The following is a 57,671-nucleotide window of genomic DNA, read 5'->3' as shown; positions in this document are numbered from 1 at the left end:
TACGCTCGGGGAGTGGTTTGAACCTGTGCATGCTTATCTCTCGCCCCAAAGAACGTTCTTGGCGGCCCTTGCCCTTGTCGGCGTCGACCAAGTGTCTCGTCCACTTCTCGCCTAGTCGCCTAGCAAACACCGTCATTCCGGTAAAAAATGTATACAAATAAAGGTGGAACCGATGTCCAGTCAATTGGATGCTGACAACATGAAAAAGCCAAGCAAGGCAACCTACAAATATGTGGTGCTCGGTGTGCTGCTGCTATTCTTGTTTGCCTCTCCTTTCTTGCCTGTTCCCGAGTCGATGGAACTGAGAGGGTGGAGCGCTCTTGCCGTGGTAACTTTAGGGATTGGACTGTGGTTTACCCATCTCCTTCCTCCGGCAGTGACTGCAATGCTTCTGATTGTCCTCTTCCCTTTGTTTGGCGTTCTAACGTTTGAACAATCAGCGGCGAGCCTAGGCAAAGAAGTGATTTGGCTAATCATCGCCATGCTAATGATGGGCGCCGCGGTTGAACGTACTGGATTGGACAAACGCATTGCATTCACGATCCTGATGCTGACAAAAGGAAATATCCGCCTTGTCCTACTAGCATTAATTTTTGTCGGGTTTGTGTTAACGTTTTTTCTTCCGAATGCGATCGGAAGAGTCGTCGTTTTGCTGCCGGTTGCTTTAGGGGTTATCCAGTCATTGGCAGGAACTGGCGGGCCGAACGTAGGAAAAGCGAGCATGTTTGCGATAACGTATACACCTATTATCTGTTCAGTCGCGTTAATAACTGGGGCAACGGGCTCTGTCTATGCAGCAAGTCTGTTTGAAACGATGCTCGGCTTTGAATGGCGTTACTTGTACTGGATGGCGGTCATGTTGCCGTCGACGCTTGCCATACTCCTTATTCTTTGGCTTGCGCTTCTATGGCTATTTCCTGTAAAGGCTGGGAAGCACGCTCAAGGAGAAGCTTATTTCAAACAGGAAAAAGAAAAGCTTGGCCCAATGTCATTCCAGGAGAAGACGCTGCTCATTTTGTACGTCTTGTTAATCACGCTATGGACAACACAAAGCGTGCATCAGCTGTCTATTTCTTTCTCCGCCGTGTTGATTGTGATTGCTTTGTACATTCCGGGCATCCAACTCATGGAGTGGAAAGAAGCAGTAGCAAAAGTGGATTGGTCCATTCCTCTCTTGTTTTCTGCTGGCTTTTCAATGGCGGAAGCATTTGAAGCAGGTGGCGTTGTTCAGTGGTCTTCATCGTTGGCTTCTGCTCATTTAAATGGATTGCCAGCGTTCACCCTTGCCGTGTCATTGTTGCTCGTTGTTGCGGCTATTCGTATCGGTTTTACCAATTTAACTGCCATGATTGCGTCTTTGATGCCTGTGGCATTAACGTTTGCGGCAGGATCGAATGTGAACCCGGTCTGGCTGGGAATGATTTGCCTTGCTGCTTGCAGCACAGGCTTTCTGTTCCCTTCCCAGTCTGTAGGGACAATGATGACGTATGCTCTCGGTTACTATACCAGCCAGGAACTATTGAAAGTAGGAGCGATCCTAACGTTATCGGTCATTGTCATAACCCTTCTGGCTGCATTTCTTTATTGGCCGCTTATTGGCCTGCCAGTTCATTAAGTGCTAAAAGCGAAGAAATTCGCTGTAAAAGGGTGGAAACCAACGCTTGTTTAAAGGAGATTAATGGATGTTAAAAAATAAAAGCATAACGGAGAAGAAAAGAAACATTGAAGAAGCGGTAGATCGAAGAGACAGCGAGTTGCGGCAGCTGGCGCTGAATATTCACGCCCACCCAGAGTTGGGGTATCAAGAGTATAAGGCTTCCAACTGGCTGTCGACTTTGCTGGAAAAGGAAGGGTTTGCCGTGAAGCGAGGGATAGCTGGGCTGGACACAGCTTTTACAGCCACTTGGGCAGGGAAGGCAGGGGGGCCTGTTATTGGCTTGTTAGCGGAATATGATGCGTTGCCAGGTCTTGGCCATGCCTGTGGCCATAACCTTATTGGCACTTCTTCTGTCGGTGCAGCGCTTGCATTAAAGGATGCGTTTCCAGAACTCCAGGCAACGATCCAGGTGATCGGAACGCCAGCGGAAGAAGGATTAGGCGGGAAAGTCATTATGTGCGAACACGGGGTTTTCAATCATCTTGACGCAGCGATGATGTGCCACCCGAAAAACAAGACAATGGTCATAAGAGGCGGTCTAGCGCGGGTAGGCGCAACATTCAAATTTTATGGAAAAGAATCGCACGCAGCTTCCGCTCCAGAAAAAGGGGTGAGTGCCCTAGATGCCCTAGTGGGAGCCTATAACGCCATTAATAGTTTGCGGCAGTTTTTTTCCGATGATGTCAGAATTCATGGGGTGATTACCCATGGCGGCGATGCGGCCAATATCGTTCCTGGCTATAGTGAAGCTTCGTTCCTAATCCGCTGCAATACGCGAAAGGAACTCGAACATGTAAAAGAAAAAGTCTACACAGCTGTGCGCCAGTCGGCCGCTGCAGTGGGTGCCACAAGCAAGATTGAAGAACATCTTATTTACGCAGAACGAAACACAAACAAAACATTGGCGAATCTTTTTAAAGAAAATTTGCAATTGATGGGCATCGAAGTCAGTCCGCCGCCACTTCAAGGGGGAATCGGTTCTTCTGATATCGGCAATGTCAGCCAGCTTGTACCTACGATCCACCCGTACATCAAAATTGGAGAGGCAACCAACCATACCCACGACTTTACAAACGAAACCAAGTCAGAGGGGGGGCTGAAAGGCATGAATCAAGCTGCAAAAGCGCTCGCGATGACAGCCTATGATTTATGCGAGCTACCTGGAGCGTTACAGGGCGTCAAAGAGGAGTTTGCCAACTGGCAATTAGAAAACGTCTAACTTCTGTATGCAGGGCTTAAAAAATAAAGCGGTAAGAAAGGTGGATGTTTCCAATGGCAACAACAATATTGGCGGAAAAACAAGAGATTTTAACGGCATTGGATCAACGGGATAAGGAACTTCGAGAGCTGGCGCTCATGATTCATGCCAACCCAGAACTGTCTTTTAAAGAATACAAAGCAGCAGAATGGTTATCTGCTTATTTAGAAAAAGAAGGTTTCCAAGTAGAACGGGGCGTTGCTGGCTTAGAGACGGCGTTTACGGCCGTTTGGGAAGGCAATCCAGGTGGCCCGGTTATCGGGATATTAGCGGAGTATGACGCATTGCCAAACTTAGGCCATGCTTGTGGCCATAATCTCATTGGCACTGCAGCTGTTGGCGCAGCCGTCGCATTAAAAGATGCCTACCCTAAATTGCAAGGAACGATTAAAGTGATAGGCACACCGGCGGAAGAAGGCGGCGGCGGGAAAATTTATATGTGCAACCACGGCACCTTCAACGATCTCGATGCTGCGATGATGGTCCATCCAAAAAACAAAACGATGGTGTTGCGTGGAGGACTAGCATGCATGACAGCGACGTTTTCGTTTTATGGAAAAGAATCACACGCCGCCTCAGCGCCAGAAAAAGGGATCAGTGCCCTAGATGCGCTCATTCAAAGTTACAATGCCATCAACAGTTTACGGCAGTTTTTCACCGATGATGTTCGGATCCACGGAATCATTACCAAAGGCGGCGATGCGGCCAATATCGTCCCTGGACATTGTGAAGCCCAATTTATCATCCGCGCCGCTACAACCAATCGGCTCCATGAAATAAAGGAAAAAGTATATGAAGCGGTTCGCTATTCGGGCCAATCAGTCGGCGCCAAATACAAGATCGAAGAAGGCCTCATATATGCCGAGCGTAACAACAACCATGCCTTGGCAGAGCTTTTTAAGGAGAACTGGGAAGCAATGGGCATTGAAGTAGAAGATCCACCAAAACAAGGAGGAATCGGCTCCTCCGACATCGGCAATGTCGGCCAGGTGACAGCCACCATTCATCCCTATATTAAAATTGGCGAAAACACGAACCATACGTTTGAGTTTACAGAAGATACAAAGTCAGAAGGCGGCATGAAAGGCATGAACCAAGCCGCAGCGGGATTAGCGATGACCGCCTATGATCTATGTACCAATCCAGATGCATTAAAAGCAATCCGCGATGAATTTGAAGCGTGGAAAAAGACACAAGGACGTTAGTCAGGAAGCGCCTGTTTTAGACAGGTGCTTTTTTAGGCGCAGGGAGGATTGTAGGAAACACTGGTACCATTATGAAAAGGATTGATGGGTCCTATACGTACCAGGGATACCGGCTCCCTTGCTCTCCAGATCCAGAGGAACGTTGCAGTAAAAACCCGAATCCATAAATAAAGGTTCGAGCTTTCCAACGGGTATTTACATACGGTTAGTAACGTCTTTCCCTATTCCGAAGTACAAACAAAGCGATCGGTGCATAGAAAGGAATAATCGATAAGACAGTATGTATCCATGCTTTTTTTGCATAGGCCTCGTAAAGGCAGTATACGATGTAGATAAGCAGAACCCATAAAGTAATCGACACGAACCGATAAATTGGCTCTGGGATTTTAACTAATAAATGGATGTATAATTGATGGAAGGGAAGAAAGCGAAAGACAATGGTGACACACCCAATGAGTAAGACCTTTATGCCCCCATTTCCTCGTAGTTTCCCTGAAATCAATTCACCGACAATCCAAAACTGAGCAATCGGTATCCAGCTTAGCCAAGGGTGACGGATATGGGCATTCTTGGCCATTCTCGATAAAGCAGCGGCCACTATTAAATGAGCAATAAGCCAAAGGATAAATAAACAAATATATAGGAACAACATCAGATTCAGTACAAGAAGAAACGATTCTCTTATCTCCTCAGGCGATTGAGCATATGCCGTCATAAAAAATACCCCCTTCCGAGCTATATAATCAATGTTTAGGATGTCTCTCATTAAAAAAGCAAGCGTTACCAACATCCTAACACATGGACAAATCGTGTGTCTCTTATTGTAAAAACGGCGGTGGTGTTAGTTAGAACCCTTAGTATTACAGAATAGCAATACGGTGGAACGATCCTTAAAGGCAACCGATTCTTGATTTCTTCAATAAGCACTCGCTGAAACTCACTTTTCTCTAGTGCGAACCCTAAGCGCACATAAAATCCCTAGATCACCCGCACCAAAAACAGCCTCGAATATGGGTTACTATGTATAAAAATGTAATAATGTGACCTTGTTGGGTGTGCTATGATAAGAATTAGAAGGGGAACCATTCGTTTTCGGTTGTATATTTCCGGAAAATGGGTGAAATTCGCTGTCGCACTCTTTGTGAGTGCGTGGATTGAAATTAACATGCGGCGCGCCATATACTGCATAGCGTCGAGTCGCACTCTTTGTGAGTGCGTGGATTGAAATCGCGCTTAGCCTGATCGGCGCTAGCTCCTGAGCGTCGCACTCTTTGTGAGTGCGTGGATTGAAATACTTAGACACACTCATACCTCTCTTTGCGCAGAGGTCGCACTCTTTGTGAGTGCGTGGATTGAAATTCCACCCTCATATGTGGTTTTTAAAGGAACACCAGTCGCACTCTTTGTGAGTGCGTGGATTGAAATACTTTACCTGTTATCGGGTGCTTACGGTTAGGATGTCGCACTCTATGTGAGTGCGTGGATTGAAATAACTAATCATTGAATTTGAAAAGAAATTAACAAAGTCGCACTCTATGTGAGTGCGTGGATTGAAATATATAAATCCTGCCTCTCTTCCTTTTCACATCACTGTCGCACTCTATGTGAGTGCGTGGATTGAAATGCCCTCCTCTACTTTTTTAAGTATCTTGAATGCCTGTCGCACTCTATGTGAGTGCGTGGATTGAAATCAAATTGAAACATAGGGTTTAGAGCATTCCCCTCGTCGCACTCTTTGTGAGTGCGTGGATTGAAATATTTCTTTATTTAATTGTCTAATAATTTCATATGCGTCGCACTCTTTGTGAGTGCGTGGATTGAAATAACGATGTCCATTAGGTCGTTTAACGAGCAATTAAGTCGCACTCTATGTGAGTGCGTGGATTGAAATGGTTATTTTGCATAGGTCGCCTCCAATGAGATTTTGTCGCACTCTTTGTGAGTGCGTGGATTGAAATAACGATATAGCGAACATGCTGCAAATCATCTATGTGTCGCACTCTATGTGAGTGCGTCGCATAAACTAAGACAAGCCCCACCGCTTGCTGCAACAAGTCTTTCCCTGCTCAATTCGAGTGCAAAATACGTTTCTCTTACTAGACCAACAAGTGCATCACACCTATAAATACACGTATTAAAACACAAAACTAGAAAGTAAATTCCAATTAAGGGAGGAGTAAACAATGGAAGAGAAAGAAATGTTAGAGCTCTTGTTACAGAAGGTAACTGACCTGGAATTGGGGTTGAAAGAGCAAAAAGCGCATAATGCTGTAGTTGCAAAAGATTTAAAAGAGCAAAAAGCGCATAATGCTGCGGTCGCAAAAGATTTAAAAGAGCAAAAAGCCCATAATGCAGCCTTCGCAAAAGACTTAAAAGAACAAAAAAATTATACTGCCGGAATCACAGAGGAACTAAAAGACCAAAAAGAGCACTACCTGGCCATGGTACAAGATATCAAGGAATTAAAAGAAGATCAGCTCATAATTAAGCAAGCGGTGCTTGAAACAAATCGAATTGTAAAGAATATTAAGACAAATATCGAGAATTTGAGTGACCAAGTGAGTCAGTTGTCTGAAGACCAAAAATCCGTCCGGGAGATTTTAGGCGATCATGAAGTGGCGATTCGAACGCTTAGAAGAAAGCCGGTTTAAAGATTTGGATAGAAAAAGTAGGGATCACAACGAAACAAAATAGTAGATGATCTTTTTCCGCATCTATTTCGCTGCGGCTTTTTTGTTTTCCTTTGAGCGGATGGTTCAACATTTATAGGAAAATTCTTAAATTCAGTTTTCCCCATTCAGCTTGGCAGCCAAATCGTTACACCCAGCCCAGCCACTGTCGATACTTTATCCTTTCAAACAACCCCCATGCAGTCGCATAACTCAGCACCATTTCCCTCATGTCCGTTCCTCTCTTGATAAAAATCGTTTCTGAATTTCGGATGTTTTTTTGCGATTTTAGGATTAACGTGTGGTTGAGTCTGCTTTAACATAAGGAATAGCAAAGGGAGGGATTGTTTTGAAAGCGCTTAAAAAATTCGGTGTAGTGGTCGGTTTGGCTGTTGTGGCAACGGGCTGCGGCGGGAATGGAAGCAGCAGCGATGACACATTGGTCGTGTATACAACGCGTAGTGAGAGTTTGAATGAAGCGGTGATTCCCCAATTTGAGAAGGAAACGGGCATTCGCGTGCAGATGATTTCGGCTGGCACAGGGGAAGCGATTACTCGGGTCGAGTCGGAGCGTAATAACCCGCAAGGCGATGTGTTGTGGGCGGCTGATATCACGATGCTTTATGATAAAACCGATTTGTTCGAGGAGTATGTGTCGCCGGAAGATGAATATATGATGGAAGGGTTTAAAAACACAACTGGTTATTTTTCGCCTGCCTTTTCTGATCCGACGGTGTTTATTGTCAATACTGATTTAGCGGGCGATATGGAAATTGAAAGTTTCCAGGATTTGTTGAATCCAGAGTTGAAAGGACGGATTGCCTTTGGCGACCCTGTCAATTCAAGTTCGGCGTTCCAGTCGTTAATTGCGATGCTTTACGCTGCGGGGGACGGCGATCCGATGTCGGATCAGGCTTGGGAGTTTGTCAAAGCGTTTGTAGCCAATTTGGACGGCAAAGTGCAAGGCAGTTCCGGGCAAGTGCATAAAGGTGTGGCCGACGGTGAATATGTTGTTGGATTGACATGGGAAGATCCTGTTGTCCATTACAAGCAAAGCGGGGCAGCGGTTGAAGTCGTGTTTCCAACTGAAGGGGTTGTCTATCCAGGCCAGTCGATCCAAATCATTAAGGGCACGAAAAATTTAGAGAATGCCAAGAAATTCGTTGACTATGTGTTATCGGAAGAAGTGCAAAGCCGCACGGGGCAGGAGTTGACGGTTCGGCCGCTTCGTGAAGGCGTAGAGGTGGCTGACTACATGACACCACAAGAGGAAATTAAGCTGTTTGATGAATATGACGAGATGTTTATTATCGAGAACATGGATGACATTACCGCTCGTTATGTTGAAGTGCTTGAAGGTTCACTGGATTAAGGGACAGCGGCATGCTTGCTTGTCCGGCTGGCATGCCTGATTGTGAATGGAAGGAGGCAATAAGATGGGTGTAGCAATTGATATTGACAATGTGGTCAAAATGTACGATGAGCATACAGTTATTGATGGGTTGTCGCTCACGATTCAGCCAGGTGAATTGTTTACGTTATTAGGTCCGTCTGGTTGTGGGAAAACGACGCTCTTGCGAATGATTATCGGTTTTAATTCTGTGGATGGCGGTGCGATTAAAGTCGATGGCCAGCGCATCAATGACGTTCCTGTCAGTAAGCGGAAAATGGGGATGGTGTTTCAAAACTATGCGATTTTCCCCCATATGACAGTGGCAGAGAACATCGCCTTTGGGTTGAAGACGCTCAAGGATAGCAAGGCGCAAATGCAAAGCAAGATTGATCATATAATGAAGGTCGTGCACATTCAAGACCACCATAGCAAAAAGCCAGATAAGCTTTCAGGGGGCCAACAACAACGGGTTGCACTTGCCCGGGCGCTTGTGATTAATCCGAATGTTTTGTTAATGGATGAGCCGCTTTCGAACTTGGATGCGAAACTGCGGATTGAGATGAGAAATGCGATTAAAGAAATTCAGCAAGAAGTGGGGATAACGACCGTTTATGTGACCCATGACCAAGAAGAGGCGCTGGCGATTTCTGACCGGATTGCTGTCATGAATAAAGGGGTGATCCAACAAATTGGCAAACCTGAACAAATTTATTTGCGTCCGTCAAATTTGTTCGTTGCCCAGTTTATTGGCACTTCCAATGTGATTAAAGCGAAGGTTGAAAAGCAAGGCACTGATACGTTCATCGTCTTTAATGGCGAATACAAAGAAAAGCTTGATAACGTTGTAGAAACGGTTGAAAATGGGCAGGAAGTGCTGGTGTCTGTCCGTCCACAGGAATTTACGATTACGCAAGAAGCAAGTGCCATCGCTGGCGTTGTCGAAAGCACGATGTTTTTAGGGATCAATACTCATTATCTCGTCACCCTTACGACTGGAGAGCGAGTGGAAGTGGTGCAACATATCGAAGACAAAGCGATCATTCCAGAGGGAACGAATATTTATGTAAAGGTGAAGCCGCATTTAATTAACTTGTTTGATGTGGCGAATGAACAAACGCTCATGAAGGCAGGTGAGTGACATGCGGCCTAAAGCGTTCAATGGCTGGAATTGGATCACGCTGTCAATTGTGCTATTCTTTGCTTTATTCATTTTGTTTCCGGTTGTGTTAGTCTTGAATAAGAGCATTTATAATGGGGAAGCGGGGCGTTTCACGCTTGAGCATTTCTCGCTCTTTTTTGAACGGAAGTTTTATTGGGTGACGCTGTGGAATAGCATCAAAGTAACTGTAGTAGCAACGGTCTTGGCTGTTTTGATCGGCCTGCCTCTTGCTTATATGTTGCGGCGAGTGAAAATTTTCGGAAGTGGCATTGTCCAAATTCTCATTATTGTCTCGTATATCTCGCCGCCGTTTATTGGCGCCTATGCGTGGATTCAGCTACTCGGTCGGAGCGGCGTTATTACGAAATGGATCAATGATACCTTTCAACTTCAGTTTGATGGCATTTATGGCTTTGCCGGAATTGTACTTGTACTAACATTACAATCATTCCCGCTTATTTTCATTTATATTTCTGGGGCATTGAAGAACCTTGACAATTCATTGATCGAGGCGGCGGAAAGCCTTGGCTATTCCGGCGTGCAGCGCGTCATTAAAATTGTCGTTCCGCTGATTGCGCCGACGATTCTGGCCAGCTCGCTCCTTGTCTTTATGCGCGTAATTGCTGATTTTGGCACACCGATGTTGATTGGCGAAGGGTACAGGACGATTCCTGTTTTGATTTATACGCAGTTTATGAGTGAAGTCGGCGGTGATGCAGGCTTTGCGGCAGCACTTGCGTCGATCTTTATTATCGTGACGATTGCTTTGTTTCTCGTACAGCGAGTGATTGCACGGCAATACTCGTATTCAATGTCGGCCCTGCGGCCAATGGAAACAAAGAAAAGCACAGGCTTGAAAAACTTGCTTAGCCATGTGGCTGTTTACGGGGTCACACTGTTGGCGATTTTGCCGCAGCTCGTTGTCGTCTACACTTCTTTTTTGGAAACGATCGGCGGCCAAGTGTATACAGGAAAGTTCTCATTGCAAAATTATGAGAACATCTTGTTTAACCGCGATTTGTCGATGATTTTAAATACGTACCAGTTAGGCCTGATCGCGATCGTGGTGATTGTCATTCTCGGGATATTGATTGCGTATTTAACGGTGCGCAAACGAAATAAAGTAACATCGTTGCTTGATACGGTGTCCATGCTTCCTTTTGTCATCCCTGGTTCTGTGTTAGCAATGGCGCTCATATTCGCTTTTGGCGAAGCACCTCTATATTTAACGGGAACGAGCTTAATTATGGTGCTAGCTTTTGTGATTCGGCGTATGCCTTATACGGTTCGTTCCAGTACGGCGATTGTCAGCCAAATTAGCCCGAGCATGGAAGAAGCGGCCATCAGTCTTGGCGCTTCTGAACGGCGGACCTTTTTTCGGGTAGTCGTGCCGATGATGATGCCTGGCGTGTTGGCAGGTGCTATTATGAGTTGGATGACGATCCTTGGTGAGTTGAGCGCGTCGATTATTTTGTATTCAACCAATACACAAACGCTCGCTGTTTCCATTTATACAGAAGTAATCCGTGGAAACTTCGGCAATGCCTCTGCTTATTCGGCCATTTTAACGGTAACATCGATTTTGTCGCTGTTTCTCTTTTTTAAGTTGACAGGCAAAAAAGAAATGAACGTGTAATCTGCAGAAGAACGCTCAGGCTGGGAGAAAACGCTTGCCAGCGAGGGAAGATGCGAATAGAACGGGGGTTCATGAGCGAATGAGTGAGGCAAACGTCGACGTATGCGAGCGTTTGTCTACAGTCTAAGGGCTGCTTGTAAAAGGCAGCCCCCCGTTGTCCTATCATCATAGTGGGGTTGACCGCGATGGAACGCAGACGGATGAAAGATGATATTCAACGGTCGTTTTTAACGAACGCCATCGTCATTATTTCCGCGATTTTGTGTGTATATCTATTGTCTTTGCTTTTTTTATTCAATGTATCGATTGTGCGACCGAGCCAAGCGACAAATGAACGAGTCGCTAAAGAGGTCGAAGCGGAGTTTGCCCACTATAAAGAGGGAATGGCCCGTTTAGTAGCTGATGAACAAATTAGAGCGTTTTTACGTGGCGAAGGAAAAAGCGGCGAAGTGAATCAATTGCTTTACGACTTCCGTAATGCGCAAACGTTTCAGTCAGACTTTGTCTTGTTGGATAGCGAAGAGGAAATTGTCGCGACAAGCTTGTATGAAGGACAGAAAGAACAATTGCAGCAAAGCCCGGTCTTGCGGGAACAAATGCAACAAGCAGAGGAACATCCATTTACAGGGGAGTATGTCAATAAACGAGCGTTCAATGCCGGCCAAGGAGGCGCTTACGTGTTTGCTGCTGCGGTTGAAGAGGGGGAAGAGCGTACAGGTTATTTGCTGTTCTTGCTTGAACATACCCTGCCGTCGGCTAGTGAGCAAATTGTATTTGTCACCGATTCATTCTATAATGCCGTTTTTTATAGCCACACATTCGGAATTGGCGCCCTTGGAAAATTAACGATTCCAACCGATGGATTCCTTGTCCAGTATGACGGCAACCCTTTTTACGTAACAAAAACAGAAGTCGCTGGCCAGCCGATTCAAGTGATTACGCTCACGTCGGTTAAAACGTATCAACTGCTGTTGTTGTATGGCCTTTTGGCGATGGTCGTTTCAAGCTTTGTCATGTTGGCTGTTGTATGGCTAGTGACACCAAAAATTTTAAAAAAGACACTTGAACCTTTTGATGCGCTAGTGGCGCGAATTTCTTCAAAGAATAACCATCTTCATTTTCAACAAACAGACCATGTCTTTGCGGAAGTGCAGACGATTTACGAAGAATATACGAATAAAGTCCATGAAATTCAAGCACTTGTTGATAAAAACGAAGAAATTCTTGAGAAAAAACGCTTAAGTGAAATCAAACATTTAGAGGCAAAATTTAATCCCCATTTCCTTTATAATGTATTAGAAATGATTAAATATGAAACATTGGCTAACCCAGAGAGCGCAGCGGAGATGATTGTCAAAACAGCGAAATTGATGCGCTACAACGCTCATTTTGGCGACACGACCGTTTTGTTGGAAGAAGATATCGCCTACTTGCGAGACTATTTTGCCTTGCAAAAAATGCGCTATGGCAAGAGGCTCGATTACACGATTGCGATTGAGCCAGAACTAGGCCGTGCCCGCGTGCCGAAACTACTGCTCCAACCATTGATTGAAAATGCCATTAAGCACAATATTGACGGCATCCGCTGTTTAAACGTTGATGTAAGCGCCTACTGGGAAAATGGGGTGCTCACATTTGTGGTAGAGGACAATGGGCTCGGCATAACGCCTGGAAAAATGGCGAAAATCAAAGCGATTATGGCAGGAGAAAGAAAAGAGGCGGCGCATACCGGTTTGAAAAATACACACCAAATGATTCAACTGCTTTACGGGCAACGATACGGGATTGACATTGCTTCAGCGCCGGAAAAAGGAGAGGGGACAACCGTCCGTATGCACATTCCATATGAGGGGTGACAACATGCTAAAAGTGGCGATCGTGGAAGATGAACCGATCCTGTTAAAAGGACTGCTCTACCGCGTGGACTGGCTCAGTAACGACTGTACAGTCGTCGGTGCCGCTGAGGATGGGGCGGAAGGGCTGAACCTCATTAAACAAACAAAACCGGACATTATCATTACAGACATTCGCATGCCGTTTAAAGACGGGCTGGCCATGTTAAAAGAAGCAAAAGCCGACCATTCCTTTGAAGCGATTATTTTATCTGGTTTTGGCGAGTTCGATTATGCCAAGCAGGCGATCACGATTGGCGTCCATGATTATTTGCTAAAACCAGTTGATATGCATGAATTGGAGGCGACCTTGCAAAAGCTCGTGCAAAAACTGCAGGCACAAAAAAGCAACGATCATTTAACAAAACAAACAAAAGTGTATAGCCATCTTCTCGACTTGGGGAGAGGCAGCCATTCAACCTATGTCGCCGAAATTATGGACTTTATAAAAAAACATTACCATGAAAAAGTAACGTTAAAAGCAGCAAGCAATGAAATTGGCCTTTCCACAGTCAGCTTGAATGACAAGTTAAAGGAAAAAACAGGATACAGCTTTAATGAATTAGTTACACGCTACCGCCTTACTAAGGCAATTAGCTTGCTTCAAGACGAAAAGCTGCTTATCTATGAAGTCGCCGAAAAAACCGGCTTTAGCGACTATAAGTATTTCAGCCAAGTGTTTAAAAAATACACGGGCATGTCGCCTAAGCAGTTTTGCGGCAAATAGAAAAGCAAGAGAGAAGGCGGCCCCTCCTGCGGGAGCCGCTTTAATTGGTTGTTCTCCTACTTAGCGGAATGGTTAATTTTGCTTGGCCATTGGCAGCCTGGGCTAGAAGAGCAATGGTTATTGGCCTGCGCCTAATTTAAACAAGTTTTGCTTAGCGTGGTAGGCAATTTTTAAGTATTTTAACGCCAATGTTGTATGTCCGGCTTGTTCAAAATAAGTCGCTGCTTCTTCTGCAAGCTCGTCCACTTCAAAGTCAAAGCCTTCCTTATCTAACTGCTCAATTGCTTTGTCAATCAGTGCATAGTTGCCTTCTGCATATAATCCTCTAGTCGCTAAACATCGCGCTTTGTATTCTTTATTTCGGTAAAACTCTGCCCCGATTGCCGCCTTCTTCAAATAAGGCGCTGCGTGTTGGGACAAATTCAAGCGATACAATGTATTGGCTAAATTGTACGTGTTTTTGACACCGATAAGAGTATGCTGGAATTCATGGTAAGACAAAGTTTTTTCAAACCATTGCCGAGCTTGTTCGTAATGATGGTACCTAAGGGCGTTCAGGCCTAAAGCGCGAAGGACCGCCATTTTGGAAAAAGGGTATGGATGAGCGGCGGCGAGCGCTTCATTAAGAATCAGCACCGCTTTATCGTATTGCTTGGTTTCCGAATAAATGCCCCCAAGGATCGTTTGGCAATGGATGGAACGTTCCTTGTTCCCTAAACGGTTAAATTCGACGAGTGCTTCTTCAATATAAGAACCAGCAAATGGGTACTGGCTGATCCGGTAAAGGGAGAGGCCCATATAGTAATGAAATTCCGCTTCTTCTTCTTTGTTTTCCACATATTCGAGCAAGCGTTCAGCTTTGCGGAATAAGGTAATGGCGGAGCGATAGCGTTCATTGACAAATTCATTTTGGCCGCATGAAAAATAATATAAATATTTCAATAGATGGTCGACTGATTCCTCAGCTACCATCCCGGCCCTCTTCAACATTTCGTCGTCAGCGCCTCTTTGGCTAGCTTGTTTGCACATAAGACGGTAGCGAAAGTTGACGAGTGCATAATAGGCGAGCAAACGTTCATTTTTTTCAATCTGCTTAAACATCGCATCCACTTTTTCCTTTAATTGTGAAGCTTGTTCCACGGAACGGGCAATGATGCAACTGTACCACTCGGCAATTGTGGCTCCTGCTTTCTCAGGGGAAACAGCAACGGTCATCTTTTATCACCTTTCATTGAAAATTTGTTCAATTACGTTCAGTCGTTTTACATAAAAAAAACGAGTGACAGCAACAGTCGTAATAAAAAATGAAGCCACTTACCAAAACAGAATAGCGTGTTGATCGTTTGTTCGAATGAAGCTTGTTCGTTTATTATCAGCGATTTATTGGGAAATCGTCAAGACTTTTCGGCTTTTTTTACTGAATGATTTGAATAATTATGCGGAGGAAGAGTACAACCCATTTTTAGCAATGTCCAGGAAGAGGCGGCGCTTCTAGGACCAAGGTATTAGGATGAAAGTGCGTGGCAAGGTATGTTTTCCAGACGGACAAGCAACACTAACAGCAGGCAATAGAAAGAGAGGATGCTTGCGATGGCTAAACCAGTAATAGGAATTACGAGCACAATTGCCCTTCATAATCAAATTCCAAGTGTAGACCTCGCCGAAAAGGTCGTCAAAGCCGTCATGAACGCTGGAGGTGTGCCGATTGTGCTCCCTGTAGGGAACGTCGAGCTTGCTTCTGATTGGATAAAAGCATGCGATGGCTTAATCTTAAGCAGCGGCGAGGATGTAGATCCATATTTATATAAGGCTGAACCTTCACCAAAACTACAAAAAACATTTAAACAACGTGATGAAGTAGAAATGGAACTAGTCAAACAAGCTTTGCAGCAGAAAAAGCCGATTTTTGCGATTTGCAGAGGCATTGGCGTCTTGAACGTTGCTTTAGGAGGAAGCTTGATGCAGGACATTGAAACAGGCCTGCCAAATGCTTGCAAACACTACCAGGAAGCAGGCCGCACAGATGTGACTCACCGTATTCAGATTGTGAAAGATAGCCTGTTGCATCAGGTGATCGGCTCCGAAGAGATAAGGGTGAACAGTTTGCATCACCAGGCAATCAGCAGGCTTGCTCCACCATTAAAGCAGGTCGCCTCGGCCGCTGATGGCGTCATTGAGGCAGTAGAAGGCAAAGCCGGAATGCCCTATGTCCTTGGCGTCCAATGGCATCCAGAAGAATTAGCAGCAAACGATGCAGCGATGGCACGGTTATTCACTGTGTTGATTGAGAGAGCGAGTGAGAAGTCCATATAGGCGTTTTGTTGCTGTATGATTGGCGAGTCGTCCACAGCTTCATATGCTTCAAAGCCCCTCGGAAACGACGACTGGAGGCCCTTCCCTTTAGGAAAGAGCCTCTTGTTTATGATGAGCCTAGACGGGCCAACACTTGTTGTTTTGACGGCATCCCTACCTGTGCGCCTGCCTGTTCTACCGATAGCGAAGCAGCAGCATTAGCAAATGGCAAGGCTTCGGCTAATTGCTGGCCAGACGCCAAAGCTGCGGCAAGGGCGCCATTGAATGTATCGCCTGCTCCGGTGGTATCGACGACGTTTGCTGGGAATCCGTTCACTTGAACAAGCTGTTGGCCGTCGTGGTAGGCGGCGCCTTTTTTTCCTTCTGTTACAAGCAGCTTGTTTGGATATCTCTGGACCGCTTGTTCAACCGATTGCTTAAAAATCGTCTGGCACTCTGTTTCATTTGGAGTGATATAATCAACGAGATCAAGCAACGATGACGGCAACGGCTGTGCGGGGGCAGGATTTAGAATGACGATGCATCGTTCTTCCTTGCCTATTTTAGCGATTTCCTCGATAAAAGGGAGCGGCACTTCAAGTTGAAGCACGAGGACGTTTGTCTGTTTGAACACATCACGGTATTGGGCGGCCTCCTCGGGCTTCCAACTGAAATTGGCTCCGGGCGCGACAACAATCGCATTGTCGTTGTTTGTGACCGTAATCATGGCTACGCCTGTATGTCCGTCCTTCTCAACCTCTATGTAATCCGTGTTAATTTGTTCGTTTTGTAAGTTGTCTGTGACAAGCTTTCCGTACGGGTCATTGCCGACTTTGCCTATCATCGTCACGTCAGCACCAAGCCTTGCCGCAGCAACTGCTTGATTGGCCCCTTTTCCTCCTGGATTCGTTTGAAACTCGCCGCCAAGCACTGTTTCCCCTAAGACAGGCATGGTGCCCGTATGGACGACAAGATCAATGTTTATACTGCCAACAACCGTAATCAATGGATACGCCTCCTCTTCCGAATAACTCCATTTTACTATAAATTGTTTTGCCAGAGGAATTTCAGTAGGGGCCTGTGAACGTGTGGCGCGAGCCAGCCGAAAGGCTCGATCATGAAAAGGACGCCTCAAGACATATTGTCTTGAGGGCGTCCTTTTTTCGGGAAGTGAATATCGAACGATGTCCCTTTAGATGGTTCGCTTTCTACAGAGATTGTCCCATGATGAGCACGAACAAGGTTATAGACAATGGCCATACCAAGTCCAGTCCCCTCAGAGGCTGAATCTGTCGTGGCCCCCCGATAGTATTGTTGAAAAAGATTTTCCATCATATGAGTCGGCATGCCTATGCCGTTATCTGTTATATGGATTCTTGCCTGTTCGTTGTAATCGAAAAGCTCTATATAGATGTCAACGGGTTCGGGATTATGGATGATCGAATTCATTAAAATGTTTTGCAAAATGCGTTGCATAAATTTGTCGTCAAAGTCGACGTCGATTCTTGGCTTGTTCGTTTTAAAATGGAGGCGATAGTCAACAGCTTGTGGGCTATTGCTAATATCGGCAACGACCCTTTTCGTAAATTCAACCAAATCCTGGCTCGTCGTGTTGATAGGGAACAGGTGAACGCCATCATTCAATTTTAAGACAAGATTCAAATCTTGAATTAACTCTTCCATATGTTTGCCCTTATCATAAATCTCCTGAGTAAAAGAGCGGGCTTCCTCTGTTGACCATTCATACTGATTCGTTAATAAAAGGGTAGAATATCCTGTGATATATGTTAAAGGCGTTTTCAAATCATGGGAAATACCTGCTATCCATTCCTGTTTTGCTTGTTCGATTTTTTTCCTTTCTACTTCATTTGCTTGTAATTGCTCAGCCAATAATTGAAGGGAATGGAGCACTTCCTTATAAAGAAGATAACGCATCCGCAATGTTTCTTTTCGCGTGTAAATCTTCCGTAGGCCTGGAGGCTGCTTGTAATTCCCTTGCGAGAGCTGATGGATCCATCTCATGATAAAAGCAATCGGCCCGCCAAAATACCAGCCAAAGAGGCCAATACAAACAAGAGTGCTTAGTGCAAAAATCGATCCAACTAGTAGTCCTTCCGTATTTTCACCAACCACCACATCGAATAAGGGAAGAAGGACTTCAAAGAGAATCACTAGACTAAGCCCAGTCCCTAGCAGCCAAAGGGTAAGCCCCAAAGCGAAATGAAGGGTGAAGCGCGTTTTTATTCCCATGGCAAGCCCTCATTTGGAGGGATAAATTTATAGCCAATTCCCCGAAGGTTGACAATGATTTTTGGTTTGCGCGTATCATCGCCAAGTTTCTTTCGCAGCTTGGATATATGGATGGTCACTGTTTTTTCTTCTCCAAACACATCATTTCCCCAAACGCGTTCATAAAGCTGGGCTGTAGTGAAAATACGATTAGGATTTTCACAAAAAAAATGCAGCAACTCCAGCTCTTTTGCCGTGCATTCTACTGTTTGATTTTGAACCATTAATATCGCTGATTCCGGATAAAACGCGAAGTAGCCGTAATCGTATACCGGCTTCTTCTCTGAACGTTCATACATTTTTTGGCGCCGAAGAATGGCCTTGATGCGGGCAATGACTTCTAAAGGGTTGAAAGGCTTTGTAATATAATCATCTCCGCCGATCCCTAATCCCGTTAATTTATCAAAGTCTGTAGCCCGGGAACTAACAAAAATAATGGGCGTATCCGTATTTCGTCGTATTTCTGTACATAATTCAAATCCGCTAATATCTGGAAGCATGATATCAAGCAAAATGAGGTTGAATGTTTTTTCTTTCGTTAATTGCAGCGCCTCTTTCCCCGTTGTTGCTTTGTCTATATGAATAAAATTTTCTTTTTCAAGTGTAATTTCCAGTAGCTTTACGATGCCTATTTCATCATCGACTATTAAAATTTTTGCGTGCTCCACTTTTATAATCCCTCATTTCAATCCCAATCCTGAAAAAATTACAGGCATTTTCCTTCCTGTTTACTTTGATTTTACTTTCATGGATTAAGCTAAGTGTGTAACAAATCAATACGCTTATTGTACCCCATTAAGGGAATCAGGAGGAAATAAGAATGGAAGCCATTATCCAAATCCACCAATTGTATAAGAAGTTTAAGGGAATCGAAACAATCTCTAATGTCAATATGAAGATAAACAAAGGCGAAATTTATGGTTTTTTAGGTCCGAATGGGGCAGGGAAAACGACAATTATGAAAATGATTTTGAATTTAGTCAAGCCTTGTTCTGGTGAAATTCTGGTCTCCAATCAATCGGTCAAACCAACATCCTATTTGTATTTAAAGAATATCGGCAGCATTATCGAAAACCCTGTATTTTATGAGCGGCTTACCGTGAAAGAAAATCTCGAGCTTCATTGTCATTACCATGACGAACATGATCAACATGCAGTCAAAGAAGCATTAGAAGTGGTCGGCCTTGTCGGTGTCGAGCAAAAAAGAATCGATGAACTTTCTTTAGGAATGAAGCAGCGATTAGCGATTGCTCGGGCAATCGTGACAAAACCAGAAATTCTCATTCTTGATGAACCGATTAATGGGCTTGATCCAATCGGAATCAAAGACATTCGAGAACTGCTAGTGTTGTTAAAACAAAAATACGGCGTTACGATCTTGATTTCAAGTCATATTGTTTCCGAAGTGGAAGCGATCGCCGATACGGTCGGGATCATCAATCGAGGAAAACTGTTAAAAGAAGTGAAAATGGAAGAAATCCGAAAAGGAAATGACCACTATCTTGAAATCGAAGTCAACGACTTGGAAAAAACATTGACCATTCTAAAAAAGAAGCTGGGCATCAAAAAGTATCAAATTGTAAATCAACGGTCGATTCGAATTTTTGATCAAAGTCTTTCTCAAGCTCAAATGAATAAACAGTTGGTGGAAAACGATGTGGAAATGAGCAAAATGGAAATGAAACAACATCATTTAGAAGCGTATTTTTTAAATTTTATTAACGAAGGAGGGCACCATGCTTAAACTGATCAAATTAGAATGGAGAAAAAATCACTTATCCCGTTATTTTAAAGGAGTCGTCATTTCAATCACAACGATCTTTGCGGCGGTTGCCCTTATGGGATGGGGATCAAAAGGACAAGAAGACATTATGTTTCCGGATTATTTTGAATTCATGTCGTTAACAAATATATTGGTTAGAATTGTATTTATCATTTTTTCAGCCACTGTTTTATCTCGTTTAGTTATCGAGGAGTACAAAAGAAACACGGTTCAATTGTTGTTTACCTATCCACTACAAAGAAAGAAAGTAATGCGAAGCAAATTGTTCATTGTCTTTGGGTTTTGTTTTTTCAGCATGATTCTAGCTTCCATTATGATCAATATACTTGCGTTTTATTTAAATCCAATCATTGGATTCTTTGAAAAACCGGTGCACTTAAGCGATATTCTTGGAACAATCCCCTCTGTTTTTCTTCAAGCATTTATGATTGCCGGAATCAGCCTAATTCCGTTGTATTTTGGCATGAGGAAAAAATCAACGGCTGCCACTATTACTTCAGCTGTACTAATTGGTTTTTTAATCAACGGATCAGTTTCAGATGGAGTCGATCAAACAAGCCTGTTTCAATTCATTGGAGTGCCGATCCTATTCTGTGTAGGAGGCCTGATGATTGGCTATTTTTCTTTTCATCACCTAGATAAAATCGATCTTATTTAAACGTCAAGAAAGGAGGAAGAAAAATGAAACGAATCATGGCCATTCTCGTTGCATGCGCCGCAATTGGCGGACTCGTTTACGGGTTTACTAAGATAGGGGAGAATCAATTCCAAGCAGAAGAATCCTTTAACTCGGCGGAAATTGAAGAAATCGAAATCAATAATGAATCATGGGATGTGGAACTCAAACAAGCTGAATCAACACAACTAACGATTACAGCCGAGGGCACACAGAAAAATAAACAAAGGGACCCTGTAACGATAGAAAAGCAAGGAAACAAAATGACGATTCAACAGTCAGATGAAACAGGCGGCTCACGAGGGTTCAGCTTTGGAAAGAACGGTACGATTTCTGTCTCAATTCCAGACAATAAAATCAACACAATCACAGTGTCAAACAATAATGGCGATATCGAAATGAAAAATATAGCGACGACAAACCTCATTGTTACAAACAGCTCAGGAAGTGAAAGAATAGCCGGGATAGCTGTTGAAAAGGGACAATTTACTTCAATCGATGGTGAATTAACCGTAGACAATAGTTCATTGCAGGAATTGGTCGTAGCTTCTAAGGCTGGAGATAGCGATTTAACCAATGTAACAAGTTCTAAGATGAACATTACTTCAACAGACGGTGAAGTATCTGTCAAAGAAGCAACAGAAGGAGAATCCCTTTTTGTCGAAACGAAGTCTGGCGACATCACCCTGTCATACAAAGAAGCTCCTGCTTCATTACAGCTTACCGCCCAAAGCGAATCAGCCGATATGACAGTTGGATTGGCTAATATGAAAGAAACAAAGAGTACAGAGAAATTAAAAGAGGGAACAATTGGGGAGGCATCACACACAGTGGAGCTATTCAGTACACACGGCACCATCAATATAAAATAGATGGATGCTGATCGAAGCGCGTCCAAATATAACAAAAGCGAAGCCTCCTTATCAAAGGGGCTTCGCTAAAAGTCGGTAATCGATCTTATATGGTGACTCAAAAAAGCTTAAACAGACGTACATTCTTTTTTGCACGTGGAGTTTGTCCAGTGCTCCATGATGGCCGCTTCCTTATAGTCATTGTCAATGACATGGATGGCTTCAGGTTTGTGCTGAATGAGACGCAATACTGCCGCAGCCATCTCCTGCTCATCGCTAGGCGTGGCAAAGGCAAGTGACTCTAACGCGCTTATAAATTGTTGGTTTAACATATCATAACCGACTGCATCCATTGGAACCATCCTTTCAAAAAGTGTTGCTATTAGTTTGTACCTTTTTAAGCGAGAGCGCAAACATTATGCTTGGGGGAGAGATATGTAAGTAGGGGACGGGCTAAGCAGGACAAGTACTAAGTCAGCCAGTTCGTTTTTATCTCTTTTAGAAATGCACATTATTCAAAGGCGTTTTCAGCGTTTTCCATCAAAAAATTGAGTTTGACATTTACTATCCATTTGGCTAATCTGAATTGGCTATAACCATTTTTTTCTATTTAGAAGGAGTAAAGTGAGCCCTTTCATGATTTAAGCTTTTGCATTGTGTTTGACTCTTATAGCATATGCAGCCAGAGCCAATACGAAAACACAAAAATTAAACGAACAAGCAATTAAAAATGCCCAAGAGTTTCATAATAAGTCTATTAGTCTACTTGAACAAATTCTCGAAACAGAGAAACAGGTATTAGAGGAATTAAGGAATAAGCAACATAATTAATCCGTTTGCCAATATTGACGAAGCAAACGCGCTTTTGGCTTAATGGAGGGGTTGTTTGGAATCACCATCAAAATTAGCCAGGTCCGCAGTTTCGCAATTTGTCAAAACCGTAGGCGTACCAATATTTCAAGAGGGAGTATCTCAATGAAAAAAACACTAATGCTAGGATTAACAATGACGTTTATTGCGACAGGGTGTTCAGCTCCATCAAATGACATGGAAATAAAGGAAGAAATCAGTCAAGAAAATGAAGACGTAGAGGCTAGCAGTGCAGGTAATGATAAGAATATTCACAGGGCGGTTTTAGACGGTATTCATAATACAGCGATGATTTATCATGCGACGCTACAGGAAACATTTGATTTCACTGATGAAGATTTAGTAGAATTTGAAAACGTGCTAGATCATCATGAAAGTACAATTCGGTTGGCAAAAGAATTTGACGTTTCAAGTGAGATACAACACTCCCTTGAAGAAAGCTTAGAATTGACAAGGCAAGCAATAGAGCAAAAAGATATTAGCTTATTGGAAGAAGCAAATGAATATTTACAAAAGCTTGATGAACAACATTGGTACGAAAAAAAATAGCAACCACTCCTAATTCCATGAATGATAAAGTATTAGAATAGGGGTGGTTGCTATTTAAAAACAATTAGAAACAAAACCGAAAAACTCTTTACTCGGCTCGAATCGAAAAAGGGAGCCGACTGGCGAAAAGCTAGAAATAGTACCCTTCATTTAGGTGAGATGGGAAGACTCTGTCGGTAAGAATGTAATATCCACTTTTTCACCGTTTGGGCTAACTCCTAAAGTAAGGGCAATTACTAGAAGCGATAGAAAAACAATCCGTTTAAACAAATTGATTAACTCCTAAAGTGTTTTGGTACAGACGCGCCTCATGTGCAACTTTCATATACTTCAGCCAGCTTGGTTTTTCCTTCCTTTTCTGCAAATTGAGCTGCTTCTTCTGCCAGTTCACCTACTTCAAAATCCATTCCTTCCTTTTCTAGATCTGTATGGCCTGATCGATCAAATCAAAGTTGTTTTTAATATAAAGGCCTTCCATAAATAAGCATCGGGCACCATATTCTTTGTTTTGATAGTAAGCGGCACCTGTTGTTGCCATTTTATTTTTAAAAATGAAAGTAGGTTCTGGGGAAATACCCGCATTTTTCCCTGTTTAAAAAGCAGCCTACACGGCCGCTTTTCTACGATGCACGAGGAGATGATTTCCGGTATACGAGCTTACGGAACAGGTGGTCAATTGGGCCGCTTTTTTGTTTGGATTCGAGCCATGCGGCGCAGCCAAGGGCTGTGAGACAAATGCAGAGAGTGAGTCCCCAGCCTGCAGCCATGCCTAGTTGGTTTCCTAGATTAAGTGTTTGTTTTGAGAACAGCACAATTAACATGATTTCGTTGTAGATAAAAAACGTAAGCGATCGTTTTCCGAGGGACGTGATCGCCCATACAATACCGCTTGGGTTTGTTATTTTCGGTCCTATTAAGCCAAAGATAGCGGCGTAAGCAACACCCCCTAAAATGCCTGTTGCCATATGCAAGGAGAACGTCAAGCCGACTAAGGCTGGCGGCAACTCGATCAGTTGGTTGCTGTATAAGGCGTGGGGAAGAGCGCCGATCAAGGATATGGAAAGGCCGTAAACAGCCGCTTTTTTCAAGAATGGTTTGTTCTTTGGGCTTTCATTTAACAAGCCTTTTCGTCCAGCCCATATGCCTATAAGGATCGATACCCCAACAGGCAGCAGAAAATGAGCGATGAATGGTCCGCCTGTAGCAAATTGGATAAATTGGCTTGTGACTCGTTCGAAGTAATGTGTGTAATTGCCTGGAAGGATCGTGTTTCCATTAAATTGTGCATAGGCCATCGCTATCCATGTGAGCGGCAAAATGACGACATAAACAAGGGATAAGGCCATGATGCTTCGGAGTACGGTTTTGTCGCTTCGGAACAGTAGCCAACAACACGCGAGAAGGGCAGTCCCATAGATGGCGAGGATGTCTTTTCCACCGATCAGAACGGAGAGGATGAAACCAAATAAAATCGGAAACCATGCCCTGCGGTAAAGAGATGTTTTTGCCTCTTTTATTGGTTTGTTTCGTTTTACGTAACTGCGCACAATCAAGGTCAGGCCGTAGCCAAACAATAACGCAAACATCGCTCTCGCCCGGTTATCAACCAAAAAGACAGAAAGATAATTGACAATGGTATCGTACATACTCATACTTTCGGGACGGGTTAACAAGGAGCTGCCCAAAAACAACGATGCATGGGCGAGGGCGACAAGAAGAAGCATAAAACCTCTAGCGAGATCAAGTGAAACAAACCGTTTTTGTCCTAGCTGAGCGATAGGATTCATTTGTGCGTTCTCTCCTTTTTGCGTGATGGTTTCCTCCATTTTATGGAAGTTTTAATTTATGATAGCACTGGTAGAATCGCGAGTCAAAACTTACTAGTATCTTTTATTAAAAGGGGAAAATACACATAGGTACTTATTAGTACTATGGTTGGAAGGGGAAGTACTTTCTTATGAAAGTAAAAAAATCTTCGATGAACCTTTATAATCAATGAAAGGACATAATCCGTCTAAGAGGGGAACGTTAAATGGTGAAACAAGCAGATATTATGCGTGTGGCCTTTCAGCTATTCAGTGAAAAGGGCTACTCAGCCACAAGCGTGCAAGAGATTGTCACTATATGTAAAATGTCCAAGGGTACGTTTTACAAACATTTTTCATCAAAGAAAGAACTCTTTTTTAAACTGTTAGAGTACCGGCATTTTTTGACTGATAGCGAGGAGCAAGCAATTGAGGAAAGTGGGCTTGAAGCAAAAGAGAAATTTTTGCGGAAAACGGAACTATATATGAGGAGTTTGTATGGCAATCGAAAAATCTATTATCTGATTCCTTTTGTAATGGAGCAAGAAGAGTTCCGGGAATTAGACGAACCGATTAGAGAGTATAAAATTCAATCCTACCATCGTTTAAGGCAGAATATTGAGCGCGCTTACTCAAGAGAGTTTGACCATGTTTGGGACCTGGTTTTGTTCTATGAGTCGGCTGTAAAAGAGTATGTGGAAGTAGGCTCTCACTATGAAGAGGAACTTGACTTTTCACATGGGGCGCAAATGGTAGTTTTTTATCTCGATCTCCTGGTGAAGTATGGGGAAGTGAAACAGCCCCTTCTTTCGCACCGCTTGATGGAACCATTTTGTAAATATCAACCAATCCAGACACGCCAAATGTCGGCAAAGGAGGAAGTGGCACGTTTCGTAACTCTTTTAGAGCAGCAAATTGAGGATGTGCCTCTATCAGGAACCGAGCGTGATGCACTTCGAGCTAATATAAAGTTGTTAAAAGAAGAACTCAATCAACCGGAGCCACGTCTTATGCTCATTCAGACAGTGCTATCATTATTCCAACAGAACGATGCTTTTAAGGCAACCATTGAGGCAATTGCAACGTATTTGCGTGAGGGCTTTAAATGAATGATTGGGCATAGCTATGGTGATAGAAGGAGTTTCCCGGCGGGGCGGCTCCTTTTTCTATTGGCTGAGACTGCACCGTCAGTGAAATATTGTGGCGATGTCATTTCTCCATCATTTCGAAAAAACAAAAGTATCTCCAAAGGAACTTACAGAGTTGAAAGTGCCTCATTTTTTCCAGTGTGGAACTTGTTTATACTTACGGTAAAGGAGGCAGAAAAATGGAAGCGCAAATTGCACGCACGATTCGCGAGCATTGGTATGTCCAGTATAGGCAAAATGGGTATGCCCATGTGCAACAAGGATGGGTGTTGCCGCCAGGGCGAGAGCAGGATTTTGATCCTTTTGTTGTGATGGCTGATGACTGGTTTAAACGAGGGACGTTTTCCGACCATCCTCATCGCGGTTTTCAAACGATCACGTATGTGATTGACGGCAGGTTGGAACATTCCGATAACCATGGCGGTTATTCGATTTTGGACGCAGGCGATGTCCAATACATGAATGCAGGTTACGCTGCCCGCCATGCGGAGGAGGCATTTGCCGACGATGTCATTCATACGTTGCAGTTGTGGGTGAATTTGCCGAAAGCATTAAAGCGCTCGCCTGCCAGTTACCAGGACGTCCGTCTGGAAGAAGCGCCAGTAGTCGAAATAGACGGCGGTTCACTGCGTGTTTATTCCGGGGAAACGGCCGGTGTGACTGGGCCGCTCCGTTCTGCAGTCCCTGTGCAGATGGTGGAGCTATCGTTGCAGGCGGGGGCGGAGTACGATTTAACGCTGCCTGCACAGGACAATGGCCATCTTTATGTGCTGCAAGGGGAGTTGGCTTTTGGGCCAGAGGCAAACGAAGTCGTTTTAGGAAAAACGGGTGTCGGCTTGTTCAATTGGCCAAATGAAACGGGACAAACCGAAAGCGTCCTACGTGTCCGTGCCTTGCAGCGATCAAAAGTGCTTGTCTATTCAGGAAAGCCACTGCGCGAACAGGTCGTTGCCCATGGTCCGTTTGTCATGAATACGATCGAGGAAATTGAAGAAGCCTATGCTGATTTTCGCGCTGGCAAATTTGGCCCGCCCTCGCAATAATGTCTATTTCTGTTGTTGCGCCGCCAGATAAGCATGGTGTGCTTTGCCCCATGCATGCAGTTGCCGCAAAATCGGCTGGAGTGTTTGGCCATGCTCTGATAGCGAATACTCGACTTTCGGGCGACCTTGGCCAAAAACGCGGCGCTCGATTAAATGTTCTTGTTCAAGCTCACGCAAATGGGCGGTTAGCACTCTTTGGGTGATGTCGGGAATGGCGCGGCGCAACTCATTAAAGCGCAATGTTGTGTGATAGTCAATGTGAAGAAGGATCAACACTTTCCATTTGCCGATAATCGGCGCTAGCGCTGTGTTCACTAAGCATTCATCGGGGTGGTAGTTTTCCATAAAAGCAGCCCTCCAATCAAGTCGCTTCCTTTATTTATTTTACGAAAAACGAAACGGTACGCGCCAATGATTTGTTTTGGCGAGCGATAAACAAAGGGGGAATTTCATTGACAGACAAAGTGCTTTTTAAAGGCGGAACGATCCTCACACTTGACCACAAGTTGGGTGTTCTGAATGGGGCAGACTTGCTTGTGGAAGGATCGAAAATTGCTGCTGTGGAGCAAACGATCGAGGGGGTTGACGCCGAAATCGTTGATGCCGCTGGGATGATTGTCATGCCAGGGCTTGTTGATACGCACCGCCATACGTGGCAGTCGATTATCCGTGGCATTGGCAGTGATTGGTCGTTGCAGACGTATTTACAATCCATCTATTTTGGCAACCTAGGCAGCAAACGGCGGCCGGAAGATGATTACATCGCCCAATGGCTAGGTGCTGTTGAGGCCCTCGATGGAGGAGTAACAACGCTTTTAGATTGGACAATGATTAACTCGGATGAACATACCGAACAGCTTATAGCTGGGTTGCGTGCTTCAGGCATCCGAGCCCGCTTTGCCTATGGTTCACCTGGGGAAGAGAGCTATTGGAACCGAGAGAGCCGGCTCGACTTAGCGGCGAAAGCAGAAGAAGTGAAAAACGCTTATTTTGCCTCAGACGGAGAGCTTGTGACAATGGCGCTGGCGATTCGTGGGCCGGAATTTTCCTCTTGGGAAGCGACTATTGCTGAAATCGAAGCAGCGCGCCGCCTTGGCCTCGTTTGCAGCATGCATCTCGGCTTTGGCAACTGGGGTGCACAAGACCGTTCTGTCACCAAGTTGCACAAGGCTGGCCTTCTTGGGCCTGATCTAAACATTGTCCATGGAAATGCGATTGCGAACGAGGAGTTGGAACTGCTCCGCGATTTTGGCGGCAGCTTGTCGATTACGCCTGAAATTGAAATGATGATGGGGCATGGCTATCCGGTGACGGGGGCTGCGATTGAACGTGGCGTAACCACTGCACTAGGAGTGGACGTGGTCACATCGACTGGCGGTGACCTATTTGCGCAAATGAAGTTTGCCTTGCAAGCAGAGCGTGCAAAAGAAAACCAACGTCTATTGGATGAAGGGATCATGCCTGAACAAGTGCCGTTGTCGACGAAACAAATGCTAGAAGCTGCCACAATCGAGGGGGCAAAAGCGTTAATGCTTGAAGACAAGATTGGCACACTCACGCCAGGGAAAGAAGCTGATTTGATTATGCTTCGGTGTGATGATGTGAATTTGCTGCCGGTAACGGACCCATTTGGTGCTGTAGCACAAGCGGCACATCCAGGAAATGTCGATAGCGTCTTTGTCGCAGGCAAAGCAAAAAAGCGCAACGGCCAGTTGGTTGGCATCGATAAAGACAGGTTGAAAAAGCAAGCGGTCGAGGCGCGGGATTTTATGTTGTCGTCTCGTTAAAGAGAGTTGCTGGTAGAGCCAACATCATGTAGACAACCGTTTGTCAGGCGCGGGACGGGGTTCCTGTTTTCATGCTAAAGCATAGAGGACCGAGATAAAAAACGACATAAGCAAGCGGCTAAGTCGGAAGGAGCCTTATCGATTGATAAGGCTCCGGATTTTTTAGTAAATCTCTGTTGCGTCTTCGGGCAAAGCGTGAATGTGCCGCAAGTACGTTTGTACGTTTTCAGCATCTGTGTGTCGGTAGTCAAGCGAGAAGCAGGAGGCCACCTCTTGCGCTAGCTCTTCAAAAAGGTGTGCCATCGCCCATAGCGCGCGCCACATATCTTCGTAAGTGGGGCTAGGGAAAGTCGATAGAAACAGCTGCCACCGTTCTTCGTCCACATACTGTTCGAGATATTTGCCATGTTTGCCAACGCTGACGCGAAACTCGTTGTCGATGCCAACTGTCCATTCCAGCATGCGCAAAAGCATGGCCCGGATGACATTCAAGTGATCGTATGCATACGTAAACTCTTGGCGCCACAATCCTTTTGCGACATAGGTGGACACCCACCAAAATTCATTGCAGCAATCTGAATAAAGGGTTTGGTTCGGCTTTTGGACCCAATAATCACAATCAGTCGGTGCAGGCAATGGCGGCAACGCTTCATCTTTGTCCAATAACACGACAGACAAGCGGTCGCCTTGGTTCCAAGTCGCGCGCCTTTCGATTGGACAAAGTGTTAAATCAATCCGGTTTCCATCTGTAAATAACATCAAGTATGCAAATGTCCCGTCGCTTTCTGGCGGAATGAGCGTCATCTTTTCTGGCGTCTGCATGATGATTCGTTCGCCAAAACAATCAATCCAGCCAGGATCGGAGACAAAAGAGTCGACGTCACGGACAATGTAAACAATGTCGTAATCTTGAAACGGGTCTTTTCGGGCATTTCGGTTGGTTCGAGATCCATTCATACATACGGCCCTGATCCGTTCGTCTGATTTGGCCACACCTAGCAACAAGTTAATCATTTCGTTATATGTTCGCATCGTTTTCTCCTCCATCTGCTTTCAATTTAAGGGCTGATTTGCTGGGAGAGAGGAGGCGCGCGAATCGGGTATTGACGTTAAGGAAACTGTTCAGCGTTCATCCTTTTTCCTCCTGAAATTTGCGTATTTCGTCCATCATACATGATTTTTGCGATCGTGAAAAGGCTCTCTCTTTAAGGAGTTACAACAAAAAAGCCAAAGGACCTTGCTGATCCACTTGGCTCACATTCATCATAGGTTTTCTTTTAACCGTTTTACTATTTTCATATAATCATCAGGATCAATTCCTGGCGCAAACATTTCCGGTTTTTCTTCAAAGTCTGGCACAGGCGCCCCTTCAGGCATGCCATCAATGACATGGAGCGGCTCGCCCGTTTCTGGGTTTTCTCCTTTCCAAATTTGACGAATGTCCCGGTACTCAGGTTCATCCCATGTATAAAGCACATTGTAGAGGCCTTGGTCCATGTATTTCCGGGCAGTATCAAAGGCATTGTTATCAGGATGGGGGACTGGAAGCATTTTTCCGATATCGATGCCTGTTGCAACTTTAATCGCTTTGGCATAGGCGATAATATGCGTGCCTCCCCGCACAAGCAAATAACCGCATAGTTCTCGTGCAGTTGGGTTAGTCGTCATTTCGTACACACGCGCTTTATGTGTCCGGGCGCCGATTTCGAGCACGTAGTTATGGAGCAGGTCTTCGATTAATACACCAGTATTGGTGACAAAATCGCCATTCCATGGACGGCCCATGCCATCCCCTGGATAGGACGTTTGCGCAGTTGTCGTGAAATGGAGAGAATAGCGTTTATCTTTGCCGTTTTGTAGTGGCGCTGTGTCTGGGTCCCCTGGGAACGTGTTTCCATAGGACATTAAATTAATCGCATTGGCGACCAACTCGACATGGCCAAACTCCTCAGCCGTAATGCTCGCAATTAAATCGTAAAACGGTTTGTATTTCTTTTTCCCTCGAAAATTGAACGATTGGAACATGTAGTTGTTTAACGTCGACATTTCGCCAAACTTGCCGCCCATCAACTCTTGCACGGCTGCCGCACCGTTTGCATCGCCATGCTCTGGGCGCGGCAACTCAATTGCAATTCTGTTCACTCGTTTCATCATAAGCATTTCCTCCCTATTCAGTAGCCCATACGCTCATGCATATGCGCCAGGGAGGCTGTCTTAGTCAATTTTTCTGTTTCACTTGCTGAGCCTTCGCTTGGTGTACTTTAGCTGGATGCACCCAAATGATTTGCTGGCTGCGGACATAAAAGGGAGTCCCGCCCATTTCCACAACAAGATGGTCAGGTTGGACCGCTTTAAGTATGCCTCTCAACGCCCCTCGTGTCGTCTGCACACCGATCGTCGTACCTATTTGTTTCGCCAACATGCCGTACACATAAGGATCATGCAATTGCCATTCAGCTTTGTTGCTCATTTGATCTCTCCTTTGCCTCTTGGTGTAGGCAGTATATGCACGACAAAGCAAATAGGGAAGTTGCCTATATAGGGAAATTCTTCAAAGCGAGCGCAAGCATTTAAAGAATGAAGGATGGTGCGCCCCCTTATCTAGTATAGGCCAACGATGTTAATGCCCAGAATCTACTTTCCCATCTGTCTGAATGATGGATGGATGGTTTTCTCCCCATGGGGGAGGGGCAATCGAGACGCATACCAATGCGACTGCCAATACGAGCAATCCCTTTTTCATTCCTGATCGACTCCTAGCTTAAAGAAATTTTGCCGCGCATGGTAGGCAATTTTTAAATACTTTAATGCTAAATCTTCATGGCCGATTTGTTCGAAAAACGCGCTCGCTTCCTCGGCGATTTCATCGACTTCAAAGTCCATGCCACGGTCTTCAAGATCTTTTAAAGCTTTGTCAATGAGTAATGGATCAGAGTCTACATACAAACCGGTCGTAGCTAAACACTTTGCTTTGTATTCATGATTGTCAAAATAGTGGGCGCCTGTATAAGCTTTTTTCAAATGAGGCGCTGCTTCTTCCGGTAAATTTAGGCGATACAATGTATTGGCCAAGTCATGTTCGCTTTTGGCTCCAAGAATGTGGTTGCCTAGTTCTTTAACAGACAAGGCCTCTTCAAAATAACGCTTTGCGCTTCTGTAATTTTTTTGTCTTACGGCATTTAATCCTAGTGCCCTTAAGGCAATCACTTTGGCCGTTGAATGGTTTCCTGCCGCCAACATCGCTTCTTTAAATAGAAGCGAGGCTTTCTTGTGCTCCCCTGTTTCTGAATAAATGCCGCCAAGTATTACTTGGCAGAAGACAACCCTTTCTGTGAAACCTAAACGCTTGAATGCCTCCAACGCTTCTTCAATGTGGGAGGCAGCATACGGGTATTGGCTTATCCGATACAAGGAAGAACCCATATAGTAGTGGAAATCGGCTCTTTCGGCTTTGTCTTCAACATTTTCAAGCAAACGCTCTGCTTTACGAAAAAGACGAATCGCGGAGCGGTAACGTTCGTTCATAAATTCATTTTGGCCACTAACAAAAAAATAGAGATACTTAAGCAAATGATCCATTGAGTTTTCCGCAACACTGGCTTGCTGCATAGCATGAGGGTCTTTTCCGCCTTTGCCTACTTGGTTCATCATGATATGATGGCGAAACGCAACTAATGAATAATAGGATAGCATTCGGTCATTTGGTTCCATTTGGTCAATCATGCCATCGACTTCTTCTTTAAGCTGAATCGATTGTTCTACGGACCGGGCAATAATACAGCTGTACCATTCAACAATTTTAGCTCCGACTTCTTCCGGTGATAAGGCCACAGACATATTCAACGTCCCCCCTCTGGATCGACGACGACATCGTTCATACGTAAATTATTATAGTAGTAAAACAGTAATAGAGTAAGAGTTTTTTATTTTCTCAACAAAAACGCGAAAAGTAGAAATACGAGTCCAATCTTGCCCCGAAAAGCCGAGAAAAGGGAGCTTTCTTACATGCGCACCTTAAGCAGAGAGCCAATCGCGCACCAACTATGTATGCGTCTCGTAACCTCGATACGATAAAGCATATGAGAGGCTTTTCCCTCGTATTCGTTTTTCCCTTTCTTAAGGGTGCCACTCACTGCCTGGGTGTGTGGATGAACATTTTTCGCTTAATTTCGCCTCCTACTAGGCGTTCGCCACACTCCTTGCGAGTTCCTCTGTTGTTAGTGGACGAACACCCTTAATGGCTTTTTAAAACGAATATGTGCCTCGTGAAAAAGGCAGTCATGGCGACGTTTTGCAATTATTTTCAGAATAATTGTTGACGGTTTTATCGTGTGCAGCTATAATTTTCATATAAGGAAAATCAATTTTCACTATGTGAAAGAAGTTGATAAGAATGGAATACCAAAACAAAAGTTTGCGAAAAGCGTTTGAAATCATTGAGTCGCTCTGCGCCAAACCGATGACAGCGACAGAGTTGTCAAAAAAGTTGAACTTAAATCCGAGCACATTGCATCGTTTTCTGGCCAATTTAGAGACGATGGGGTACACGGAAAAGTTGAAAAACAATCAAGTCCGGTTGACACAACAATTTATCCAGCTAGGGAAAATGGCGCAAGCCCATTATGATGTTGAGGCATTGGCCAAACCTTATTTAAAAAAGCTTGCTGACAGTACAGGGGAAAGCGTCTTGCTGTCTTCGTTTCACCAGTTTAAAGTGACGTATTTGGACAAAATTGAAAGCTCGCAAACAGTGCGAATCGTTCTAGGGCCAGGAAGCCATGCACCTTCTTATGCAGTGGCGTCTGGAAAACTGTTTTTGTCACAATTGTCTCCAGAGCAGCTTGATGATTTTTTTGCAAATACAGAATTAAAGCCTTTTACAAAGAACACGTTTGCAGATGAAGTGCAATTAAGAAAGGAGTTGGTGCACATTAGAGCGCAAAACTATGCCATCGATGAGGAGGAGTATGAAATTGGCTTAAAAGGATTCGCTGCGCCAATTAGGGAGGCGACAGGCACGATGATCGCGGCATTAAGTGTAGCCGGTGTTTCCTTGCGTTTTGACGATGAAAAAAGCAAAGCGACAATTGAACAATTGCTTCGTTATGCGGAATTGATTTCGATTGACTTAGGATGGAAACGTTAGAGAGGAGGAGCGCTTATGGGCAAGAAAGCGCTTAGCATTATTTTGGTAGCGCTTACACTATTTCTTGGGAGCTGTAGTGAACGGTCCGTTGCTGGAAATGAAAAACCACATTATGAATGGAAAATGACGGTTACAGTAGGCAGTGGTTCGACTTGGTATGAAGCGGCCAAAAAATTTGCCGATGACGTGGAGGCTGAAACAGATGGCAGAATCACCATAGCGATTTTCACGAATGAACAGTTGTCAGCTGGAAGCCCGGAAGCGGGAGTTGAGCAGTTGATGGATGGAACAAAGGAATTCTCTTATAATTCCAGCATTATCTACGCAGGCATCGATCCTCGATTTGGCATTTTGAGCGCGCCGTTTTTAATAAACAGCTATGAAGATGCAGAACGGATGCTTAATGGCGAATCAGGAGCTCTGATTAATGCCATGCTGCGTGAAAGGGGCGTCGAACCTCTTGGCTTTGCGGAAAGCGGATTTCGGCAAGTTACTAATGACACACAGCCCATTAAAAAGCCAGAAGACTTAAAACACTTAAAAATCAGGGTGCCTAGTATGGGGGTGTTTACGACCCATTTCCGCAATCAAGAAGCCGACCCGATTACAATGGCTTTTTCTGAAGTGTACACCGCTCTGCAACAAGGCACCATCGATGGCCAAGAGAACCCAGTCGATGTCACCTATTCTTCTGGGCTTTCAGAAGTGCAAGGCTACATGACGATGTGGAATTACGTGTATGACGCTTTAATCCTTGGCATGAATAAGGAGTTGTATGACTCCCTTGATCGAGAAGACCAACAACTGATTTCAAGGCTAGCCGAGGAAGCGAATGCGTATCAAATCGAGATTGCAAGAAACAAGGAAGAAAGGCAATTAGAAGAGTTAAAGGAAAAAGGAATGGACATTTATTACCCAACGGATGAAGAAATTCAACAATTTCGCGATGCTGCTCAGCCTGTATACGAGCATTTTGAAGACATTTGGGGGAAAGAAAATATGCAAACGTTTCTAACAGAGGCGGCTGCACAAGATTAGGGGGAGTATGTTTGAGAGGCTTGGCTATTTTTGAATATGTGTTGGTTGCCGTCTCACTTGGGACGATGTCGGTGATTACATTTGCCAATGTATTATCCCGCTACTTGTTTCATACTTCTTTCTCGTTTGCTGAAGAGATAACGATCAATCTATTTGTGTTGATGACGTTTGTTGGCGCGTCGATTGCGATTAAACAACAGGCACACTTCGGTTTTCGCTTTATCTATGACAAGTTGAGCGGCATGTGGAAACGAGTGGCTTTAGCGGCTACGTGTTTGGTGATGATCGTTTTTCTCAGTTGCATGTTTTACTTTTCAATGGAACTCGTGTTGGCACAGGCAGAACGGGGCCGTGTGACGCCGGCTTTAAGTATACCGCAGTGGTTGTTTACTTCCGCGATTCCCCTCGGTAGCTTGCTCTGTTTCATAAGGACGGTTGAAATGTGGGTGACCGAAAGCAAGAGGCTCACGCAAGGGGGAGAGAAGCAGCGGAAGGTGGAAATGGCGGCGAAAGAGGTGAATCGGTAATGTTATCGGCGTTGCTCTTTGTATTGTTCTTCTGTTTGTTGTTGATCCACGTGCCTGTTGCCTTTGCATTAGGTGTATCAGCTTTGGTCATTCTCGTGTTGGGCTCGGGGTTTTCGTCGTTGGCGCTTCTCCCTAGCATTATGTATTCCTCCATTTCTTCATTTACGTTATTGGCAATTCCGTTTTTTGTGTTAGCTGGCGTCATTATGAGCTATTCGGGCATTTCTAAACGGCTTGTTGACTTTGCCTACCTTTGTTTTGGCCACAAGAAAAACGGCATCGTCATCGTCGCCATTGTCGCTGCGTTGTTTTTCTCGGCTATTTCTGGCTCAGGGCCGGCGACGGTTGCCGCAATGGGAGCGATCCTCATCCCTGCCCTTGTTAAGAATGGCTTTAACAAAAATAGTGCTTCGGCGTTGATTGCCAGTTCAGGCGCATTAGGGATTATTTTGCCGCCAAGCATTGCCTTTATCATTTTTGGCGTCATAGCCAATGACTTTGTTGGCATCTCCATTAGCCGCCTGTTTGTCGCAGGCATCATACCGGGCCTTTTACTTGCTGCCGGTCTTCTCGTTGCCAGCATTTTTGCAAGTAAGCGCGTTTCTCACTTGCAAACAGCTAGCAAGCGTCCAGATGAAGCGGCAGCCAGCGTGGAACGCGCCTCTTTGGCAGCAATTTTGAAAGCGTTTTACCGAGCGCTTTTCGGGTTGCTTGTCCCTGTCATCATTATGGGCGGTATCTATTCAGGCATGTTTACGCCAACGGAGGCTGCCGTTGTCGCGGTGTTTTATGCACTGCTCGTCGGCGGGGTGTTTTACCGAGAAATAAAACTGAAACATCTCGGCCGAATTTTAGTCGATTCGTCTGTACAATCAGCAGTCATTATGTTCATTATTGGCGCTGCTTCATTGTTCTCCTATCTCGTGACGACGCAACATGTAGCGGAAGGGATGACGCAAGCTGTGCTAGGGATGACGGAGAACCGCGTCCTCCTATTGCTTCTGACAGCCGTGATTTTGTTGGTGATTGGCGCGTTTATAGACGCCATTTCCGCATTTTATATCTTTGTACCGATTTTGATGCCGATTTTGCTTGAAGTCGGCGTTGACCCGACTACGATCGGCGTGCTCATGACCGTCGCATTGGCAATTGGCCTGTTTACGCCGCCTGTCGGATTGAATTTATTTGTGGCCAGTGGCATTTCTGGTGTGCCATCTGAACAAATTGTAAGGGGAATTGGTCCTTTTCTAGTCTCTTCTATTGTTGTGTTGCTCATCGTCATGTATGTTCCAGCTGTATCCAATTGGTTGCCAGATTTATTGAATCTTTAAATAAAAAGGAGTGGGCAGAAATGTCGAAAATGGCAGGGAAAGTCTCAATCGTAACAGGAGCAGCACGGGGGATTGGCGCCGCTGCTGCGATCGAATTAGCGAAGGAAGGAGCCGATGTCGTTTTAGTCGATGTGCTGTCTTGTGAACAGACGAAGGAAACGATTGCAAACGATGTCGGTGGGGCAGAAGTTGTTTGTTATGAGGTAGATGTAAAAAATCGCGATGAAGTGGAAGGCCTGATGAAGGCGGTTAATCGTCGATTCGGACGCATTGACGTTGTCGTCAACAATGCCGGCACTTGTTGCCGTTACGACTTAGAGTCAATGACAGATGAAATGTGGCATCGAGACATAGACACCAATTTGCGTGGGACCTTTTTAATGACACAAACAGCGATCTATCCGTACATGAAACAACAAGGCAACGGCAAGATCATTAACATTAGTTCGATCTCAGGTATTATGGGCGGCCCTTTTGCTTTTAATGAGGGCGAAAGAGCAGAGCGATCTGGACCAGCTTATGCGGCCTCCAAAGGCGGCGTGATTGCGTTTACACGCTGGGTTGCCAAAGAAGTGGGCCGGTTAGGGATTACGTGCAACAGCATTGCCCCAGGACCAGTAGCAACCGAGATCACGAAAGGAATGAACTATCCATTGGCCAATCAAGTGATCCAACGGATGGGCACACCAGAAGATATTGCAGCAGCCGTTGTCTATTTAGCGTCTCCCCAAGCCGACTATGTGACAGGGGAAGTATTAAAAGTATGCGGAGGAAGTGCAATCGGATAAAAAGAGGGAGTGATGAAATGAAGGAGCGTGTGTCCCATCTCTTTAAGGCGTCGGAGAGCCAAACCTATTTCGGTTCGATTTGTGCGGGAGAAGACTTGATGGACAAAATCATTGAGTTATGCGAACAACACGGCATTCGTTCAGGGATGGTTACCTGCATTGGCTCACTGAAGCAAGCCGGTTTCACGGTTTTTAAAATGAAAAACGGGCGTACAGACGGCTATGCCCCACCTACCGTTATTGCTGAGCCGGTGGAACTAATTCAAGCAACAGGGTTTATTTGTGAAGATGAACATGGAAAACTAGATCTCCATTTGCATGGCATCATTGAAAAACAAGATGAAACGGTATCGGCGGGCCATTTTTTAAGGGGTTACAACAAAGTATGCATTACGGCAGAGTATTGCGTCATTAGTGCTGGCCATGTAACGGGGAAACGCCACTATGATCCGAGTTTAGGTTACAAAGTTATCAACTTTCACCATAGCGGTGTAGGAGGGGATTAAATGGAAACGATTGGGGCGCTCGCCAAAAAAGCTATGCTCCAGCATGCGGATAACGTTGCCGTCAGCGACGAAGACGGGACGCTTACGTATGGCCAGTTAAAGAAACGCGCCTGCCAGCTCGCTCATGCTTTATTGCAAAGTGGATTGAACAAAGGGGACCGAGTGGCCACGCTCATGTCCAACCGCAAGGAGCATATTGAAATTGATGCGGCGATCGCATTTGCCGGACTAGTGAAAGTACCAGTCAACTACAGGCTTCACCCAAAAGAAGCGACTTACATTATTGAACATGCAGGAGCGAGCGTCGTCATTGGCGAGAGGCAGTTGCTGGCAGGCCTCTCCGCCAACGTTGAACGAATCGACGTAGAGGAGGCATACGAACCGTTTTTGCAAATGCAAAGCGATGATTTTCCTGATGTCGCCGTTGGCGAAGATGATCTTTTTGCGATTATGTATACGTCAGGCACAACCGGGAAACCGAAAGGGGCGATGCTGACACACCGAAACATGATAGCAGGCGCGCTATCGCTCATCCAAGCCTGTGAGATCACGTATGGCGACACCATCGGGCATGTCGCCCCGTTAACGCACGGAACGAATTTTTTGGCGCAAACTGCATGGTTCTATGGGCTGAAGCAAGTCGTATTTAAAAAGTTTGAGCCGAGCGGTTTTATCGATGAATTGGAAAAACAGCAAGTGACGGTGATGTTCATGGTGCCGACACTCGTCAACTTAATGGTTCATGACCCATGCTTTGACCCTGTTAAATTGCGCAGCCTGAAATCGATTAATATGGCTGGTGCGCCAATTGCCGTCCCTAAATTGCAAAAAGCATTAACGGCGCTCGGTCCAAAGCTTGCGGAAACGTATGGCCTCGTTGAAGCGCCAATGGCGATCACGATCATGCCAAAACAGCAGCTCGGGGCGAGGCCGAGCTCTTGCGGAGCGACCGGGCCATTTGCAGAAGTGAAAATTGTCGCGCCCGACGGCGAAGAGGCGCCGGTTGGCGACATCGGCGAAGTTGCCTGCCGAGGCTCGCTTGTGATGAAAGGCTATTGGCAGAATGAAACCGCAACGGCTGAAGCAATCAAGGATGGCTGGTTTTATACCGGCGACTTAGGCCGTCTTGACGATAAAGGCTACTTGCATCTTATGGATCGGGCCAAGGACGTCATCATTACTGGCGGCCTGAACGTCTATCCCCGGGAAGTCGAAGAAGTGCTCAATCAATATCCAGCTGTGAAAGAAACGTGCGTCTTCGGCGCCCCAGATGAAAAATGGGGAGAATTGATTTGTGCCCATGTCGTATTGCAGGCTGGCGCCGCCCCTGTCACGGAAGCAGCGCTCATTGCCCATTGCACGGAGCATTTGGCCCGCTACAAAAAGCCGAAAGTAATTGAATTTGTGCACGAACTGCCAAAAAACAGCTACGGGAAGATAATGCGGAAAACATTGCGAAACCAATATAAAAAGGCAGGTGTCTGAATATGGCGCACGTGTCCGTAACCGGTACTGGACGAACGGCGTTTGGAAGAAGGAGCGAATCGATTAAAGCGCTTTTGGTAGAAGCCAGCCGCCAGGCATTGACCGCTGCTGGCCGGCCGAAAATCGATGCTGTGTTCGTCGGCAACTTTTTAGGCGGAGCCCTTTCACAGCAAGAAATTCTCGGTGCGATCCTTGCCAATGAGTTAGGCTTAGGGCCTATTCCAGCCATGAAAGTCGAAGGCGCTTGTGCTTCGGGAGGCATTGCTTTTAGGCAAGCGTACCAACTCATCAAAGCTGGCGAATACAACGCCGTTCTGGTCGCAGGGGTGGAAAAAATGACAAACGTTGATACAGAGACCGTCACCAATGCGATTAACGCAGCGATGGACGCCGAATCGAACGAAAGCGCGACGGGGCTAACGTTTCCAGGTTATTTTGGCGCTGTGGCCAACCGCTACATCCACGAATATGGCGCACAACGAAAACATTTGGCGATGGTCGCCTTAAAAAACCGGATGTACGCCCAAGCCAATCCTATTGCCCAATTTCAAAAGGCTATTTCGTTAGAAGATGTGTTAACGGCAAGGCCCGTTACCGACCCGTTGCGGTTGCTCGACTGTTCACCGATTTCCGACGGAGCGGCAGCAGTCGTCCTGCAAAAAAGCGAATCAGGCGTCCGTGTGTTGTCATCAGGCCAAGCGAGCGGCACGCCGCTCATGCAAGAAGTCGGTAACTTGCTTAGGATCGAAGCGACACATCGTGCCGCCCAGCAAGCTTATGCACAAGCCGGACTCGGTCCTGAAGACGTCGACGTAGTCGAGCTTCATGACTGTTTTTCCATTACTGAACTGATTGCGATTGAGGAGCTTGGCTTTGCGGATAGAGGCAAAGGCTGGGAAGCAGTGGAGCAAGGCCTGACTCAGCATGGCGGCAATGTTCCTGTGAATACAAGCGGAGGGCTGTTATCAAAAGGCCACCCTATTGGCGCTACAGGCATCGCCCAAATCGTGCAAATTGCAGAACAGCTAAATGGCATCGCCTGCAACCAAGTAGATGGCGCGCGCATTGGCCTTGCCCAAAACCTAGGCGGCACTGGCGCGTATTCGGTTGTCCACTTATTCGCTAAGGAAGGGAGCTAAAGAGCAATGAACATGCCAGCAAGCCGCTGCCCTGATTGCGGCCGTTTATTTCACAGCGGAAAAAGCTACTGTCCGGATTGTGACCGTGACACGCTCGATTCCATTGACTTAAATGGCAAAGGCAACGTGTACTCGTATACAGAAATTTATGCAGCACCAAAACGATTCGCACAACAAGCCCCTTATTTGATCGTACTCGTCGAGATGGAGCACGGCCTGCGCGTGACAGGAAGGATGTTGAACGGGCCGGTCCAGATAGGCGATCGAGTTGAATTGCACAAAGTAGAAGATCATTGTTACTATTTTGCTGCGCTTTAATCGAGAAAGCGACTGATCGGAGAGCTATAATCCATAAAACCCCAGTCGGAACAAAAAACGCCCAACTGGGGTTTTGCTATTAAGAAGCAGTCGCCGGGCTGCTTTCGGCTGTTGCCGTTTTCGCATTGTTTGGCAGTGTAATGAACTTTGTCAAAACAGCGCCAAGCAAATGAAGGCCGGCAATGAGCCAAATTAAGCCTGTTACGCCAATAAAGTCGAAAAACAAACCGACAAGCAAAGGGCCAACAAATACGCACAGGCCAGCGCCTAAATTCAAAATCGCCATCGCCGCGCCTTTGTCTTCTTTTACTAATGAAGGAACTAACGCAGATAATGGTACATAGCCGGCAATACAGGCGCCCCAAAGGATGCCGACAATTTGCATGGCGAGAAAGTTGCCGCCTGTCAACGCTGGTGTATAAAAGAAGACGACTGTGAAGATGGCGCAGCCAACTCCGCCAAACCACATCACTGTATTGCGCCAGCCAAATCGGTCGCCAATGAGGCCGGAAAGAAGGTTGACTGCAATGTTGGAGATGAAAATCGTCCCCCATAAACTAAGCCAAGCGGATGTACTGAGCCCATATTCAACAGCAAAATAAGTCGGAATAAACACTGGAAAGGCGTACTGGCCTGTTTGGTTAATAATGCGGACAAGCCCAGCGATGCCCACTTTCGGCTCGTGTTTAATGATTGTAATCCCTTTTAACAGCTCTCTCCACTTCGATGTTCCGCCTTTTGCTTCTTGGCGGACGATTTTGTCACGGTTGATGACGAGTGCAAACAAGGCTCCAAGCCCAATGAACAAAAGCGCACTCCACAGTGTGTTGTGATGCCCTAAATGTTCAATCGCCCAAATGGAATAGTAAGCGCCAAGCACGTTTAAACCGCCTGTGAAAACAAACCAAAACCAACCTACAGCTGCGCCAAGTTGGCGTTGCGGCGTCCGGTAGGCGATCCAAACAAGGAATCCGTAGGCAAAGAGAGGGTAGCCGAATCCCCGCATCGCGTACGTGACGAGCATCAACGGGTAATTCAAGTCGCCGATTGCAAAACCAACAAAGCCAACGGTGCCAAGCACATATAGCAATACGCCGAGAAACATCGTTTTTTTCGCGCCAAGGGCTTCGAATAATGTGCCTGAAAACCAAGACGAAACGGCAATGGTGACGCCATAGGCTGTAAATAAGTAAGCCGATTGCTGGACGGAAAGCCCCTGTTCAACTAAGTAGGGGCTTAACCAACCGATTTCAAGGCCATCGCCAACCATGAAAAGCATGACACCGACATATCCCCACAGCAAATGGGAAGGCAAGCCGACTTTGTTTATTAAATGGGTCATAGCACTTCCTCCTCGATCATCTTACGCCTGTTGCGGCTTTAAAATAATTTTGAGTGAATTTGAACCATTTTTCATAAGCTCAAACCCTTCAGCAAACCGTTCAAGAGGAAGCTCATGTGTGACAACGCCTTCTGTCGGCAAGTCGCCATTGGCAATGCCTTCAATCACTAGCGGATAACAGTATGGGCCTAAATGCGAGCCAAGCACATCCAGTTCTTTTCGGTCGCTAATAATGCTCCAATCAACTGTGACAGGATCTTTGAAGACGCTGAATTCGACAAAACGGCCAAGTTTGCGGATCATGCTGAGCCCTTGTTCGACGGAAGCAGGGTGGCCAGTTGCTTCAATATACACATCGCAGCCATAGCCGTCTGTCATGTCTTTGACCTTTTCAACAACGTTGTCTTTGGCTGGGTTCAACACTACATCTGCGCCAAATTGTTGGGCAAGCGCTAGCCGCTCATCCTTCAAATCGAGAACAACCAGCGTTTTGGCGCCAGACTTTTTGACGGCGCCAATCATGCCGAGGCCGAGAGTACCTGCTCCAGAAAGAACAACGATGTCGCCTAATTCAATCCGGGCGCGCTGGACGGCGTGCATGCTGCACGCATAAGGTTCAATTAGAATCGCTTGTTCGATCGGCAAATCTGCCGGCACTTTGTAGTTGATCGCCTCTTTTGTGAATTTCATATATTCTGCCATCGATCCGTTGACATTGTTTTGGAATCCGTATAAGTCATGTTTTTCACACATCCAGTACTGGCCGCGATTGCAAAACCGGCACTCCCAGCACGGCACAATTTGTTCGGAAATGATCCGGTCACCGATTTCAAAGTCGCCAACCCCGTCGCCTTTAGCGACCACATGGCCGATAAATTCATGGCCTGGAATCATAGGGGCTTTAATATAAGCAGGTTGTGTGTCATCGCCCCAAAAACTTGGCGCCCCGTCGAATGCTTTAATATCGCCAGCACATATGCCCGTTGCTTCTACCTTTACAATGATTTCTTTGTCGTGTTCAATCACCGGCACGTCGACTTCTTCCAATCGATAATCTTTCGGGCCGTAAGCGACAACCGCTTTCATTTTTTTAGGAATTGAATCGTTCATCGTGTTTTCCTCCTGTATGTGCTTTATCGTTTACCATGTGGTATAGCCGCCATCCACAACGATGATGGAGCCAGTTGTAAAACTAGATGCGTCAGATGCTAAATAAACAGCTATGCCGCTTAATTCATCTGGACGACCAAGGCGTTTCATCGGAACGTGTTCTAGGATGTGTTCGAGCTCCCCGCCAGGCGCGAATAACGGCCCTGTCATTTGCGAGGCCATATAGCCAGGTGCTATCGCATTGACACGTATCCCATATTGCGCCCATTCTGAAGCGAGTGATTTGGTCAGCATACTGACCGCGCCTTTAGAGGCATTGTACGCACTCTGTGCTTCCCGATTGGCAATCATCGCAGACATGGAAGACATGTTCATAATCGAGCCTGACCCATTAGCGACCATATGTTTGCCAACCTGCTTAGATGTTAGGAATAAAGCGTTTATGTTCACATCCATCGTTCGCTTCCAATCGCTGTATGTCATGTCCAATGTATCGATTTTCTTTACAATCCCTGCGTTATTGACGAGCACATCGATTTGTGGAAATGATTCCAATACACGATCAACCATGGCGCTGACTTCTTCCTCTTTGCTGACATCCGCTTGAATCGACTGTGTGTTGACCGAATAAGTAGTTGTAATTTCTTGTGCTGCCTTTGCAGCAGCTTCAGCGTCAATGTCTACAATGGCTATGTCGCAACCGAAGGCCGCTAATGACTTTGCGATTGTAAAACCAAGGCCTTGGGCACCGCCAGTTACCACTGCATGTTTCGTCGATAAATCAAATATGGTAGATACGGTCAAACGACCACCCCTTTCGTAAGCGTTTTCAAATCAGATATTGAAAATCATAACATTGTTTTCGTTTATGTCAATATTTTTGTTGAATACTTTTGTTTTATTTTATTTGTAGTCATATTGTGTTTGCGTATCCATTCGTTGGTTTAATATAGTAAGATACATGATAAGTGAAAAAGAAAAAAGGTAGGGCGTGCCATGAAAAAAATGTTTGTAGCAGAACGAAGAGATTCGATTTTGGATATATTGCGTGAAAGCAAACGAATAACAGTAAAAGAATTGTCGGAGCGCTTAAATGTCTCCGAAGCGACATTGCGTATGGATCTAAATCAATTAGAGAAACAAGGAAAGCTGGAGCGCACCCATGGCGGGGCGATTTTAATCGATGACATGCCAGCTGTGAGCGAAAAAGAGACAAGCTTTTCCTATCGAAAACAACAAAATACAAAAGAAAAAACATTACTAGCGGAAGAAGCGAGCAAAATGCTGTCCGATGGAGACTGCATTTTGCTTGATGCTAGTTCGACCGCACTTGAATTGGCAAAAGTCTTAAATAGCAAAACATTAAAACTCACGGTTGTCACAAGCGGTGTGTATACGGCGCTTGAATTGCGAGACCATCCGACGATCACAGTCATTTTGCTTGGCGGCGTATTGCGGAAAGGTTCCAGCTCGCTAGAGGGATTGCTCGGAGCGTCGATATTAGACGAAATCAATGTCGACTATTTGTTTACTTCGGCCAACGGATTTTCGAAATACGCTGGTTTAACGGATTTTAATGTGTATGAGGTGGAACTGAAAAAACGCATGGTTGAAAAAGTCAATCAAGTCGTTGCCTTAATCGACCATAGCAAAATCGGCAAAACATCAATTGCGACGTTTGCCCAGCTGGATGAAATTTCACTCGTCATTACAAACAAGGAAATCGACGCTGACTTTTCAGCTGTTTTAACCGAAGCTGGCGTAAAAGTAATCAACACAAACAACAATAAATAACAACAAACGAAAATAAATGATTGACAAAAACAATCTGTTTTGCAAAAATGGAGCTAAGGAAAGGGTGAAAGGGGTTACATCAAGTGAAAATTGCGATTGGTTCTGACCATAATGCGTTTGAACTGAAAGAAGAATTAAAGACGTACATGATAGATGAGGGCTATGATGTCGTTGATTACGGTTGCCACTCTTGTGAAGCAGTCGACTACCCAGATGTTTCCTTCCGCGTCGGCAACGACATCATGAAAGGCGAGATTGACCGTGGCATCTTAATTTGCGGGACAGGAATTGGCGTCGCGATTGCAGCAGGCAAAGTGCCAGGCATCCGTGCCGCCCTTTGCCACGATACTTATTCAGCTGAACGGGCGCAATTGAGCAACAATGCCCAAATCTTGACGATGGGCGCGAAAGTCATTGGCCCAGAAGCAGCTAAAAAAGTGTTAAACGCTTATTTAGGCGCTTCATTTGCAGGCGGTCCCTCGGCGAGGAAAATCCAACAAATCGCTGAGCAAGAGCAGGCATACCTTGAGCAGGAAAGCAGGTAAGAGAAATGAAAAAACTCGTAAACAATCCCGATGTTGTTGTGGATGAAATGATCGATGGCTATTTGAAAGCGTTTCCGAAATTAGTGGAGAAAGTCGAGGGAAGCGGGCGCGCCCTTGTCGCCAAACAGTCCCTTCATGGAAACGGAAAAGTTGGCATCGTCATAGGCGGCGGTTCCGGCCATGAGCCAGCGTTTATGGGCTATATCGGCCGTGGCATGGCTGATGGCGTGGCCGTTGGAAATATTTTTGCTTCCCCACCGCCACAGCCAATCGTAGAGGCGACCGAAGCAGTCAATCAAGGCAATGGCGTCGTATACATTTACGGCAACTACGCAGGCGACATCATGAATTTCGGCATGGCTTCTGATTTAGCCGATATGGAGCACGACATAAAAGTAGAATCGATTATCGTCCGTGACGATGTCGCTTCTGCGCCAAAAAGGGAAAAAGAAAAGCGGAGAGGAATCGCAGGCGAATTTTTTGTCACTAAAGTGGCAGGCGCCGCTTCCGCCAGGGGCGACGACTTAAGCGAAGTCGTCCGCTTAACGAATAAAGCAAATGAATCGGTGCGCAGCATGGGAGTCGGATTGACGCCGTGTGCATTGCCGCAAACAGGCAAACCGAGTTTTGTCCTTGGTGAAAACGAAATGGAAATCGGGCTTGGCCACCACGGAGAGCCCGGTGTTGAAAAAGGACCGCTGCAACAAGCGGACGATGTGTGCGACCGTCTCATTGACGACATTTTAAACGATGGCGACCTTAAAGCTGGAGACGATGTCGCCGTGCTTGTCAACGGACTAGGTTCAACGACGCAAATGGAGCTGTTTATTATGTTCCGGAGAGTCGAACAGCGCCTGAGCGAAAAACAAATCAACATCCACCGCAGTTATGTCGGCAATTACAGCACATCAATGGAAATGGGCGGCTGCTCCGTCACGCTAATGAAAGTGGACGAAGAACTAAAAGCGCTCATCGATGCGCCAGCTGAATGCCCGCTGTATGCCCAATACGAGTAAGAGGTGACAACAAATGATCCAAGCGACGGATTTAAAGAAAGCGCTTTACTCAATGCGCGACAAAATGGCAGAAGAGCGTGATTATTTATGTGAATTAGACCGCCACCTAGGCGATGGCGACCATGGCGTCACGATGGACATTGGCTGGAAAGCAGTCGCGCAAGCGCTAGACGACCTCGATGCCGAAACCGATATTAGCGTCATTTGCAAACAAGTGGCGATGGCGTTTTTAAATGCAGTCGGTTCTTCCGTCGGCCCCCTTTATGCGACTGGTTTTTTGCAAGCAGGCAAACCGTTTAAAGGAAAAAACGCTTTAACAAGCGAAGACGTCGCCACCTTTTGGATTGCGTTTGCAGAAGGAATAGAAGCACGAGGCGGCGCAAAAATAGGCGATAAAACAATGGTCGATACCCTTGCACCAATGGCTGCTTATTTACGTGAGCGAGGAGGCGGGTTCGACGGCGAAGGAGCGCTTGCCGCTGCCGAAAAAGGGATGGAATCGACAAAAAGGCTACAAGCCAATGTTGGCCGCTCAAGCCGTTTAGGAGAACGGTCGATCGGCACGATCGATCCTGGCGCCGCTTCAGCGTTCTTGCTATTCAAAGCCTTTTGCGACTCAGTCCAGCCTCGAGAAAAAGTGTAGGTAAACGAAAATGAGAGACTTTTTATTTTCAATGGCCCACGTAACCGAACAAGCAGCCGTCGCCTCCTTTCCTTGGATCGGCACAGGCAATAAAATCGAAGCAGACCGGGCGAGCACCGAAGCGATGCGGGCAGCGCTAAACCGCATTCCTTTTCGAGGCAGAATCGCGATTGGCGAAGGAGAAATGGATGAAGCGCCCATGCTGTACATCGGCGAAATTGTTGGTAACGGAAGCGGACCACTGTTTGATCTCGCCGTCGATCCCCTCGACGGAACAACGCCCGCCGCCAAAGGGCAAGGCGACTGCATTGCCGTACTAGCGGGAGCACCACACGGCACATTGCTTCACGCGCCAGACATGTATATGGAAAAGCTGGCGACTGGAGCCGAAGCCAAAGGGGCCGTCCATTTAGACGCGCCGATAGAAGCAAACATTCAAGCCGTAGCCCGCGCCAAAAACAAGGCAGTGAAAGACGTCACAGTCATTGTCCAAGACCGGACACGTCATCAAAAACTCGTCCAACGAGCAAGGGACACAGGCGCAAAAGTAAAATTGTTCCACGAAGTAGACGTGACGGCCGCATTAGCAACCGCATTGCCCGACCACGACATCGATTTATTCGTCGGAATTGGCGGTGCACCAGAAGGCGTCGTAGCAGCCGTTGCGATAAAATGCTTAGGCGGCGATTTCCAAGGACGGCTGCTTCCAGACGGCCACCAACAACTTGCCCGCTGCCAGCAAATGGGCCTCGACAACCCCAATCAATTACTGAATCTTCATGATTTAGTCGCCTCACAACAATGTTTTTTTATCGCCACAGGGGTGACCGACGGCCTGCTCGTCGACGGCGTCAAAAAGAACAGCCAAGGCGAACTCGCCACCCACACCTTTATGGTCGACGGAGTGTCAAATGAAATCCGCGTTGTCCAAACGATCCATCGTCCTGAACAAGTATTGATGAAATAAGGGGAGAAGCTCTACGTGTGTAGCGTGGGGTTTTTTCGTTGGGAGGGGGATGGGCGGAAAGGAAGGAAACTAGTTGTTACGCTCAGATAACGCTCAGATATTGATGCTTTTAAGCTACACTAATAGAAAATGCCTAGTGGGGCTCACTATGAAAAATGATGACTTTGACTTGGGCTAACTTATGGTTTTATGTAGAATTCAACCTGAGTCTCCTTGTTAGAAGTCAATGATCTTTGACACTCCACATCCTACAAAGGGCTCTTTTTATTTCACTCCTCTCAGAACCTTCTAACAGGAAGCTCCTTTTAATAGGGAACTTTCGCTGTCGTACTCCATGTAAGTTTGAATTTCCCATCTCGCTTTCCTTCAATCGCCCAAAGCGTGTCGGCGAACCTTTTTGATTTGGCTTTTTATAAGAGTTTGGCTGTTAAACAGCGTCAGCAACTTTCTGAAAAAAGCGCTTGCTGATTGAAAAACATTCGGTTATACTTCCGATATAGGAAAACGTTTTATCATGAATGTAGCAGTTGTATTGCTTGCTCAAGCGTTTTGATAGGACTATTTTCAACTAAAACTGAAAACGTTTTCCTTTTAGTATAAGGAGGATGATGATGTGAAACGACTGTATGGGATTACAACAGCAATGGTCACGCCGTTCACAGAAACTGGAGAAGTAGATGTGCCGGCTGTGCGTGCTCTCACTGATTTCTTGATTGAGAAAGGGGTGCATGGCTTATTTCCTTTAGGAACGACTGGGGAAATGAATAAATTGAGTATTGAGGAACGGAAACAGGTAGCTGAAGCGGTCATTAGTCAAGCGGCTGGAAGGGTCCATGTTTTCATTCAGGTTGGTGCCCAGACAATGGGAAGCACGCTTGAATTGGCAAGGCATGCGCTTGAGGCAGGCGCGGACGGGATTGGCGTTGTTACGCCATTTTTTCTCGGTGCCGATGATCGGGAACTGGAAGAATATTATGTAACAGTGGCAAAACAGTTGCCGGATGATTTTCCGGTGTACTTATATAACATCCCCCAAGCATCAGCGAACGATTTGAAGCCAGAGGTGGCCGAACGCATTGTGAGGCGGACTGAAAATGTGGTGGGGATCAAATACAGCTATCCAGATTTTGTTCGTTTGCAAGAATATAGTTTTGTAAATGGTGGTGACTTTTCTGTATTGACAGGAACGGACCGCTTGTTGACTGCTGCACTAGCTTTAGGGTGCGACGGCACGGTATCCGGGGTTTCTGGCGTATGGCCTGAACCCTTTGTCAGAGCATATGAAGCGTTCTGCATGGGCGATTTAGAAACAGCAAGGACGCACCAATCGGTGGCAACGGCTTATTGTGTAGCGTTAAAAGGAGGAAGCAACATGTCGTATTTTAAGGAAGCGCTTAAAATGCGCGGAATTGATGTAGGCGGCATGAGGCGACCTCAATTGGATTTGACGGCTTCTCAACTGAGCGAGTTAAAAAGCGCATTGAAGAAGGTGGAGTCTAGAAATAGCGATATCAATTAATAGAGATTTAGCAAGTCTGCTCGGACTATTATAACGGCTGTGCATGATTAGGGAGGGTAGATAAAGATGGACAGGCTTACAAACCTTTTTATAAGCATTGTGGCTGCGTTATGTTTAGCGAGTTGTTCAAACCAGAGTCCGGAAGAAGCTGATGAACGTTATCCTGAAGACCAAGTCAGCCTCATTGTTCCGTTTGCAACAGGAGGGGCTTCGGATGTGGTGTCTCGCGCTGTGGCAATGGCGATGGAGGAAGAGTTAGGTGTCCCTGTTGTTGTCGTCAATAAAACTGGCGGGGTAGGGGCTATTGGCGTGTACGATGTCATGATGGCTAATGCAGATGGCTACCGAATCGGTTATGTGCCAGTAGAGTTAGTGATGTATGACGGATTGCAAATCGCCAGCATTTCGCCATATGAATTTGCCTATATCAGTAGGCTAATGGAAATTCCGGCAGCGATCACCGTTTCTGCCGATGCTCCGTATAATACGCTCGATGAATTTATCACTTATGCGAAAGAACATCCAGGCGAATTGCAGATCGGTAATTCCGGGACAGGATCGATTTGGCATATAGCGGCAGGCGCACTTGCCCAAGAGGCCGGGGTTGAGTTCAATTATGTCCCTTTTGAAGGGGCAGCTCCGGCTGTTGGCTCATTGCTTGGCGGTCATATTGACGCGGTGTCCGTCAGCCCTTCAGAAGTAAAAACGGGGCTCGATAGCGGCGACTTAAAAGTGTTAGGAGTCATGGGGAACGAGCGAGATCCAGTGGTTCCCGATGTGCCGACGATGAAGGAACAAGGCTATGATGTCGTTTTAGGCGGCTGGGGCGGGTTTGTCGCTCCTAAAGATACACCGGAAGAAATCATTGCCGCGTTAGATGCCGCGATCGAAAAAAGCATGGAGACGGAAACCTTCCAGACATTGGCAGAATCAAGGGGGTTGACGCCAGCTTATTTGCCTGGCCAGGCGTTTGAAGCGTTTGCGGTGGAGCAATACGAATTCTTTAACGAATTGATCCCTAGCATTGAAATGGAGTAGGAGGGATAAGATTGAAAACAGCGAATTTGCTACTCAACGGTACAATTACGGTTGCATGTCTCATCTTTTTTTATCAAACGTTTCATTTTCCAATGCTTTTTGGCATTGAAGATTCCGGGCCTGCCCTTTTTCCAAGAATCGCTTTAGCAGCCCTTCTTTTGTTTGTCATAATTGATAGCGCTGTCATAATAAGGAAACGAGATGGCGAGTTCTTTTTCACAAAAGAAGAAAGAGGAAACCTTTGGAGATTAGCGCTTTTAATTGGTTTGTTGGTTTTCTTTGTTTTCTTTTTAGGAAAGCTCCCGTTCTTGATCTTGTCGCTTGTAACGATGTTTTTGATTGGTTTGGTGTTTCAGTTAAAGTGGGGGCCGGCTTTGCTGACAGCGGTTGTTTTGACGTTCTTTATCCAATTTGTCTTTATTAAAGGGCTCAACATTATCCTGTAGGAGGTGCTTATAAATGGATACAGTCATGTTGGTTTTGCAGCCAGGGGTTCTTTTTTTTATGCTACTTGGAACGTTTCTTGGCCTGTTTATTGGCGCTTTACCTGGCTTAACCGCAACAATGGGGGTAGCGGTGCTAACGCCGCTAACATTTTGGCTCGCTCCACAGGAAGGATTGGCTATGCTTATTGCGATTTATTGTACGGCGATCTTTGCCTCTGGTATTCCGGCTATTCTTGTGAACACGCCGGGAACCCCTGCTTCCGTGACAACAACGTTTGATGGCTATCCACTTACGCAACAAGGGAAGCAAGGAGTGGCGCTTGGAATTAACGCCCTTTATTCAGGGCTTGGTGGGCTGGTGAGCACGGCGTTTTTAATCTTTGCGGCTTTCCCGATTTCAAAGGTGGCACTTCTATTTGGCCCCGCTGAATATTTTGCTTTAGCAGTATTTGGGCTGACGATTATGGTTAGCGTCTCTTCCGGCTCCATTATTAAAGGGTTGATTTCTGGTGGCATCGGCTTGTTTATTGTTACAATCGGGCTCGACCCGATCCGGAACATTCCCCGGTTTACCTACGATTATCCGCCTTTGCTTGAAGGGTTGTCATTCATTCCGATTATGATTGGTTTGTTCGGGCTTGCTGAAGTGTTTAGCCAAATGCTTTCCAAGCAAACAACGAAGACTGGAACCACTGAGAAAGTGGGGCGGATTCTTCCGAATAAAGCGGAACGAAAAGAAGTCCGGAAACCGTTTTGGATGTCTTCGATCCTGTCGACGTTTATTGGGGTCATCCCTGGAGCCGGCGGTGATATTGCTTCGATTATTTCCTGGAACCAAGCCAAGAATATGGCGAAAGGAGAGAAAAAAGCCGAGTATGGAAAAGGCTCCCTTGGCGGACTAACTGCCTCTTGCACGTCGAACAGCGCAGTCATTGGAGGCGCGTTTACAACAATGATGACGTTGGGCCTGCCTGGGGATGCTGTTACAGCTATTTTAATCGGTTCATTGATGATGTACGGGCTTGATCCAGGACCGGCGCTGTTTACTGAAAATATAGAAATGGTCCATCTGATCTTTGCGCTCTTGATTATCTCCAATCTGCTTGTAATTGTGGTTGGGTTACTTGGTTCCAATCTATTTACAAGAATCATTCAAATACGCCAAGAATTTATTCACTTAGCAGTTGTGCTGTTTTGTATCGTAGGAGCTTACGCGTTGAATAACTCTTATTTTGACGTTTGGGTGATGGTCATTGCTGGCTTTTTTGGATTGCTCTTCAAAAAATTACGTATCCCTCTTGGTCCGCTCATTTTAGCCCTTATTCTCGGACCATTGGCTGAAGCGAATTTCCGGCGCGCAATTATGATTAGCGGAGGAAGTATGGATATCTTTTTCACTAGTCCTATCGCCATAGCCTTATTTGTCATAGCTGGACTTTCAGTTTTAATTCCTATGTTTAGACGAAACCCTAAAAATAACGCCCCTTCCGCTTAAGGAAAGGGCGTTTGGTGTGTCAGGTGCCTAGGCGATGCACTACTTGCTTTTTTGTAGGCATGCCGGATTGTGCTCCTGCTTTTTCAACGGAAAGCGAGGCAGCGGCGTTGGCGAAGGACACTGCTTCAGCTAATGGATGTTCGGATGCCAAAGCGGCAGCAAAGGCACCGTTAAATGTGTCTCCAGCGCCAGTCGTATCGACAGCTTTTGCTAAAAATCCATTGACGCGGACAAGACGGTTGCCATCATGGTAGGTGGCGCCTTTTTTTCCTTCTGTCACAATCAGCTTATTGGGATAGTTCCGAACCGCTTGTTCAACTGGTTGTTTAAAGATGGTTTGGCACTCTGTTTCATTTGGCGTTATAAAGTCGACTAGATCAAGCATGGACGGCGATAACTGTTGGGCGGGGGCAGGGTTTAGAATTGTGGTGCATTGTTCTTCCTTGCCAAGTTTTGCGATCTCTTCAATAAAAGGCAGCGGTACTTCAAGTTGAAGAAGCAGGACTTTTGATTGCCGCAACAGTTCCCGGTACAGCCCTGCCTCCTCGCGCTTCCAGCTAAAATTAGCGCCAGGAGCGACCACAATAGAATTGTCATTATTTGTGACAGTAATCATTGCCACGCCGGTATGTGCCGCGTTGTCCACGTCTATGTAGCCTGTTTCCACTTGTTCGTTTCTCAAGTTCTCAGTCGCAAGCTTTCCATACGGATCATTGCCAACCCGGCCTACCATTGTTACCGCAGCACCTAGCCTGGCAGCAGCAACGGCTTGATTGGCTCCTTTCCCTCCTGGATTGGTTCGAAACTTGTCGCCGAGCACGGTTTCCCCAGGCACAGGCATATTACTTGTGTAAACGACAAGGTCGATGTTGATGCTTCCAACAATGGCGATCAATGCAAACGCCTCCTTTCCCGAATACCTCTATTTTACAATAAAACGTTTTCCTAAAGTAAGTCCTAATATCATAACTCGTATAAAAGTATCTTGCCTTTTGTGCCAACTGATAAAGGGTAAAATATGATAAAATAGATACACCAAATGAGGGAATACGTAAGGATTTTGTAAAACGTTTTGTGAGAGGGTCGATTGATGTGAAAGTGACGATTAAAGAAGTGGCACGTCATGCTGGCGTATCCATTGCGACTGTATCGAAAGTCATTAATAACAGGGATTATGTCAGCGAGAAAACACGCGAAAAAGTCAAAAGAGCGATAGCGGAACTGCAATACGAAGTTAATGCAAATGCCCAAAGCTTGAAGGCAGTGCGTTCCAGAAAGGTAGCGGTGCTCGTCTCGGATATTTCCAATACGTATTTAATGTCGATTGCCAAGGCGGTAGAAGAAATGATCCGCTCCATCGGCTACCATATGATCTTGATGAGCCATAACGATGCGCCAGATATAGAGTATGAGCTTTTGCAGATTGTGCAACAGCAACAAGTTGATGCAATGGTGTTAATCCCTACAGGAGAAAACAGTAGCACGATTAAACGGATGGTGACCCTTGGCGTACACGTCATCGCCGTTGATCGAAAAGTGAACGATTTGCAGACAGACTACATTGCCGATGACAATTTTTACGGTTCATATGAATCGGTTCGTTATTTGCAGTCGCTCAGGCATCAGCGCATTGCTGTGCTCTATGGCCACCGCCGAAATTCCATTGGCGAAGAACGGTATCAAGGCGCACTGGCAGCTTTAAAAGAAGGAAACACATACGACCCGACTCTGTTTCGTGGAGCGAATTTTAAAGAAGAAGAAGCCTATCGCCTCACCACTGAGTTGCTATCACTCCCGGAACCTCCAACAGCAATTTATAGTGCCAACAATACAATGACCCTTGGCGTTTTACAGGCCATAAAAGAACGGGGATTGGAAATGCCCAATGACATTTCTGTGATTGCCTTTGGAGATGAAACGCAATGGAAACTTTTTAGACCAAAGCTAACACTCATGGTCCAACAAGCTCAGCAAATTGGCCTTGAAGCAGCGATTATGCTAAAAAACCGTTTAACGATAGAAAAGCCTTACCCAGTGCAAGAGCGGATTATTAAGCCGGTTTTGCAACAAAATGAGACGTGCAACGTGCTTAGAGGACATTAACGGGGATTGGGGTGGGGCTAAGAACGAAAAAACGTTTTGATATCACCGTTATCGACGGACACGAAAGACAGCTTCTCCAAGTTCACGGCGTTATTCCTCCATTTATTAGGAGGATCTCGCTGTCGCACTCTTTGTGAGTAACGGCTACTTCCAGACGACCAACAACTTGCCCGCTGCCAGCAAATGGGCCTCGACAACAGGGCTCATGTTTTATATGAACTTATTGGGTATTAATCCGCATATGCTTGCGGAACTTGAGCGCTCAATGATCGTTTTATATGAACTTATTGGGTTATAAAGAAGAAAACCGTGTTTACAAAATAACGATCAGCATCCAATTTTATAAGACAAGCGCTTAAGCTACCTTTGTATCTTCATGACCAGAAAGCAAAGTTGTGGACGGAATCGAACTTTACAGGAAGGATCAAGACAGGTTTATTCATCCTTTCATTACAACAAAAAAATGAACCCCGTCCAAGGTTCATTTTTTTATGTAGATTACATGTTCCATGTAAGGCAAACGGACTACTCAATCTCTTTCTCTTGCCCGTTGTGTGTCCCTAATATTTTTCTGAACAGTGATCGCGGCAAATAAGCTAAGGACAAAAGACATGCCATAAAATCCTTTTTCGCTCAGAACAATGCTGCCTGCATTGTATAAACCGATACCCATTAATAAAATAGCGACAATAAGTGCAACCCAACTAATCCCATAATAAATACTCGTAACAGGTATGCCTTCATCTTTATCTCTTACTGCCTTTTGCAAAGATACTGATGAATAGAGTCCGAAGATTAAAACGGCAAAGTAATATCCTTTTTCGTTCAGTTCCATATTTGCGTTAAACAAGCCGATAAAATACGCACCGACACCCACTATCAACGCAGCCCAAGTAGCCCCTTTGAAGGCTCCAGTTGGTTCTCCCTCTCTTCTTTCTACTTTGATTTCGGGCTCATTTTGTTTTTCATTATCTAATAAAACCTCATGCTCATTAGACATGAATGGTTCACCTCCGTCTTTATTCATAAAATCAGCATGGCAAGTATACTGTCCTGCCTTTGCCTAGCTCTTATTATATAGAAATTGTATGCAAAAAGGCAGATTATTTTGTTAAGATGCTTCCTTTATTTGCAGAAAACTGATTCATTGTATGGAATAGGATTGTGCCAAATTAATGATTGTCCGTCTTCTCCATCGGGATTATTCATTGGCAACTGTGATGACCACACTACGAGAGAATACATGTTAAAGTCCATCGCATCCGCAACAAAGCCGAGCCGATTATGTTTGCTCACAAGGCTCTTAGGCCAAAAAAAGCTAAAACGATTTTCGCTCAAGGATCCAGATGAGCAGTAAAAACGCCCTCTTCTTTTGCGCAAAAATCAATTGGTGTGTTACGTTTATTTTAGAATGGCCGAGTCTTTGTTCGAATGAAAATAGTGGTGTCATAAGCGAAAATGAAAAATTGAAAACAAGAAAGCAGGGATTCGATGTTTTTTTTCAAAAGGGACAAGAAGCCGACAAGATTGGAAGTAGATGCACCGGACGGCGCGTTGGTTCTATATCCGACTGAATTGGAAGAGCTGAGAGAAAAAGAAGGCAAACATTTTTTGTTTTTTATAACGACCGATGAAGACCAAACTGGCTATATTGTGACGTCGAAGCCTGATAATGAAGGGCCAGGTCTGCTTTTTCCAATTCAGGAGGAATTTGATGCGTGTTCAGATCTGTTTTTAGCCATCCCCCTTCCCCTAAGCCATTCAGACAGCTTTGTATATAAAGAAGCCTCCTCTTATGAAGAAATGACAGAAGCGATTGAAATAGCAAAAAATGAAAGAAAAAGGTAGCTTATGAATAATTTTATGAATGTCATGTCTTTCCTATAACGATCCATACGAACCTTTTTCTTTAGACAGCGCCGCATGAAGCGCTGTCTTTTTTTGATCAGTTCCGTTTAAAGGATGATTTCTTGCACTGAAAAAACAAGGTTTAATTTTTGTTTAACGGGAATAAATACAGTGCTTGCTGCTTTGGCAACTGGCTTGAACGTATGGTGGCGTGAAGCAATGGGGGCTAGTCTTGGCTTACAGGAAAGGAAGCAGTAGATTGAAGGGCGAGACGGTTGCCATCCCATTGAAAAAAGGACAATGCGTCCGTATCTTCTGCTGTTTTCTATTGAGCCTGGTACGCATGAAGCTTGCCCCTGATCTTAAAAAAATCGAATAGCTTTTTTAGATTGGAGAGGTTTGATGAAAAGCGGTCCGATAGGCAAAAAAAGAACGATGGAAAATAAAATTGTTTTTCCTTCTATTCTAATCATTGCGATAGTCAGTTTTTTATTTGCAATCTATACCGAAGAATCGACGACATTATTAAATAGGATCTTTGACACGATTGTTGATCTCTTTGCTTGGGGCTATATGTGGTATGCCCTTTTAATGGTTGTCACTGGGATATGGTTAGCTTATTCCAAATACGGACAAGTCGTTTTAGGCGACCCCAGTGAAAAGCCAAGGTATACGTTGTTTGAGTACGCTTCGATTTTAGTGGCAATGGGCGTCGGCGCAACATTGATGCGGACAGGCATGGTCCAATGGAGTGAAGTGGCGGTCGATCCCCCATTTGGCTTGCAAGCTGGTTCTAGCGAAGCGCTCCTGACAGGCAACGCCTACAGCATGTTTTTAT

At 45.5% G+C, this 57,671-nt stretch carries 57 protein-coding genes and 1 CRISPR repeat array (2 of these 58 running past the window's edge); of the genes, 39 read left to right on the top strand and 18 right to left on the bottom strand.

Going from position 1 to position 57,671, the window contains the following annotated elements; translation table 11 throughout:
- The 4 genes from V5G21_RS06955 to V5G21_RS06940 all read left to right on the top strand — a co-directional run.
- Positions 1-115 carry the 3' end of a M20/M25/M40 family metallo-hydrolase gene (locus V5G21_RS06955; RefSeq protein ID WP_095293852.1) on the top strand. Its footprint begins 1,097 nt before the window's first position, so 115 of the gene's 1,212 nt are visible here — the last part of the coding sequence; its start codon lies off the left edge, out of view; its stop codon occupies positions 113-115.
- 57 nt (positions 116-172) lie between these two features.
- Complete coding sequence (locus V5G21_RS06950) at positions 173-1,615, top strand: SLC13 family permease (RefSeq protein ID WP_095293854.1); 1,443 nt, start codon at positions 173-175, stop codon at positions 1,613-1,615.
- 67 nt (positions 1,616-1,682) lie between these two features.
- Positions 1,683-2,876 carry a M20 family metallopeptidase gene (locus V5G21_RS06945; RefSeq protein ID WP_095254400.1) on the top strand — a complete coding sequence of 398 codons (1,194 nt, stop codon included), beginning with the start codon at positions 1,683-1,685 and terminating at the stop codon, positions 2,874-2,876.
- A gap of 53 nt (positions 2,877-2,929) precedes the next feature.
- The gene (locus V5G21_RS06940) at positions 2,930-4,120 is read left to right on the top strand and encodes a M20 family metallopeptidase (RefSeq protein ID WP_095293856.1); all 1,191 of its coding nucleotides are present in this window, start codon (positions 2,930-2,932) and stop codon (positions 4,118-4,120) included.
- 205 nt (positions 4,121-4,325) lie between these two features.
- Here the strand turns inward: V5G21_RS06940 and V5G21_RS06935 are convergent, their stop codons facing one another.
- Positions 4,326-4,835, bottom strand: coding sequence for a hypothetical protein (locus tag V5G21_RS06935; RefSeq protein WP_095236471.1), 510 nt, complete (start codon positions 4,833-4,835; stop codon positions 4,326-4,328).
- A 414-nt stretch (positions 4,836-5,249) separates the two neighbouring features.
- Positions 5,250-6,145: a CRISPR direct-repeat array (repeat unit 32 nt; unit sequence GTCGCACTCTTTGTGAGTGCGTGGATTGAAAT).
- A 158-nt stretch (positions 6,146-6,303) separates the two neighbouring features.
- On the opposite strand from V5G21_RS06935, the gene V5G21_RS06930 reads away from it, so the two are divergent.
- The 6 genes from V5G21_RS06930 (at position 6,304) to V5G21_RS06905 (ending at position 13,596) form a co-directional block, all read left to right on the top strand.
- Entirely contained in the window at positions 6,304-6,771 is a 468-nt protein-coding gene (locus V5G21_RS06930; protein WP_338465422.1) for a hypothetical protein, read from the top strand.
- A gap of 367 nt (positions 6,772-7,138) precedes the next feature.
- The gene (locus V5G21_RS06925; protein WP_338465421.1) at positions 7,139-8,161 is read left to right on the top strand and encodes an extracellular solute-binding protein; all 1,023 of its coding nucleotides are present in this window, start codon (positions 7,139-7,141) and stop codon (positions 8,159-8,161) included.
- 64 nt (positions 8,162-8,225) lie between these two features.
- Positions 8,226-9,320: an ABC transporter ATP-binding protein gene (locus V5G21_RS06920; protein WP_011248487.1), complete on the top strand. Its 1,095-nt coding sequence runs from the start codon at positions 8,226-8,228 to the stop codon at positions 9,318-9,320.
- 1 nt (position 9,321) lies between these two features.
- Positions 9,322-10,977, top strand: coding sequence for an ABC transporter permease (locus V5G21_RS06915; protein ID WP_011248486.1), 1,656 nt, complete (start codon positions 9,322-9,324; stop codon positions 10,975-10,977).
- A gap of 185 nt (positions 10,978-11,162) precedes the next feature.
- Positions 11,163-12,833, top strand: coding sequence for a sensor histidine kinase (locus V5G21_RS06910; protein ID WP_011248485.1), 1,671 nt, complete (start codon positions 11,163-11,165; stop codon positions 12,831-12,833).
- A 4-nt stretch (positions 12,834-12,837) separates the two neighbouring features.
- Positions 12,838-13,596, top strand: coding sequence for a response regulator transcription factor (locus V5G21_RS06905; protein WP_011248484.1), 759 nt, complete (start codon positions 12,838-12,840; stop codon positions 13,594-13,596).
- Positions 13,597-13,713: 117 nt separating this feature from the next.
- Here the strand turns inward: V5G21_RS06905 and V5G21_RS06900 are convergent, their stop codons facing one another.
- Positions 13,714-14,811: a RapH N-terminal domain-containing protein gene (locus V5G21_RS06900; protein WP_011248483.1), complete on the bottom strand. Its 1,098-nt coding sequence runs from the start codon at positions 14,809-14,811 to the stop codon at positions 13,714-13,716.
- Positions 14,812-15,186: 375 nt separating this feature from the next.
- Here V5G21_RS06900 and V5G21_RS06895 point away from each other — a divergent pair, with 375 nt between their 5' ends.
- Positions 15,187-15,909, top strand: a complete 723-nt coding sequence (locus V5G21_RS06895; RefSeq protein ID WP_338465420.1) for a gamma-glutamyl-gamma-aminobutyrate hydrolase family protein — start codon at positions 15,187-15,189, stop codon at positions 15,907-15,909.
- A gap of 106 nt (positions 15,910-16,015) precedes the next feature.
- Here V5G21_RS06895 and rbsK (V5G21_RS06890) read toward each other — a convergent pair whose 3' ends face one another.
- The 3 genes from rbsK (V5G21_RS06890) to V5G21_RS06880 form a co-directional block, all read right to left on the bottom strand.
- Entirely contained in the window at positions 16,016-16,840 is an 825-nt protein-coding gene (gene rbsK / locus V5G21_RS06890) for a ribokinase (protein WP_338465517.1), read from the bottom strand.
- A gap of 179 nt (positions 16,841-17,019) precedes the next feature.
- Positions 17,020-18,138 (bottom strand): sensor histidine kinase, encoded by a 1,119-nt coding sequence (locus V5G21_RS06885; RefSeq protein WP_011248480.1) that lies wholly within the window; start codon positions 18,136-18,138, stop codon positions 17,020-17,022.
- The gene (locus V5G21_RS06880; protein ID WP_011248479.1) at positions 18,129-18,845 is read right to left on the bottom strand and encodes a response regulator transcription factor; all 717 of its coding nucleotides are present in this window, start codon (positions 18,843-18,845) and stop codon (positions 18,129-18,131) included. Before V5G21_RS06880 ends, V5G21_RS06885 begins: the two co-directional genes overlap by 10 nt.
- A 152-nt stretch (positions 18,846-18,997) precedes the next feature.
- Here V5G21_RS06880 and V5G21_RS06875 point away from each other — a divergent pair, with 152 nt between their 5' ends.
- The 3 genes from V5G21_RS06875 to V5G21_RS06865 are packed head-to-tail and all read left to right on the top strand — an operon-like array spanning position 18,998 to position 21,508.
- The gene (locus tag V5G21_RS06875) at positions 18,998-19,921 is read left to right on the top strand and encodes an ABC transporter ATP-binding protein (RefSeq protein WP_338465419.1); all 924 of its coding nucleotides are present in this window, start codon (positions 18,998-19,000) and stop codon (positions 19,919-19,921) included.
- Positions 19,914-20,618: an ABC transporter permease gene (locus V5G21_RS06870; protein ID WP_338465417.1), complete on the top strand. Its 705-nt coding sequence runs from the start codon at positions 19,914-19,916 to the stop codon at positions 20,616-20,618. The genes V5G21_RS06875 and V5G21_RS06870 overlap by 8 nt, the downstream gene beginning before the upstream one ends.
- A gap of 23 nt (positions 20,619-20,641) precedes the next feature.
- On the top strand, positions 20,642-21,508 hold the full coding sequence (locus tag V5G21_RS06865) for a DUF4097 domain-containing protein (protein WP_338465416.1): 867 nt from the start codon (positions 20,642-20,644) through the stop codon (positions 21,506-21,508).
- A gap of 107 nt (positions 21,509-21,615) precedes the next feature.
- On the opposite strand, the gene V5G21_RS06860 is transcribed toward V5G21_RS06865, so the two are convergent.
- Positions 21,616-21,840: a hypothetical protein gene (locus V5G21_RS06860; protein WP_011248475.1), complete on the bottom strand. Its 225-nt coding sequence runs from the start codon at positions 21,838-21,840 to the stop codon at positions 21,616-21,618.
- 622 nt (positions 21,841-22,462) lie between these two features.
- Here V5G21_RS06860 and V5G21_RS06855 point away from each other — a divergent pair.
- Complete coding sequence (locus V5G21_RS06855) at positions 22,463-22,906, top strand: hypothetical protein (RefSeq protein ID WP_011248473.1); 444 nt, start codon at positions 22,463-22,465, stop codon at positions 22,904-22,906.
- A gap of 620 nt (positions 22,907-23,526) precedes the next feature.
- On the opposite strand, the gene V5G21_RS06850 is transcribed toward V5G21_RS06855, so the two are convergent.
- Positions 23,527-24,693 carry a DUF418 domain-containing protein gene (locus tag V5G21_RS06850; protein WP_011248472.1) on the bottom strand — a complete coding sequence of 389 codons (1,167 nt, stop codon included), beginning with the start codon at positions 24,691-24,693 and terminating at the stop codon, positions 23,527-23,529.
- A gap of 245 nt (positions 24,694-24,938) precedes the next feature.
- Here V5G21_RS06850 and V5G21_RS06845 point away from each other — a divergent pair, with 245 nt between their 5' ends.
- Together V5G21_RS06845 and V5G21_RS06840 are read left to right on the top strand one after the other, a co-directional pair.
- Entirely contained in the window at positions 24,939-25,820 is an 882-nt protein-coding gene (locus tag V5G21_RS06845; protein WP_338465415.1) for a TetR/AcrR family transcriptional regulator, read from the top strand.
- 218 nt (positions 25,821-26,038) lie between these two features.
- On the top strand, positions 26,039-26,902 hold the full coding sequence (locus V5G21_RS06840) for a pirin family protein (RefSeq protein WP_338465414.1): 864 nt from the start codon (positions 26,039-26,041) through the stop codon (positions 26,900-26,902).
- A 3-nt stretch (positions 26,903-26,905) separates the two neighbouring features.
- On the opposite strand, the gene V5G21_RS06835 is transcribed toward V5G21_RS06840, so the two are convergent.
- The gene (locus V5G21_RS06835; RefSeq protein ID WP_094425079.1) at positions 26,906-27,247 is read right to left on the bottom strand and encodes a winged helix-turn-helix transcriptional regulator; all 342 of its coding nucleotides are present in this window, start codon (positions 27,245-27,247) and stop codon (positions 26,906-26,908) included.
- A 107-nt stretch (positions 27,248-27,354) separates the two neighbouring features.
- Between V5G21_RS06835 and V5G21_RS06830 the strand changes: the two genes are divergently transcribed.
- Positions 27,355-28,689 carry an amidohydrolase family protein gene (locus V5G21_RS06830; RefSeq protein WP_212930357.1) on the top strand — a complete coding sequence of 445 codons (1,335 nt, stop codon included), beginning with the start codon at positions 27,355-27,357 and terminating at the stop codon, positions 28,687-28,689.
- 162 nt (positions 28,690-28,851) lie between these two features.
- Here V5G21_RS06830 and V5G21_RS06825 read toward each other — a convergent pair whose 3' ends face one another.
- The 5 genes from V5G21_RS06825 to V5G21_RS06805 form a co-directional block, all read right to left on the bottom strand.
- Positions 28,852-29,721, bottom strand: a complete 870-nt coding sequence (locus tag V5G21_RS06825) for an aminoglycoside 6-adenylyltransferase (RefSeq protein WP_035203572.1) — start codon at positions 29,719-29,721, stop codon at positions 28,852-28,854.
- 231 nt (positions 29,722-29,952) lie between these two features.
- A complete protein-coding gene (locus V5G21_RS06820; protein WP_011248465.1) occupies positions 29,953-30,843 on the bottom strand; it encodes a manganese catalase family protein in 891 nt (296 codons plus the stop codon).
- A 64-nt stretch (positions 30,844-30,907) separates the two neighbouring features.
- Positions 30,908-31,159 carry a YuzF family protein gene (locus V5G21_RS06815; RefSeq protein WP_011248464.1) on the bottom strand — a complete coding sequence of 84 codons (252 nt, stop codon included), beginning with the start codon at positions 31,157-31,159 and terminating at the stop codon, positions 30,908-30,910.
- Positions 31,160-31,309: 150 nt separating this feature from the next.
- A complete protein-coding gene (locus tag V5G21_RS06810) occupies positions 31,310-31,432 on the bottom strand; it encodes a hypothetical protein (RefSeq protein WP_257391330.1) in 123 nt (40 codons plus the stop codon).
- Entirely contained in the window at positions 31,429-32,526 is a 1,098-nt protein-coding gene (locus V5G21_RS06805) for a Rap family tetratricopeptide repeat protein (protein ID WP_338465413.1), read from the bottom strand. The genes V5G21_RS06810 and V5G21_RS06805 overlap by 4 nt, the downstream gene beginning before the upstream one ends.
- Positions 32,527-33,082: 556 nt before the next feature.
- On the opposite strand from V5G21_RS06805, the gene V5G21_RS06800 reads away from it, so the two are divergent.
- The 9 genes from V5G21_RS06800 to V5G21_RS06760 are packed head-to-tail and all read left to right on the top strand — an operon-like array spanning position 33,083 to position 40,967.
- Positions 33,083-33,835 carry an IclR family transcriptional regulator gene (locus tag V5G21_RS06800; protein WP_041824147.1) on the top strand — a complete coding sequence of 251 codons (753 nt, stop codon included), beginning with the start codon at positions 33,083-33,085 and terminating at the stop codon, positions 33,833-33,835.
- A 15-nt stretch (positions 33,836-33,850) separates the two neighbouring features.
- Positions 33,851-34,873: a DctP family TRAP transporter solute-binding subunit gene (locus V5G21_RS06795; protein ID WP_251225538.1), complete on the top strand. Its 1,023-nt coding sequence runs from the start codon at positions 33,851-33,853 to the stop codon at positions 34,871-34,873.
- A gap of 11 nt (positions 34,874-34,884) precedes the next feature.
- Positions 34,885-35,400, top strand: a complete 516-nt coding sequence (locus V5G21_RS06790) for a TRAP transporter small permease (protein ID WP_073304576.1) — start codon at positions 34,885-34,887, stop codon at positions 35,398-35,400.
- Positions 35,316-36,731 (top strand): TRAP transporter large permease, encoded by a 1,416-nt coding sequence (locus V5G21_RS06785; protein ID WP_306344998.1) that lies wholly within the window; start codon positions 35,316-35,318, stop codon positions 36,729-36,731. Before V5G21_RS06790 ends, V5G21_RS06785 begins: the two co-directional genes overlap by 85 nt.
- A gap of 20 nt (positions 36,732-36,751) precedes the next feature.
- The gene (locus tag V5G21_RS06780; protein ID WP_035203566.1) at positions 36,752-37,519 is read left to right on the top strand and encodes an SDR family NAD(P)-dependent oxidoreductase; all 768 of its coding nucleotides are present in this window, start codon (positions 36,752-36,754) and stop codon (positions 37,517-37,519) included.
- Positions 37,520-37,536: 17 nt separating this feature from the next.
- Positions 37,537-38,025, top strand: a complete 489-nt coding sequence (locus V5G21_RS06775; RefSeq protein WP_050748997.1) for a PPC domain-containing DNA-binding protein — start codon at positions 37,537-37,539, stop codon at positions 38,023-38,025.
- The gene (locus tag V5G21_RS06770; protein ID WP_338465412.1) at positions 38,026-39,510 is read left to right on the top strand and encodes a class I adenylate-forming enzyme family protein; all 1,485 of its coding nucleotides are present in this window, start codon (positions 38,026-38,028) and stop codon (positions 39,508-39,510) included.
- A gap of 2 nt (positions 39,511-39,512) precedes the next feature.
- Complete coding sequence (locus tag V5G21_RS06765) at positions 39,513-40,649, top strand: thiolase domain-containing protein (protein ID WP_095253431.1); 1,137 nt, start codon at positions 39,513-39,515, stop codon at positions 40,647-40,649.
- Between the two features lie 6 nt (positions 40,650-40,655).
- Entirely contained in the window at positions 40,656-40,967 is a 312-nt protein-coding gene (locus V5G21_RS06760) for a Zn-ribbon domain-containing OB-fold protein (RefSeq protein ID WP_051881186.1), read from the top strand.
- A gap of 79 nt (positions 40,968-41,046) precedes the next feature.
- Here V5G21_RS06760 and V5G21_RS06755 read toward each other — a convergent pair whose 3' ends face one another.
- The 3 genes from V5G21_RS06755 to V5G21_RS06745 are packed head-to-tail and all read right to left on the bottom strand — an operon-like array spanning position 41,047 to position 44,223.
- Positions 41,047-42,309, bottom strand: coding sequence for an MFS transporter (locus V5G21_RS06755; protein ID WP_011248453.1), 1,263 nt, complete (start codon positions 42,307-42,309; stop codon positions 41,047-41,049).
- A 21-nt stretch (positions 42,310-42,330) separates the two neighbouring features.
- Positions 42,331-43,419, bottom strand: coding sequence for an erythritol/L-threitol dehydrogenase (locus tag V5G21_RS06750; protein WP_011248452.1), 1,089 nt, complete (start codon positions 43,417-43,419; stop codon positions 42,331-42,333).
- Positions 43,420-43,449: 30 nt separating this feature from the next.
- On the bottom strand, positions 43,450-44,223 hold the full coding sequence (locus V5G21_RS06745) for an SDR family NAD(P)-dependent oxidoreductase (protein ID WP_011248451.1): 774 nt from the start codon (positions 44,221-44,223) through the stop codon (positions 43,450-43,452).
- Between the two features lie 201 nt (positions 44,224-44,424).
- On the opposite strand from V5G21_RS06745, the gene V5G21_RS06740 reads away from it, so the two are divergent.
- From V5G21_RS06740 to V5G21_RS06700, 9 genes are all read left to right on the top strand, one after another.
- A complete protein-coding gene (locus tag V5G21_RS06740; RefSeq protein ID WP_011248450.1) occupies positions 44,425-45,213 on the top strand; it encodes a DeoR/GlpR family DNA-binding transcription regulator in 789 nt (262 codons plus the stop codon).
- A gap of 83 nt (positions 45,214-45,296) precedes the next feature.
- Positions 45,297-45,758: a ribose 5-phosphate isomerase B gene (rpiB, locus tag V5G21_RS06735; protein WP_011248449.1), complete on the top strand. Its 462-nt coding sequence runs from the start codon at positions 45,297-45,299 to the stop codon at positions 45,756-45,758.
- Between the two features lie 5 nt (positions 45,759-45,763).
- Positions 45,764-46,774 (top strand): dihydroxyacetone kinase subunit DhaK, encoded by a 1,011-nt coding sequence (locus V5G21_RS06730; RefSeq protein WP_011248448.1) that lies wholly within the window; start codon positions 45,764-45,766, stop codon positions 46,772-46,774.
- Between the two features lie 13 nt (positions 46,775-46,787).
- Positions 46,788-47,417 (top strand): dihydroxyacetone kinase subunit DhaL, encoded by a 630-nt coding sequence (gene dhaL, locus V5G21_RS06725; protein ID WP_011248447.1) that lies wholly within the window; start codon positions 46,788-46,790, stop codon positions 47,415-47,417.
- Between the two features lie 10 nt (positions 47,418-47,427).
- The gene (gene glpX / locus V5G21_RS06720) at positions 47,428-48,384 is read left to right on the top strand and encodes a class II fructose-bisphosphatase (protein WP_011248446.1); all 957 of its coding nucleotides are present in this window, start codon (positions 47,428-47,430) and stop codon (positions 48,382-48,384) included.
- Positions 48,385-48,997: 613 nt separating this feature from the next.
- Positions 48,998-49,903 (top strand): dihydrodipicolinate synthase family protein, encoded by a 906-nt coding sequence (locus V5G21_RS06715; RefSeq protein ID WP_011248445.1) that lies wholly within the window; start codon positions 48,998-49,000, stop codon positions 49,901-49,903.
- A gap of 66 nt (positions 49,904-49,969) precedes the next feature.
- Complete coding sequence (locus V5G21_RS06710) at positions 49,970-50,941, top strand: tripartite tricarboxylate transporter substrate binding protein (protein WP_011248444.1); 972 nt, start codon at positions 49,970-49,972, stop codon at positions 50,939-50,941.
- An 11-nt stretch (positions 50,942-50,952) separates the two neighbouring features.
- Positions 50,953-51,387, top strand: a complete 435-nt coding sequence (locus tag V5G21_RS06705) for a tripartite tricarboxylate transporter TctB family protein (RefSeq protein WP_011248443.1) — start codon at positions 50,953-50,955, stop codon at positions 51,385-51,387.
- Positions 51,388-51,400: 13 nt separating this feature from the next.
- Positions 51,401-52,882: a tripartite tricarboxylate transporter permease gene (locus V5G21_RS06700; protein WP_011248442.1), complete on the top strand. Its 1,482-nt coding sequence runs from the start codon at positions 51,401-51,403 to the stop codon at positions 52,880-52,882.
- 19 nt (positions 52,883-52,901) lie between these two features.
- Here V5G21_RS06700 and rbsK (V5G21_RS06695) read toward each other — a convergent pair whose 3' ends face one another.
- The gene (rbsK, locus tag V5G21_RS06695) at positions 52,902-53,777 is read right to left on the bottom strand and encodes a ribokinase (RefSeq protein WP_011248441.1); all 876 of its coding nucleotides are present in this window, start codon (positions 53,775-53,777) and stop codon (positions 52,902-52,904) included.
- Between the two features lie 197 nt (positions 53,778-53,974).
- On the opposite strand from rbsK (V5G21_RS06695), the gene V5G21_RS06690 reads away from it, so the two are divergent.
- Positions 53,975-54,985 carry a LacI family DNA-binding transcriptional regulator gene (locus tag V5G21_RS06690; protein ID WP_011248440.1) on the top strand — a complete coding sequence of 337 codons (1,011 nt, stop codon included), beginning with the start codon at positions 53,975-53,977 and terminating at the stop codon, positions 54,983-54,985.
- A 529-nt stretch (positions 54,986-55,514) separates the two neighbouring features.
- On the opposite strand, the gene yiaA is transcribed toward V5G21_RS06690, so the two are convergent.
- A complete protein-coding gene (gene yiaA / locus V5G21_RS06685; protein WP_011248439.1) occupies positions 55,515-55,985 on the bottom strand; it encodes an inner membrane protein YiaA in 471 nt (156 codons plus the stop codon).
- A gap of 491 nt (positions 55,986-56,476) precedes the next feature.
- Here yiaA and V5G21_RS06680 point away from each other — a divergent pair, with 491 nt between their 5' ends.
- Both V5G21_RS06680 and V5G21_RS06675 read left to right on the top strand, forming a co-directional pair.
- Entirely contained in the window at positions 56,477-56,833 is a 357-nt protein-coding gene (locus tag V5G21_RS06680) for a hypothetical protein (protein ID WP_251225535.1), read from the top strand.
- Between the two features lie 402 nt (positions 56,834-57,235).
- Positions 57,236-57,671, top strand: partial view of a BCCT family transporter gene (locus V5G21_RS06675; RefSeq protein ID WP_251225534.1) — the 5' end (the start) only. 1,124 nt of this gene lie beyond the right edge of the window; only the first 436 of its 1,560 coding nucleotides appear in the window; it begins with the start codon at positions 57,236-57,238; the stop codon falls past the right edge of the window.

This window comes from Shouchella rhizosphaerae, assembly GCF_036700015.1.
Taxonomy (GTDB): domain Bacteria; phylum Bacillota; class Bacilli; order Bacillales; family Bacillaceae_D; genus Shouchella; species Shouchella rhizosphaerae.
Note: the sequence above shows the minus strand (reverse complement) of the source record. Positions and strands in the feature narration are given on the sequence as shown.

Coding starts and splice junctions, on each gene's coding strand:
- V5G21_RS06920 (WP_011248487.1), top strand. CDS start 8,226: ATGGGTGTAGCAATTGATATTGACAATGTGGTCAAAATGTACGATGAG.
- V5G21_RS06795 (WP_251225538.1), top strand. CDS start 33,851: ATGGGCAAGAAAGCGCTTAGCATTATTTTGGTAGCGCTTACACTATTT.
- V5G21_RS06835 (WP_094425079.1), bottom strand. CDS start 27,247: ATGGAAAACTACCACCCCGATGAATGCTTAGTGAACACAGCGCTAGCG.
- V5G21_RS06945 (WP_095254400.1), top strand. CDS start 1,683: ATGTTAAAAAATAAAAGCATAACGGAGAAGAAAAGAAACATTGAAGAA.
- V5G21_RS06895 (WP_338465420.1), top strand. CDS start 15,187: ATGGCTAAACCAGTAATAGGAATTACGAGCACAATTGCCCTTCATAAT.
- V5G21_RS06865 (WP_338465416.1), top strand. CDS start 20,642: ATGAAACGAATCATGGCCATTCTCGTTGCATGCGCCGCAATTGGCGGA.
- V5G21_RS06940 (WP_095293856.1), top strand. CDS start 2,930: ATGGCAACAACAATATTGGCGGAAAAACAAGAGATTTTAACGGCATTG.
- V5G21_RS06760 (WP_051881186.1), top strand. CDS start 40,656: ATGAACATGCCAGCAAGCCGCTGCCCTGATTGCGGCCGTTTATTTCAC.
- rbsK (WP_338465517.1), bottom strand. CDS start 16,840: ATGCCTGTCTTAGGGGAAACAGTGCTTGGCGGCGAGTTTCAAACGAAT.
- V5G21_RS06750 (WP_011248452.1), bottom strand. CDS start 43,419: ATGAACGATTCAATTCCTAAAAAAATGAAAGCGGTTGTCGCTTACGGC.
- V5G21_RS06910 (WP_011248485.1), top strand. CDS start 11,163: ATGGAACGCAGACGGATGAAAGATGATATTCAACGGTCGTTTTTAACG.
- V5G21_RS06950 (WP_095293854.1), top strand. CDS start 173: ATGTCCAGTCAATTGGATGCTGACAACATGAAAAAGCCAAGCAAGGCA.
- V5G21_RS06850 (WP_011248472.1), bottom strand. CDS start 24,693: ATGAATCCTATCGCTCAGCTAGGACAAAAACGGTTTGTTTCACTTGAT.
- V5G21_RS06825 (WP_035203572.1), bottom strand. CDS start 29,721: ATGCGAACATATAACGAAATGATTAACTTGTTGCTAGGTGTGGCCAAA.
- V5G21_RS06905 (WP_011248484.1), top strand. CDS start 12,838: ATGCTAAAAGTGGCGATCGTGGAAGATGAACCGATCCTGTTAAAAGGA.
- V5G21_RS06935 (WP_095236471.1), bottom strand. CDS start 4,835: ATGACGGCATATGCTCAATCGCCTGAGGAGATAAGAGAATCGTTTCTT.
- V5G21_RS06870 (WP_338465417.1), top strand. CDS start 19,914: ATGCTTAAACTGATCAAATTAGAATGGAGAAAAAATCACTTATCCCGT.
- glpX (WP_011248446.1), top strand. CDS start 47,428: ATGAGAGACTTTTTATTTTCAATGGCCCACGTAACCGAACAAGCAGCC.
- V5G21_RS06930 (WP_338465422.1), top strand. CDS start 6,304: ATGGAAGAGAAAGAAATGTTAGAGCTCTTGTTACAGAAGGTAACTGAC.
- V5G21_RS06860 (WP_011248475.1), bottom strand. CDS start 21,840: ATGGATGCAGTCGGTTATGATATGTTAAACCAACAATTTATAAGCGCG.
- V5G21_RS06900 (WP_011248483.1), bottom strand. CDS start 14,811: ATGACCGTTGCTGTTTCCCCTGAGAAAGCAGGAGCCACAATTGCCGAG.
- V5G21_RS06875 (WP_338465419.1), top strand. CDS start 18,998: ATGGAAGCCATTATCCAAATCCACCAATTGTATAAGAAGTTTAAGGGA.
- V5G21_RS06805 (WP_338465413.1), bottom strand. CDS start 32,526: ATGTCTGTGGCCTTATCACCGGAAGAAGTCGGAGCTAAAATTGTTGAA.
- dhaL (WP_011248447.1), top strand. CDS start 46,788: ATGATCCAAGCGACGGATTTAAAGAAAGCGCTTTACTCAATGCGCGAC.
- V5G21_RS06810 (WP_257391330.1), bottom strand. CDS start 31,432: ATGAAAAAGGGATTGCTCGTATTGGCAGTCGCATTGGTATGCGTCTCG.
- V5G21_RS06800 (WP_041824147.1), top strand. CDS start 33,083: ATGGAATACCAAAACAAAAGTTTGCGAAAAGCGTTTGAAATCATTGAG.
- V5G21_RS06855 (WP_011248473.1), top strand. CDS start 22,463: ATGAAAAAAACACTAATGCTAGGATTAACAATGACGTTTATTGCGACA.
- V5G21_RS06765 (WP_095253431.1), top strand. CDS start 39,513: ATGGCGCACGTGTCCGTAACCGGTACTGGACGAACGGCGTTTGGAAGA.
- V5G21_RS06700 (WP_011248442.1), top strand. CDS start 51,401: ATGGATACAGTCATGTTGGTTTTGCAGCCAGGGGTTCTTTTTTTTATG.
- V5G21_RS06775 (WP_050748997.1), top strand. CDS start 37,537: ATGAAGGAGCGTGTGTCCCATCTCTTTAAGGCGTCGGAGAGCCAAACC.
- V5G21_RS06820 (WP_011248465.1), bottom strand. CDS start 30,843: ATGATGAAACGAGTGAACAGAATTGCAATTGAGTTGCCGCGCCCAGAG.
- V5G21_RS06755 (WP_011248453.1), bottom strand. CDS start 42,309: ATGACCCATTTAATAAACAAAGTCGGCTTGCCTTCCCATTTGCTGTGG.
- V5G21_RS06915 (WP_011248486.1), top strand. CDS start 9,322: ATGCGGCCTAAAGCGTTCAATGGCTGGAATTGGATCACGCTGTCAATT.
- V5G21_RS06710 (WP_011248444.1), top strand. CDS start 49,970: ATGGACAGGCTTACAAACCTTTTTATAAGCATTGTGGCTGCGTTATGT.
- V5G21_RS06885 (WP_011248480.1), bottom strand. CDS start 18,138: ATGGGAATAAAAACGCGCTTCACCCTTCATTTCGCTTTGGGGCTTACC.
- V5G21_RS06845 (WP_338465415.1), top strand. CDS start 24,939: ATGGTGAAACAAGCAGATATTATGCGTGTGGCCTTTCAGCTATTCAGT.
- V5G21_RS06840 (WP_338465414.1), top strand. CDS start 26,039: ATGGAAGCGCAAATTGCACGCACGATTCGCGAGCATTGGTATGTCCAG.
- V5G21_RS06780 (WP_035203566.1), top strand. CDS start 36,752: ATGTCGAAAATGGCAGGGAAAGTCTCAATCGTAACAGGAGCAGCACGG.
- V5G21_RS06680 (WP_251225535.1), top strand. CDS start 56,477: ATGTTTTTTTTCAAAAGGGACAAGAAGCCGACAAGATTGGAAGTAGAT.
- V5G21_RS06770 (WP_338465412.1), top strand. CDS start 38,026: ATGGAAACGATTGGGGCGCTCGCCAAAAAAGCTATGCTCCAGCATGCG.
- V5G21_RS06740 (WP_011248450.1), top strand. CDS start 44,425: ATGTTTGTAGCAGAACGAAGAGATTCGATTTTGGATATATTGCGTGAA.
- yiaA (WP_011248439.1), bottom strand. CDS start 55,985: ATGTCTAATGAGCATGAGGTTTTATTAGATAATGAAAAACAAAATGAG.
- V5G21_RS06730 (WP_011248448.1), top strand. CDS start 45,764: ATGAAAAAACTCGTAAACAATCCCGATGTTGTTGTGGATGAAATGATC.
- V5G21_RS06815 (WP_011248464.1), bottom strand. CDS start 31,159: ATGAGCAACAAAGCTGAATGGCAATTGCATGATCCTTATGTGTACGGC.